Below are 57,671 nucleotides of genomic sequence, written 5' to 3' on the forward strand. Positions count from 1 at the left end.
ACACCAGAGCTGTCGTTGCCAGTTTCTTTCACCCGAGCTTCGTCTCCCGGTTTTACTGGCAATAGTGGAGTGTCTGACAACACCTCTGAGAAATCGCATCTGCGGGAATGCGGTAATCTCCGAATGGACTACTCATTGGGGGTGACCGGTCCTTTATATTTTGATTTGATTTTGTCCCCCTCTCTCCACTGCCAGTAGTAATAGCGATTGTCGTTGATTTCTTTGATCGTGATCGTCGCCTTTGCGGGGACGTCGTCCGGAAGATCATCAGGCCGTTCCTTACTGTCGCTCTCGTCTGACTCCTCCTCAAGACGATCCTCACGCTCCTTGTGCTCGGCCAACGCCTCGGCGTAGCGGGCAACGTCCCTGAGACGTTCCGGTGGACACTCGTTGAGACTGTTTACTATCTCTGTTGGAAGGTCCGATGATGGGGTCGGTGGTTCGGAAGACATTGGGAATTCTCGTGTTAACCAACACGGAACGACGATTCATACTTTTGTTGGTTAAGACGATGCTAATTTGGTCATTTTGAGCCGTATATTGGGATCTCGTCCGTAGTACTCTCAGATCGACTTCACAACTTATCAACGGGAAAATCTGCCAGCCACAGAGTATGATTCTCGTCCGCTACCAGTGGAGGCTACTGCTCTTCAGGACGAGGCGCATCCTCGTACTTGACCATCTTCTCGGGTTTGTCGGAGATGGTTTCGTAGATTTGTTGAAGCGTCTCCTCAGCGGCGAGCAGATTGTGTTCCTCGAGGAATGTCCGTCCCTTCTCGGTGAGACCGTAGAACTTCCAGGGATAGCCCTGTCGGCGCCGGTCGTCGTCGAGTGCGACCTCCCTGACGATGCCGGCGTCGATCAGCTTTTGGATGTGCTTGTAGACGGTGGCATCGCTGACGCTAGGGTTGAGCTCCTCGAGTTCATACATCGAGGGCAGTTGCTTCGGGTGCTGAAGGATGTTACTGATGAGCGCGAACCGGGTCTGCTGGGTGACGAAGTGGACGAGCTCGCGCGTTTCCGTCTCCTCAGTAATCCCTCGGTCAGTATTCATACGATACAGTTCACGTCCTGGCAGTGAGTAGTTTACTCTATAGTAAACTACGCTGGAGTACACTCAGATGCACACTTAACCAACGTGTGGCGGATTCTCTATCGAACGTTGGTTAAACTGGTGAGAGATCAGTCTTCGAGAACCGCAATAATTTCCTCTGCAGTTCGGCTGATCCGGCTGAGACGATCGCGGACGACTTCTGAATCGTCTGATTCCCAAGCAGCAAGATAGAACGCCGATCCACTCGTGTTGAGCCCATAGTACCGCCCGACAATGTACGCTACAGCTTCCGCCTCGACTTCGCGTTTCGAGCGCTCTATATCGTCATCAACGTCGAAGTGGAGCAAGGCGTGCGCGTACTCGTGAATCACTGTCCGGGCGAGGTCCGCATCGTTCTCGCGGTCTCGAACCTCGACGAGAGGCTTGGCGTCGGCGAGACTCAGCCGTTCACAGATACCCTTCGCCTCTCCGGGTGACCATTCCCGTTCAGGAACAATCTGAACTGTCACTCCGAGGTCGTCAGCAGCGTCAGTCAACTGGCCGACGAGGTCGTCGGCGTCACCGGTCGCCACTGTGCCGAGTTCCGGAAGCGGCTCACCTTCGGTCTGGGAGATGTCGAATACCGGCGCGGGTCTGAACCCGACAAGGCCCTTGGACCACTCCTCGGGCGGCGTCTTGTCGTAATCACAGTCACTGTCCTCATGATAACTTGGCGAATTCTCGCATTCTGGGCACTGCTTCGTGATGATCGGGGCCCAAATCCAGATGGCCTGCTCGCCTTCCTTGACGTGCCGGTCGAACTCCTCTTGCCAGGTTCGATAGCCAGCGACCTTCGTCGCTTCGGGACACTGGCGCTTGATCAGGAGTGTATTTCGATACGAGTAATCGTGGAAGCGACTCTGGACGTCGAGCCACTCCTGGAACTCCGCGCTGGCCTGCGCGTCATCGACGTCGGCGACGAGTTCATCAATCCATGCTTCGATGGTGCTGTTCATCTCGTCCGATCGAGTGTCGGTCTGATCGAAGGAGACCGACGAATCACTGGTCGTAGCCATTGTGTTCACCGAATCAACTTCACGGCGGCTGCATCAGTTCAGGACGCGCCGCACCCCTCGGGGCGTACAAAAAAACCCGAGCTGTCGGTTATCGGAGTTCGTGGGGTTCGTCAGCGAAGCCGACTGTAACGAGGTACTCGAGGAACTCATCGAACTGCTCAACATCGCTGGGCGTGTCGGTCGCAAGGTGACACGCCCATTCGATGGCCCACCGGAAGGCGGGATCCGTTCCGCCTTCGCTTAACCTACAACTAAACAATTCAACCGGATGTGTTGGTTAAGGTTCGTTTCTCTTACTCGTACAAGTCGTCTCGCGCATCTAGCGCCGGATCGAAGCGACGGCAAGCAAAATCTAGGTTCGCAACTCAGTCATCCCCAATGTTGGAGATGTAGTTCGAAAACCTGTCGGTATAACACCCTTCCAAGAATTTGTCAAACCGATCTGCACTACTGTCCTCACAGACGTCGTATTCGACTTTGACAACCGTCTCCACCGCGTGGTGGGTATTCCCTTTGCCATCCTCTACAACAAACGTGAGGTTATTCGTCCCAGCCGCCCTGAGGCTTTCGCCGGTACTAATGTTGAATTCAATAGGTACAGATTCGCCACTACTGAGGTGGCCGATGTCTCCTTCTCCGTCGACCTCGAGGTCTTCGCCACCGTCAAAGACGAGGATGTTGACGTCTTCTATTGCACGCTTCCCCGTGTTCTCAACAGTAACCGAGACGTTCCCCGAGTCGTCCGTGTTCAGTGTGGCAGGGCCATCTATCGAGATTTCTAATACATCTCCATTAAGAACGTCTTCTGGGGCGTTACCGGGGAGAGCAGCAGCAGAAGAGGACACGACCAAAAGCACCACAAGTGCTATCGCGAGAAGCTTTTTCATTATCTACTATGTGACAATCATCTAGTGTAATAAGTTTGTCTCCTGTATAGTATACAGGCTTCTTGCGCTGACCCTGTAGACTCCGTGAGAGTAGGGCGAGTCCTTACTAACGACGTGATTTTCGCATGAGTCCGCAACCGCGATATGAGCACAGTCGCTTCGTCTCACCGACTACGACCATGAGTGACAACTCCACCACCGACAATAAATCGAACTCGAACGAACCGCAGGCGCTCAAGGCACCCGCCTCGACGACGCGGTCGCTGAGTACACGCCATCCCTACACGATCGACGTGCTGGCGATCATCCTGGTGCTCGCCGGCGTCACCCTCGCGCTCGCGTATGCTGGGCGTTCGGGCCCGCGACCATCCGCGAGGCCGCCGACGCGTTCCGAGGAAATGGGGGCGACAAGTGAACTTCCCCGCTGATGCGGCGTGGCGGGCGTTCCTCGTATCAGGGATGTGGTGAGAGGAGTCCGTTTTTCTGACTCGTCGAGCTTGGTCTTATGCACTCACTTCGGTTCCCTCACCATCAACGCCGAGATCGTACTTGACGTGGATATCGTTGTACCAGACGACCGGTCGCTTCGACCTGCCGTCTTCTTCGAATTTGACGAGGCCGAGTTCAGCAAGATCGGTGAGCGAGTTCGAGACGTTCTTGATGTCACGGTCGACGAGTCGGGCTAACTCGCGTTGGCTACTCGGCTCTTCGCGAGCGATCGTCCGGATGAGTTCGAGATTCTTCTCGCTCAGGATGCGTGCGAGTGCGGCCTCATCGGGGAGTGAGACACCGTACTGGTCCTCAGTTATTTTGCCTTTATCGGCGCGTTCTGCGGCGTCGAGGACGTGTTCTGCGAAGTCTTGGTCCGATTCGACTCGGACTACGAGGGTATTGCTTGGCATGGTAGGACTTTCTTTTTGGGATGGCACTCAGTCGTTTAGAGGTCAATTCCGGCTTCGTCTAGGAACCGTTGAAGCAACGGTTTCACGCCCGGGGAGTCGATTTCTTCGACGCTCCCTCCATCGTGGCGTTCGTGAACGCCGTGCTGGTTGTCGTATCGGAGGATGGGATTCTCGGCTCTTTTCTTCCCGTATTGGAACCTGTATTTTACTCCCTCCGGGGATTTCTCCGATTTCAGGACAGAGAGGATGCGGATGTTGACAATTTCGTCCCCTTTCTCACGGGTTTCGTCGATGACTACTTCGACGTCGTCTTCGGGTGCCATCTGCATATGTTGGTGATATTGCCAATACTATGGGGACGTTGGTTTAGTAACCAACAATAGAGATGTGACGTTCTTCGAGCCCCAGAGCGGAGATGCCGTCGAACTCGGGGACGGGGACTACGTCCTCGAGTTGGGGGTCATCGTGTTCTGACGCCAGTTAGACGAGGTTGTACTTGAGGACGAGGAACACGAAGCCTACGAGAAGCGCCAGCAGCCCGATTTTTGCGAGTACGGATTCGAATCTCGTCGTGAGGTGGGGAACGCCTACTGCGGGCTGTCCCCGTACGCCGTCGACCGCACCAAGGGCTACGTAGATCGCCCCAAGAAGGGCAACCGCTCCAAACGCGGCTTCGACAGGCCCAATACCAAATATCATGACTTTCGCCTCCATTAATGTTAGGTGAGTGCCAGAACTGCATAAGTGCCTCGCCGGAACTGCGGACATAGTGGTCAAACACTTAAATTGAAAAGTCTCTAACTATAACATATGTCCGTAGGCCCTGACAATCCCATAGTGAATTTGCTATTTGGAAATGTAGTGTACGTACTCGGCCTTCTCATACTCACCTCTATCTTCCAAGTCACACCAGAGGCCGCCGTCCAAGGCGCATTTCAGGGAACGGCCCCTTCGCTCCTCAATGCGTATCTTCTGGTTGGTGCGATGTTGGGGGCCGTAGATATTCTCGTGGTCCTCACCCCTTTTCTCTCGCTGGCAGGCAGCAGTGGATGGTGAAGTACCTCCTGAGGAGAAACTACTCTTCGAGGTGTCCGTCGCGCTCAAGCAGAGCCTGCAGCGTGACACCGTCGAGTTTGTAGAGAAGCTCTGCGATATCGTTCTCCTCGTTGAGTCGGTACCGCTGTCGCGCCTCCGACTGTCGCGTCTCCTCGACGATCCTGACGTCGACGAAGTCGTCGATGTGGTCGTACACCGTCGACCGAGCGATCCCCGCCTGTCGGGCGATTTCACTCACGTTCAGCTCGTACCCTCGTTCATCGACGAAGACGCTCAGAATTCGCACTCGAGCTGGCTTCCCAAGTAACCACACCAACGGCGTGTCATCCGCGAACGCCTCGGACTCCTTCTGTTGTTCCATCTCAATTATAACATCGTCCTAGGGGCACATAAGTGCACTGTGCAAACTGCAATAGTGTATACTACAAGCAACACATATGGTGTCATACTACTACAATACAGAGAGATGGGAAGTCAAGCGAACAGAAATCGGATCGTGCGCAAAATGCTCCGGAAGCGAATCGTTGGCGGCCACAACAAGCAAATCGACACCATCGTCAATATGGTCCTCCCGTCTCACGAACAAGGCCGTGGGCGGCAGTTGCTTGAGGAGCTGGTAACCGACCCCGACGCACCGATTGAAGCCTACGGCGGCCAACGAAACGCCGTCCGTCTTACCAGTATCTCAGACGCCGTGGACTACCTGAAAGAAAACGGCGGCGACGTGCCCTTCGGGTTCGACTAAACCCGAGGGCCACTACCGTTTGAAGAAGTGCAGGCATATCCGCCGGTGGGAGTTCGGGACTGTCGAGCGCGACATCCCACAGTATTTTGATAGCAACATGCGGTTCGCGGAGGACACGTAGATACATTACAACGATTGCCTCAGATCTCGGTTATTCGCTGTGCGAGTTAGCGGAGGACAACTTCTGATTGCAATTCAAAACAGTACCGGGAGCTGATCAGTCCTGGCACTCTACTCGCTTTCAGCCTCCGGTTGAATCTGTCGAACGTCTTCAGCGAGTCTGTGGAGATACTCTCGAAGCACCTCCATATCGTCTTGGGCTTCCTCGAGGGTTCTCGCTTTCACCTTTCCCTTGATTTTGTCTTCATCACGTGTGCCCTGGCCGCGTTTGATCTGAACGGTGATGGAGACGCCGGTATCACTGCGTTCGATATATTGCGTTTCAGGAGGCTGTTCATCGGTTGCGTCGTTCGTGGACTAATTGGATTCTGGCATTGCTAAGAATGGATGAGTCGTTTAGCGCGCTGTGCGCCACTGTCGATGGAAGCAAGGAGGATCGCTTACGCGCTATCTCAATAGGAGAGTACGTGAGAACGCGTGTTCAGCTCCCCCACATGAATTAGTGATCTACAGCAGATCTCAGAAGTGAACGTCAGCGGGTACGATCCAGAGGTTCTCGCTCTCCTCAAGAACTCGGTCTAACTGTTCCCGGTGACGGATCCCATTTGCGTACTCGTTGTACAGGAAGATCGTCGGTCCGTTGTATGCTCCCACTTGGTAGAATGCGTGCCGAGCGAGGTCCTCGTCACGCATAATCTCCTCGGCGGTGAGGTTGTCGAGCGCCTCTTTCACCCGTTCGAGATTACGTTCGAACTCCTCCTTTGTCGCTTCCCACCCACGGTCAAGCAGTTCTTGGCCAGTGTTCGAGTCAACGGGCGCAGCGATCGGGAGATCACCCCAACGCGCCTTGCCTGCGACGGAGGTGCCCTCTTCATCGAACGTGACATAGTAATCAAAGACGGCGCAGGAGTGCAGGTCTGCACCCACTAACTGGTCGAACACCGTCCTTCCGGTGGCTAACGCGTCGTCCTGCGTCGATGCCTCTACCAGCGCGTAGATGACCATGTGCATCTCGAACACCTTGAAGCGCCGACGCACCGGGGCCGTTGCTTGCTCGCTCCCGCTGCGCCGGCACCCATCGCCGGCGCTCGAAAAACCTCTCTGCACAGCGGTCGGTTCACAGAAATCGTCCGCTCATTCGACAGTGATGGCAGACTACCAGCCTCGTAGTCGGTTTCGATGTCTTCTACGAGAAGGTGTTGCGCTCAACAACGCCGAAGGTCGTGACTCGACACACGCTCGGTGTCTCCTGTCTCTTCGGCTGCACGTTCCGCGGCCTTCTCGACCCACGTCTGCACGGTGTGCTTCTTCCGGGGGAGCAAGGGTTCGTCGTGGGTCATCCAGACGTTCCAGCTTCCGCCTTTTTCCGTTCTGTTCCCACTTTGCATGTTAGTATAGTTTTTCGTGCAGGCTAAGACTTGTCACTGGCTAGATTTTCGACCCAACCAGTCGAGTTCGACTGTTTCAGGAAATCACCTCTCGGCCCGCTGCACGTTTGTACACAAACACGCAATCACACCCGTTCGGATAGTCTCGGTCCGGTCAATCTGAGACCGCATAACCGTGTGAACTATCCACAAACCTATCAGAGAAGGATGAACAATCTTATTACCTGTCTAGATTCCACGTTCACACGAAACTAGAGTAGCGAACGGCCCACAAATACACCCGTCATAACGGAGTACAATCCACATGGACCTCGATCCCGCCTCCCTTGAAGGAAAGACCACACGGGAGGTACTACACGAACTCATCGAATACGTCGTCAAATCCGAAGAGGAGATGGACGAAAAGACGACGCGAAGCGGGGACCAAACCGACCTCAACATATACATCTGCGATAACGAAGGCTACGAAATTGGTGATCTCAACCAATGGGTGACTCATCTCGCTGAAAGCGACAAGGTTAGTGGACACGCCGGAAACTATGTCGCCAACCACACCTTCAACGAAGAAGTCGCAGACGATGACATATCCCTCGTCTCCATCACCACCCCGGCAAAGGGTCGGGAAGACGAGTTCGTCTTTGTCACGAACGACGGGTACCTCTGGGTGCTCACAACAATCCACTCTGACTGGCGGGAGAAGACCATTGAGAATTTCCTCAAATACCTCCCGTGTGTTGAGCGTCTCTACCTCTCAGCCGATAATTTAGAGGACCTCACGGAACGTATTCGCGACTCCCGCATTAGCGGATTCACCGCGAAATACCATGCACCGAATAGAGAACGAGACGCAACCCTCACGTTCAGCGGTGCGGAACCTGGAGACCTCAGGAAAGCCGAAGAAACCTTTGACGCCAAACCGACGCGCATTGAATTCGATCAGAAGAATAGCCCCGACACAGCTATCCAAGGGGCGAACACGAACAAAGGTCGGTTGACGATGCGGTCCGTGCGTGACGGGTCTGAGCCTAAGGCCGTCGAAACACTTCTCGGCCTTACTGAAGGGTACCAGGAACTCGACCGGCAGAGCTTCAGTGTCGAGCTCCCACCCACGCACGACAACCTCGAGAACGGCTTCGCCGTAGACGGATTCACTGCCGTCGAACTCACGGACCCAGATCGTGACGATGCTGAAGATCTCATAGCGGAGCTTAAGCAGAATGTACTCAACGGGAACCAGTACCGCTACGGTATCCGTGATAGTGGACGGAAAGTCCGCGTATTCGACACTGAATACAGCGAAACATTCGATGTTGCAGTAGAAGGGCCGAACATCATCCTCTATGCACGCGACACTACAACCGCGCTTAGTCTCCGAAGCTTCGTCCGTAAAGTGTATGATAAGCTTGATTCAACGTACTCGCTGAGCAAGTCGCAAAATCCGGTGGCTATCAAATAGACATGGTAGGGCTGACGGACGGGGAACGGCAACGACGCGAAGTAAACACCTACAACCTGTTTTACTCCGCCACCACTGCCCGAGCCGATCCGCCCCTGGCCACACATGGCGTTCGTATCCCCGTTATGTTCCCGGTCATCGAGGACCGTCGCAACGATGTCCGCGCAGAACCCGATCTCGTATTATACGACAGTGAGACGTGCGTACTCGCGGAAATCAAGAGCGGGAACAATATCGATGCTCGCGATATCAAACAGATGCGTGAATGCGCTGCGGTGAACATCGAAGCAGCTGAAGACGCGCTCAAAGACGCGCAAGTCCGAGAAAAAACAGGGTACGACGGTACAGTGACTGCGGTTGAACCGGTTATTGTGTACCAGGACCTCGACGAGGAGTACATCGAAGAGACGCGCGAAGAATCTGATGCATTCCGCGAAGCATTGAACGAACTCTTGAACAACGCTGTAGTGATGACACAGGACTATGGCGGTGAACTTCGTGTACTTGCCGGGGAGTTCAACGACGACGGTGGTCTCCAATCTCTTCTCCAACGTGGCGTTGACCTCCCGGTAAACCCACCGGACGAAATCATGCTCACCGAGGGAATGGAACACGAGATCCTTGCGATGGCGATCTGTGATATTTGGGGTGAGCAAGCCGTAGACCATGATGGCGGTGTGGAGGTAACACGTACAGAGGTTCGTGACTACTTCGCACCGCGACACAACGTCGGTCTAGCCGATTTGGACCTTGTTTTCGACTTCTTGAACGAATTCGGTGCCTGTGACCATGTGAAGAATCAACACTACGAATTCACACGCGACCACATGGGCAAGATTCTCACCGTAGAATCGCAGGTGATGAGTGAATCTGTTGAGGATTACTTACACGGTTCAGATCAGTCATCGCTTGACGATCATTTCGGTAGTGATGACTCCGACGATGATGATTCCGACGACGATAACGACTGACGAACGCAAGCGGCTAACGAAGTCAATCAGTCTGTCGCAGAAACAGGGGTACACGACAAATTCGAAGTAGATACAAGAGAAGAGTCGGTCGAAGTCACCGTGGCAGGATCAATTCAGGTAGATTGCCCACACTGTGGCGAGATGAATACTATTGCCAAAAAGAAACAGCGTCACTTGTTTTAATTGCCGGGAACTATTCGACCCAACCAACGCAGAACGGAGCTTCTAACACAAAAACAAGCTTCTACGATACCCTGAGATGCATACAGAGTGTACAGTTCAAAGATCTAGGTCATCCTTGACCTCATCTAGAGTTTTCCCGTTAAGATAGCAAACGACATCGTGGGACTCCATCACCTCTACTGCCTCTTCCAACTCCTCCTCGTCCCGATTGTATAAATCCGCATTCTGAGCAGTAGTCGGGTCCTGGCAAGAGAAACATGCGGTGAATACAGCCAGATAGCCTCTATGCCTCCCCGTTCTAATCACAGCACTAAATGGGTCCTCGTCACCACCACAATCTTCGCACACCATCATCTGGTCTAACAAATCATAACCGTACTGTGTTGTAGCATATCCCTTTGGAGTTTCTTTGAGCAGATCCGTCTCAACTGCCTTTCTCAGGATGCTCTTTCTGTGACTAGCAGGGTTTCCTCGGAGCGATTGCGTCCTCAAACCACCTCTTGAATCGTCATCATGCTTTGCTGGCCCACGAAAATACCCATCTCTGAGAAGAGCTTCGACCGTCCCAAAGTCGAACGTTGCGCTCTCGCGATTTTGGACATCCTGTGGTAGATCGTCCAGTGAATCAATCGTCATTAGTCCGATAAGGATAGTGTAGTATCTTCGTTCTATCGGAAGAACGGAGACACGACGATACGTCGATGCTACACAGTAGAGCGAAAACTAGCCGATCGGCTAGGACTCGCGTAGCTCGTCAGCAATCGCGTCTACTGCGCTTGCTGGAGTGTCGGACCATACCGTGTTGTCGTCGCATGTCGCACGCTATCGACCATCTTCTGAGCGGCGCAATAGCTTGATATCGATTTCTGTATCGAATCCTTTGGCCAGCATGAACTCTTAGTAGGCTTTCTGGTTGGTTATTGGCGTGTTTGCCATAATCTGGATTCTCGACGCCACTACCTTCTAATTTCCTGTGATCGGGTGGTGTGATTAATCACTCTCATAGTTCACTTTCACAGGTGAGTTTCACAACTCACATTCATTCGCGACAAGCGCGCGTCACCACCGCGGACCCTTCCTGTCAGCGTTGGAACTTCCGGATAAAATTGCCTGTAAAAAGAGGGTTCGTACCGTTTTAGGTATAGTCCCGGGCGGATTTGAACCGCCGTCAATGGCTCCAAAGGCTACTCGTTCTCGAATAGGCCTATTAGTAGAAGACCGGTCGTGGCTGCGCGCGCAGCTAAGTGAGCACGGAGCGGAGGGTGGGGCGGTGGGGCTTGGGCCGGTCCGGCACGTAGAAAAAAGAAGGGTGCGACGACCGGCTATTCCCACCACCGACCGCGTTCGGGGAACATAATGGTGCTCCACCCAGTGACGGCTACTGAGACGCGCCCATTGTACCAGTTCCGTGCCGCCCCATGAATGCGCACCTGCTCGCCTTCCTCAATCCACGGAGCATCTGACGCCTCCCAGATCGTCATGCGAGTCTGCCCACTGTCGTCCGCTATGAGTCCAACCTGAGCGATGCTCGGATGCGAGGGATCCCACAATGTCTTGACCTGACCTTCGATGCTCACCTCCTTCCGATCAACCGCTTCGAGCTTCCCGATGGGCACCACTCGACCGGGTGCCGTCTGCAACTCCTCGAACACGCTGACGACCGCACTACTCACGTCCTTCCCACGGGCCACGGCTTCACCCAGCCGCCGGCCAATCGCCGCTCGCGACCAACCATCCAGCTTCTCGACCAACCGATCTGCTTGGGTGTTCACCGCCGCCAACTGCTCCTGCGTCAGTTCTGCACGGGGATCCTCCCGTTCCGGGTCAGCCATCGGATTCACGCTCGCAGCCCGCTTCTGGAACTCCGCACGCCGCTGTGCGCTCTGCTTCGCCGCGATGTCTCGCGTCCGCTTCGCACGACCCTCCTGCATTCCCAGTTCGGCTTGAGCACTGATGCGCTCCAGTTCGGCTTCCCGCGCCTTGATGCGCTCTTCCTGTCCGAGGGTCACACCGTGAATTTGGTCCCCGTCAGTGTCGACAATCCCGTCTGGGTGGTTCGCATCCACCTTCGCCTGCGTCTCCTGTTCGACCGTCGGCCGGAACTCCGGCGTCTCGTCGACGACCGGGTAGCGTTCCGCAGCCGCCGCTTCGTCGTCCGTCTGCTCGAATGCCTGTTCATCGACCGAAACCTCATTACCGAAGACGTTCTTACTCGACATTGGAGTTCAACTCCTGAAGGCGCTCACGCGCCGCCACCGCGATGCCCCAAACATCGCGGTTTTCCGACAACGACGACCGACAGATCCATCTCCGCGCTCTCGCTCGCGCCTTCGCGAGCGCCCCAATGTGGGCGCGAGCGAGAGCGCGTCCACGGGAGGCCACACAACCAGCACCGCGCGCCGACTCACCGAGCGCAGCGAGGTGAGTCTCGGGACGCGAACGAGAAGTCCCCGCGAGCGTCGCGAGCGGGGGCGGGGCAGACGAGCACCGCGAGTCTGCCGAGTGAGCGGACCGATACCCCGCCCGGAGCGAGCGGCCAGCTTTAAGCCGTTTCTCGTGTCCGGCCCGGCCTGCGGGTCCGTGTCCAGCGCGACGGTCGTGAGCACGGCGAGTCGTGTTGTGACTCGCCGCGCGGAACGGCCCAAAGCGCTGGAACGCGAACGCCCGCAAGGGTCGCAACCGAAAACGCGCTTAATGCTGGCGTCGAGACCAGATTCACTTTAGCCCGGAACGCGGTCGAGTGACGACGGAACGAGACCGCGACAGCCCGGAATGGTCGGTCGCGAGCGACGCGAAGGGCGGAAGCGGCGAGCGGTGCGTGCCGTAACGAATCACCTGTTCAATCGAATTCAACGCTCAGTGTCCCAACCGACAGTCTGGCGGACTCAGAAAGGGCGAGGCCGTCTCGGACGTTCCCCGACACCCCGCAAGCACCGCAGGTACGAGGAGCGCAGCGAGTACCCGTGAGTGAAGCGAACGGGGACAAGCGAGACGGAGTCTCGCATGGCCGCGGGATGCCGAGCAGCCGAGGGCTTTCATCGAAGTACTCAGACCGAGTTCAAGAAGAGAATAGACTATCGGAGATAGCCGAAATCTATCGAAACCAGTTCTGTACGCACCATCCAAGATGTTGCTGTCTTATTCTAAATCGTCGGTGTTTGTTAAACGAAGGTAGCCTGTTCTCGGCTCGTAGAGCTCCCCTTTCCGGCGAAGGCTTTCGATTTCATCTTGGGCCTTCTTCTCGTTGATATCCAGTTCAGTCACTGCACGTTGGAATATCTGCTCTTTAGGCGCGAATCCGTCATTATCGTCCTGTTTGCCAATATCGTAGATCAGTTGGCGGAGTGCTTTTATCCGGTCCTTCTGGCTTTTCGTCGTCCCCGTCTCCACAATCTCTGCGTCGAACTCACCGGTATCGGGATCTATGCCGAGGTTTTGGAGACAGGACTCGACGATTTCCGTTACTCGCTCTGCATCTTCTTCAGTCACCGTGTCAGAAAGTCGAAGTCGTGCTGACGCTTCGGCGAGGCGGACGAGCCCTTCAAGCTTTTGTGCCGTTAACGGTATGGGCACGTCCTCATCACTCCCCTTTGCACGGAAGTCGACGTAGAAATCACGGATTACTTCCTTCGCTTCTTCACTCAGGGTCGGGAAGCAATTCTGACGAGCATAGACGAAGTACTTTATGAGCAACTCGCGGTCAATTACAGGCTCTACGAGTTCGCTCGCAGTCTCTATCTCGTCCTCGTCGTACGCCGACGCCGGAATCTTCTCGGCCTGGGTTCGCATCTCGCCAGCCTTGTTCGAGTCTAAAATGAATTCAGCGACTCCAGAATCCGACTTTGGGTCGGGGTCATCTCTCACGATGAACGTGAGGTCAAGGTTACTGAGTAATCCTGGTGGTAGGTCTACTTGCGGAGCGATCGGTTCGTACTGGTCGAACCGTCCAAACTTCGGTCTCCCAACGATCGTCGTCGACGTCTGTGCAGGAAGCGTGTCGACAACGCTTGCCTTCGAGACATCTACCTGTTGATCAGCTATGACATTCGATAATGCAACCTTCTCTTCGCTCCGGAGGCTGTGGGCATTTTCAATTACAGCAAGACCATGATTCGCTTTCACGACGGCACCCCCACGCGTTTCCCACCCGGAGGAAGTGTTGTAAGCACCGGCGGTAAGTCCGACTTCGCTCGAACTTTCACCAGAAACCACGACTGAACGAGGGGAAAGCCGAGCTGCTGCTCGAACCATTTGAGATTTCGCACTCCCTGGGTCACCGATGATGCCGACGTGTATCGTCCCTCGGATAGTGGACTCATCTGGGAGACGCTTCCGAACTCCCGACGCGAGTTGGAGTGCGAGAGGGAGTTTGATGTGTTCGTTGCCGTGAACCGACGGTGCGATACTGCCAGTGATAGCCTCGTAGATATCGTCGCGGTCTGCTATCTCGAGGATTTTTTCGATGTCATCGTCGGTGATTTCGATATGAGCGTTTGGGTCGGCCTCAGTGAGGCTGTGGGCGTCAAGATATTTGTCCGGGATGGTCGTGGAGAGGGTTTCATCAGCGAGTTGCACGGCACCTGTCACCGCGACAGTTTCACCAGGGGTCGCTCTCCCAGCAAGGTCGCCGATAAGTTCGACCTCGAGAGTCTCAGCCTCGTCGTCAGTTCCGACGCCTTTATGGCGTTGTTCGAGCGTGAGACGCTGGTAATCCTCGTACTCACTTTGGTTTCTGTTTACTACAAATGGCCCACTACGTTCGCACCCTTGGCACTCAGCAGGTTCATTACTCCCTGACCGTGTCTGGGGAATGTACGTCATCGTCCCGCAACGCTGGCACTGGAACGCCAATTCCGTCGGCTTTGACCGGACTGGAGACGCTGTCGCAACTGTCCCGATGACTGTGAAGAGTTCGCCGATGTGCTTCGTCCTGAGAGACGCTAGTTTGATCCGTCGCGTATCTTGCATCTGAACAGAGACGTGCGATTCTTCATGTTCCGATCGGAGTGCTTCTTCTGCCCAATCACGAAGTCTTTCGGGGTGTTTAAGATATTTTTCTGCGACCTCAGAGTCGTATTCAGCAAGATCGTTAAACGCTACCGAAGCGACTACCAGTTCGTCTTCTTTCTTCTCAAGAGCACTAGACTCTAACTGCCGGAAAAAAGCGATAAACGTGTCTAAGAGGTCAGAGTTAGATCCTGAAGGGGTCCTTTCCATGTCCTCGTGGTCGATTTTCAAACGACAAAAGGCTATTCGTCCTGTAATTCTCTTTTAGACGTAATAAATATCTAACAATTGTTATGCGGACGAGCGATTCTTCCGTATGTGGCTCTCACGGCGTGTTCACGGGGAAATTCGTTCACAAACGTCGTAGAGAGTGTCGTCATCGGCTGCAAGGAGCATGTCGGGAAGCGATGTTGAAAGCGGCCGGTGCGGCCCGACCTTGAACGTGACAGGTGAGCCGCATGCAGGGCAGTCCATGGTCATCTCAAGGGGTACTCATATGTTGTAGATAATGGAGGGATGGGACAGTCATACACGGTAGTCGATTAATACCGGGTACGGAAAGGTATCCAGAGAGGCAACAGCCGCGGTGTTAGGGCTCTTCGAGCAACGAGCGAGCCCGCTGCACGTAACTGTTCGCGCCCCAGCTACGAGCGTCGCTAATCTCATCGAGGAGCAGCCGCGCATCAGCAGCAGATAGGTATTCAGTTCGAACGAGTACTGAGAGGAGCGTCGGCGTCGTGACGAGCCGGGTATCAGCGAGTGAGGCATGGATCAAGCCAAGTTGATTGAACTCGTCACAGAGGAAGAGCGCAGCATCGAGATCGTTCGCGAGTGTGACGGCTGCGTTTTCACCGTCATCGAGCGGAAACTCGGCATCGAGGTCGACAGACTGTGTCGTGAATGACTCTGCTTGGTTGAGTACGGCGGACGCAGCGTGCCCATGGACGTCATCGTAGGAGGCAATCTCTCGGAGTTCATCGATGACCGCCGTTGGAACGACGACCTCGTACCGGGAGAGACAGAGTGCGAGTGGATCGGGATCGTCGCCAGTAACGATCCCGAGACTCACGAGGGCGGAGGCGTCTGCGATAAGCCGCGACATCTATGCGTCGGCGACCTCGTCGATGAAGTCCTCGTCCAACTGTTGCTTCAACACTCGGAGGTTTGCCGCCTCTTCGGCGCCGACGAGTGCTTTGAGCTGCTCGAAGGTGATCTCATCGTCGTAATAGGCAGCAGCAATTTCTTGGGTGAGTGCGTCGTCGTGAGCGGCATCTTGGAGGTACTCCCGAAGCGCGGTCACGAGGACGTCCGTTCGGTCTTCCCCGAGGACTGCGGCCAGTGCGTCGGCACGGTCGATGAGCCGATTGGGGGCCCGAAACTGCACGCGCTTTTTATCTGTACTCATTATGTGTACATTGTGAGCCAACGCACTTAGACGTTTTCGTGTGTACAATGTGAGTCTCATTCGGCTGAGCGTCACTCGTCCACGAGATGCTCCTCGAGGTCACGCGTCCGCACGCCGTGATTGTCGGTTGGCTGTGAGGCGTCGTCACTGGGTAACAAGCAGTCGTCGATAGCTACGAAGGCGCTGAGAACCCGTTGACTTATTCGTCTTTGAGTGCAGCGTAGATCTCTGCATGGAAGTCGCGGACGATGTCGCCGTTGGCTCGATTTGACGTGCGTGCCATAGAGAATCAAGTATCTACAGTTTACAGAGATCAGTAAATGGTGTTGCGTTCAGCCTATCTGGGCTCAAAGCGAGCGATGGGCCGCTCACCAAGAACACTCTTTCCCTTAACCTACAATTGAGGATGCGGACCTCTGTTGGTTAATACTCGGTTCGACGGTAGTTGGAATCAACGACAGTTCCAGACGCTGCGTAGTTATACTCTGAGTTGGGGGTGTCTCGTTCTCCTGAATTGTAACAGACGAGATTACTGAGAGAGTTCCCTTTGCAGCTCGTCTCGTCGTGAACGGAGCGTCACAGGAGTTGTCCCCGCCGCCTTAGCGATCGATGCCTGAGTGAGCGCACAATCTCGTTCTTGCGCAGCCAGATAGAGACAAGCTGCTGCGACGCCTGACGGTTGTCGTCCATTCGCGATGGTCTCAGCCTCTGCCCGTTCTGCGAGTTCGAATGCTCGGTGGCGGACGTGATCTGTGACCTCAAGATCAGATGCGAGTCGAGAAACAAACGATTGCGGCGTTAGCGGTGCCGTCGGAAGCCCCAGTTCACTATTCAGTGCCTTGTACGCGTTCGACACTCTCCGTTTCGAGACTCTTGCCACGGTGATGACTTCATCGAGCGTCCGTGAGAGCCCGGTACAACGACAGGCACCATAGACGCTTGCAGCGGCCATCGCTTCGATTGATCGTCCGTACAAGAGGTCTTCGTCCTGGGCACTCCGAAAGAGTGCACACGCCCGGTCACGGGCTGTCTCGGACAGTCCGAGTGCACTCGCGATTCGGCGGACTTCGGTTAGCCCGTGTGCGAGATTCCGTTCGGCTTTCGATTGAAACCGACCCCGAGACTGTTCACGTCGAAGGCGGGCGATCTGTCCTCGCTTCTCTCCGGAGAGTGTGTTACCGCGAGCGTCCCGTTCGTACCCGATTTCTGTGGAAAGGCCGCGATCGTGACGCGCTGGTGTGAGTGGAGCACCCGTTCTCCGCTGAGTCTCATCATCGTCATCGAAAACCGATCGCCAGTCAGGTCCACGGTCGATCTGCAACTCGTCGATGATGAGACCGCAGTCCTCACACACTGTTTCAGCACAGTTCGTTCTGACGTGTCCACCGCATTCTGGACATGCGCTGGTGGTACTGTTCGATCGTTCCTCGTCGAAGCCACTCTCGTAGATATCTCTCGTTGCCATTGGAAATCTGCGAGGTGCTTTCTGACTACCCCGCACCCCTTCAGGGGAAGAAAAAATAATTCGTCAGCGGTTCGCGGCACTCACATCAGTCTAATTCGGGAATGTCTCGACGTCCACTCTCGACGCACTCCCAACACGGGAAGTCGTCAGGGAGTTCGTCGCAGTCACAGTTCGGCGGCGTTGCCTCCTCACTGTCCTCGGTTGGCGTCTGGTTCGTGTTGGAGACACCTCCATCGGTGGCCATCTGCACTCGCTGAGCGGCATCGATGATCGGTTGTCGAATCGCGACTGCGACACGGTGCTTACACGGGCCGGAATACGTTTCGTCGGCAGGGCATTCACACGAGATCGGCACTCTCTCTTCGATGGTCACTCTGTACTCGTGGTTCGCTGGGTCAGCGTGGCTCTCGTTACGCACCAAGATATCGCTCTCGATTAACGAAAACTCGAACGCCTCGTACTGCGCTCGTTTGAGGATACGCTTCGAGGGGTTCAGTCCTGCAAGTGAAGGTTTAGACATGGTACTCACTGAGGCGAACTTCTGTAAGCGCCTCACCCCTCAGGGTGGAGATAAACCCAGTACGACAATAGAAGGGGTAATTCACCGAGGTTGAGTCTTGAGAGGCTTCAAGAGAAGAAGTTGGATTCTCAGAATAGAGAATGATTGGGTATAGTTATAGTATCAGAGTAGTCCGGTTCGATGAATGTACGATCTCACTGGGTTCCAACGCGATCTGCTCCTCGTTGTCGCAGGTCTTGACGAACCACATGGCCTCGCGGTGAAAGAGGAGATGGAGGAGTATTATGAGAAGGAGGTCCATCACGGGCGTCTGTATCCAAATCTCGATACGCTTGTAGAGAAAGGGCTAATCAAGAAGGGGGAACGAGATCAGCGAACGAACTACTATACACTGACTGCAAGAGGAGACCGCGAAATTGCTGATCGTCAACAGTGGGAAGCAACGTACCTCAGTGACTAAAGGTTCCTACTAGCACTTGACCGGAAAGGGGGCAAACAGAGCCGTTCGAAGGCACTGGATTACGCCTGCAGATTTAGCGCTCAGACTAGAGGCATCACTTGTCAGTGTATCTCTCTAGGGGGAGTCGATCAAGACCAACAGTATCGTATCCTCTCCTATTGGCTGCTAATCCGCGATGGTATTCGATACCTAACCAACACACTCCATCAGACGACTTCGTCGGTGAAGCGCTCGTACGTCTGTCGTTCCGAATCGGTGAGGTCGATGCTCCTGGTGTAGACATATTTGGTATCGTCTTCACTGACAGTAACGAGTAGCTTGAGACGCACCCCCTCATTGCTCACGTAAATCCAGGCGAGTTTAATCGCTGGTTGTAATATGAAGACAAGTCAAAAACTCCGGTACTCATCTAAGATTGGAAAAACATCTGCTACATGGGGTGGCCAAGAAAAGGCTACTAAGATCGGCCTTCCCCACCTTATAGCCAGTTAGGGGTTGGCCGACCGTCCCACTCTTCAATTCGCTGTATGTCTTCAGGCCGATCAAGAGAGTCGTAGATTTGGTATAGCATACCCAGATTCTCCCACAATCCCATCTGCTGGAGCAATTCGATTGCAAATTTGGATGCAGCATAGAAGGTCCGAGGCATCTCATTAGGGATACTCTCCACATCAGGCTCTAACTTCTCAACAAATCCCTTCTCAGTCAAAGTCCGAAGGTGGTCACGAACTGTGGATTCTGAGATAAGACCCTCATTTCGAAATGCCACTTCTTTCGGACTTAGTGCACCAGTCTCTGATGCTAAGAGCTGCTGGACGATGCGTAACTTATGCTCCTCAAGCAGCTCACGCATTGCTCCCAGCCGATTACCGTCATAGATCTCTGCAACCTGCTCAGCGGCGTCCTGTGGGTCACGAGAAACCTCAGTTGTAGCGTCCTGCTCCGAATCAATCCGTTGGATAGCTCGTCTAACCTCTGGATCGTCAATACCTCCTAGATCGGAATTCTGGCTCTCTCGGAGCCTCTCACTCAATTCCTCAACCTTGCTAGATAAGGAACCACTTTTGAGAGATTCTGGAATAGCCTCTATGTCCTCAATCTCTGAGAAAAGTAAATCCTCCAGCTCTGATGAAGCCTCCACCGCCTGTTCATCTCCTTCTTCACGCTTGGTGGGTGCTTCTTGACTCATAGAGATTAATTGACTCTAGTGAGCGATAAGTGTTGCGGCTACCATCGCAACAGATGAGATAAGAGGAGAACAATTAACTCCGACGCAGACGGTTCTTTAAAAGGATGGCTCTCCCGCCTCATCTTCAAGGTTTACCGGAAATTAGAGACTGGGAACTCCTCCTGGAGGGATACAGCGATTCAGAACTCATTGAATTTACTCAGAAAGCAAATGACATTCTACGGGATAATGGCCTCAGAGAGAACCCTGATCGACCGAGTTTTCTGATCCTTGGGAGCTACGATCAGGGCTCTTCGACGAGAGAAGGACCAAAGGATAGGCTCGAAGACGTTCGAGATATCCTCCATCTTAATCAAAAGTCGAACTTCGCGATCTTGCTGGAAGAGCTGGATCCCGATAACACACGGTGGAACAACTGGTATCTCAAATTCCAGTTTACCCTTCTTTCTACAGATTACAATGTTCTCGTCGCAGAGGATAATAATGGAGGGCATGAATTAGAGCTGGGTGAAGTTCCCCTCCAAGAAACGTACGTCGCAAAGCGTGAATATACCCACGCATCGTTGGATAAAGATCTCGAGTATGAGAAATTCGATGCGATGATGTCCACACTCTTTGATTTCCTCGATCGTGCAGGACACCTGTATCGGTGGCAGGACAAAGCAGAACTTTCTGACGCAATCGTTCAAATCGCTCGGAAGACGATGTGAGTGAACTGCCTCGAGGTCAATCCCCGAGACACTCTGTTTTCCTTATCTGTATAACGTCCAGACCACTGAGGGAGGTGGGGATGGTGGAACTATCCTTCTACCTTCGTTTGTTGGCTCTACCTCGCAGTCACCAGTAGAACGATGACACTACTGTGTGGCGTAGACCATCTCCATTGGGAACTCGTTGTCATCCTTTTCTGGTTCTTTAGGTAGTGTCTTGAGCGCTCCCGTGTGTGAACTCGCGGTTATTGCAAGTACGAATACAGGTGGACGTTCTGTTTTTGACGTTGGCCGCTATCTGGGGCCGAGGCCCAACCGCCTACTCACCTTGGACGAGCACGGAGAACACACGCGAAGGGTTGATATCGGAGCGAGGGCGACTACCGCTCAGTCTCTTTCCTAACCAGCCCCAAAAGCAGAATCAGATAAGAAGACCTCCGAAGTCTCTGAACTATAATCCGAACAGCGATTGATCCTCCTCTGCTTTTGCTCTTTTCTCCCAATCCATGGTCGATCTAAGAACCAAGGACTCCTGTTCCGAGTTGGACCTCCAGTCCTTAGGTGCGAGTTCAATAATCTCGCCGAAGATATCTGATCCGGCATCTGCAACACCGTCACCGTACTTTTTCGCGAACTCGTAGCTCTCGAAGTCCTCTGCAGAGATATTTCGCTGTTCTCCTATGAATGACTCTGCATCTGCACGAACGCTGGTGAACCGAGGGATCTCACGTTTATCGTTCACTTGGTCAGCAACCCATTTTGCCCGTTCCACAGAGATTGTGTCATAGAGTGCTTCACGGAGCTCCCAGTGAACTTCACTCATGAAGAAGGCCACAAACCGATTACCGCCGTACTGACCAAGACGGAACAGCGTCCCACTTCGAGCAAAGAAGATCTTACTGGTACCTTTCCATGCCAGCTTATACGGGACTCCGACCCACATTAGGCCGGCTTCTAAGCAGAGACAAGCGATACTGAGTGCGAAGTCCAAGTACTCCGGCCGTCGATCTCCTTTGATTGCGGTTGCGAATGCCTCGGCCTTAGTGAGAACGTTATTGACGGCTCCTAACAGCGGGGCATAGCGAACGACGATGTCTGCTCGGTTCCCAACTGAATTTAGCATGCTCTCGTCGATGACCCCGGCTAGGTTATTCTCGTGGAGGACTTCGACAAGCCGGCTGACTGAGCGGAGATCGGTGCGTCCATCAGACGTTTTGCTGATGGCTTTGGTGATCTCATCTGGTGAGTACTGGCCTAATGCATCGGAGGCGTCCTGTTCACGCTCGTGGATCTCCTTGGCGAGTTCCCAGGCCTCTTTCTGTCGACCTTTAGGATCAGAGAGGTAGGCGATAGACTCTGGAAGTTCGCTAACATCGAATTCACGGGGTTTGTCAGCCCTTTCTGCCGCTACTGATGAAGCTCCCACTAACGAGGTGGTTGTGGTTGCTCCGAGAGCCTTCAGGAACGTGCGCCGATGAGTTGGTTTACCAAGCAAGTTATCAGAGAAACGGCACCCACATACATATTGTTTTTGCTGAAATTATTTTTATACTGAATTAATTTGACCTGAATTGTGTTACCCGTATTCCCTCGTCAGTAGGTCGGAAGTTTGCTGAGGAGACTTATCTTGAGATCTCGTTCAGGCTGGTTTGAGCTGGGATCTACTAGTTGTTAGCGGTCGAAGTCTCAGCCTCCAAGTCCTCTTCATACTCGTTGCTATCGGATTCCGTTTGGCTACTAGTTTCAGAACTGTCTCTGAGAGGCGATTCCGGAAGATCGTCGTTGGTGTCGGTGACACGGACCCAGACAAAGTATAGGGTCCAGAAGAATCCGATGAGCCAAAATGCGAATACACCTATTGGCTCAAAGATGAGTGCCCAGTTAGGGACAGGGAGGGTAAACCCGATTTCGTGCAGTATTCTAACCGTTAACGGGAGTACGACAGATAACCCAATTGGGACAATGGTTGCTTTTATACTGTCCTTCAACTGCTTCGGATCTAGAGACTCGTACTGTTGAACAAGAGCCCCACGTCTATCTGAGAGCTGTTCGATGCTGAGATCGAGTTCGGAGACTCGAGATCCCTCTCTATCATACTTCTCCTGTTCATAGATGTCCCATAATGCGTCCACTATCCAATTACCAACAGTAGCTTCTGGACTGTCGATATTAGCTACTTCCACTGGAGCACCCAGTGGTCCTGTTTTCATCGGCTGAAGCTCATCTACTAGATCATCCCAACGTCTTTCGAGCTCTTCAGCGTGAGGACGAATGAGCTCACCACCGGAAACTCGATGTTCAGCTAAAGCGTTCAGAGCATCTTCAAGTTCAACGTTGTTTGGCGAGGGATCCCAGTCACTTCCAACATCGTGGTCGATGAATTTGTCGACGTTTTCCTGTGCCTCTTCGATTTTCCATCGTTCTTCTGTCTCTTCTAATGAGTTAATCCGAATGCTCCGACTTTCATCCAGTGCTTCAAGCTCTACGTCGATTGATTCGATTTGTCTCTTGATCTGGCTGCGTTCTGATTTGAGGTCAGAGAGCCGGGTGACTAGGTAGGCTGTGAGGATACCGAGGAACACGGAGGCAGTAGTGGCAAGTACGCCGTAGAACTGTATTAGTGCCATTCGCAGAGGTAGTGCGTTACTGAAAAATAGAGAGGGTGTGGAGTATGAAGGCAGCGATTGGTGAAAGGAACGTTGCGTAGAGGGCGAGCCCGGAGATCGTCTAGAGTGAGAGTAGGCCCTGTACGCCGCCGACGGTAAGTCACCCGAGTAGCACGAGCAGAAGGATTCCGAGTAATGTGATCAGGCGAAATCGGAGGAAGTCGGCGATGGGGAGTCCGACAAAGGCGATGACGAGGGCAATCATACCGACGAAATACCTGACAGTGCCCACCGAGAGATGCGCGAGGAACTCGCTCAGGTTCTATCCTGCAACGAGTAACCCGGCGCCGAGGTACAGATTAGATCACGACGAAACCGACAAGCGTTGCAGCGCCGGTTGAGGTCCGACTTCGTTCCAATGGAACGGCCATAGCGAACACTATACTGAGAGTGGCGATAAAGGCTGGCGTCGGAATGAAGTGGTGAGATGAATGCTGCTGCCTATGCGCCCTGTATTGACTGAAACCGGGGCAAGATGCATCAACCGCTGAGGATTTCAACAGAGTCACTTTCACGGGTCGGCCGACCCACAGGCTACAAGAGAATTAGCCAACGCTAACTGAACCAGTAGCTCAGTGTTGGTTAATCAACCTCACTAATCCGGAATTCGCCAGCCTGCTCGATGGAGACCCTATCTGGGCCGTCAGTTGCTGGTAAGGGGCTATTTGAGAACCTCATACCACTCCCCGGATGAAGAGATGCCACGGTGATGTCGTACTCTTACTCGGAGCGGCGGCCGACTAACCGGTCCCAGAGCGATGGTGTCGTTTCCTCAGAGTCGCTTTCGTTTGCAGCCTCAGTATGTGCATCCTCGGTCTGTTCGGTTGCTCGGTCGCGGGCGGCACGTTCGTCTGTGAGCTTTTCGAGCTCTGCTTCGAGGGTGTCGATTCGTTCGTTTTTCCGTTCGAGTCGTGCCTCGAGTTCGTCGACACGCTCGGTTAACAGCCGGTTCTTCTCGACCAGATACGCGTGGGTGCGGTCCGATTCGTCGCCGCCAGCATTGGAAGTGATGTCCCCTGAGCTGGTGTGTGATGGGGTGGTGTCGCCAGCATCTGGGTCGTAGAACCCTGAGGTGGTCGCAATCGCTCGCCCGATGGTCTTCTCTCCGTACGTTGACCCATCGGCGTAGTGGACCTCGTCCCATTTTGCCCGGAACAGCCCCGACTGGCGGAAGAGCCGATCCATCCGTGTTCGGTCGCCACCAGTCCAAAACGCTAGTAGACAACAGAGTGCCATGTCGGCTTCGGACTGGCTGTCGTAGCCGCCCGTGTTGCCGTTCCAGAGTCGTTCGAATTTTTCCCCGTTCGTCGCGTTTGTTGCTTTCTCGAGGAGTTTCTGATCGTCGAGATCGATATCCGCGCTGGGCTCTCCAGCAGTCTCGCTGGGAAGACTGCTGTCCCCATCAGTCGCCTCGTCCTGGACGTACTCACGGTGGACCGCTGTGAGCGCGTCCTGTCGCCTCGCGACCGTCATTGGCGTCTCGACGACGTGGTCGCCCGTAACCGTGAAGAATCGCGCCGAGTCGTACATCTCGATTGTCCCCTTTCGGTTTCGCCCATCAGGGAGTTCCCCCTCGACGAGAACGTGATACCCGGTTCCTGACGGTGAGCGTTCGGTGTAAGAATCGAGTCGGTCGATGATATCCTCTGCGGCTTCATCGATGACGCCAGTATCCGGGTCACGACAGTCGTCCAGGTCGACGCCGACGAACGGATCGTCTGCGGTGAAGACGAAGCCAATCCCGTCGGCGTCTCCTGTCTCGGCGTACTCGAGCGCGTCGCCGAAGGAAGTCCACGTCTGCTCGTCCGTCGACGAGGCGAATTCCCCACTCCTCGGAGTGATCGGTACCTTCGTCGGCTTCCCGTCGCGCTCCTGTTCGCGCCAGCAGATCCACTGGTCGTATTCGATGAGTGCCGTCGGGAGGACCGACTCGTCAAGCGTGAACTGATCCGTCATGATTCTCTGATATCGCTTCTAGCGACCTCGATTTCCTTTGGGGGCGACGAGAAACCTCCACCTGCTGGTGGCCGCCGATCCAATACCTTGGTTCCAACGGGGAACCCCCCATCTATACTAGTTGGTTTTTGCCGTAACGGGGATGCCAATTTCGCGAAAGAATGAATCGAGAACGGCCAACGCGGACGCACGGCAACGTTCCACCACTTCGTTCGCGTTACGGCAATCTCGGGGGTTGTCGTAACATGGCGCTGTCTGCCGATTTTGTAGATTTCAGAGCCGCCGTCGCTGTCGATGCCATAACGTGAATTGATTCTTCCGTTACACAGGCCGAAACTGCTGTACACACCAGAATCGCTGGCGGATATGGCCGGCACCATTACTGATCCACGCTCCCGGGGTGATCGAGTGCGAGTCCCTCATAGTATCGAATAGGATCGCCGTTTTCGCGTTGGGTCGTCCGCTCGAATGTGACGTGATTACTGAGCCGACGAGCGAACCAAGATTTCGTGTCTGGTTCGATATCATTCCTTTCAGCCCATTGTTCGTATCGCTCGTATACCTCCCCCGCGGCCACTGTGCTTTCAGCGTCCTCGATGAGGTGGAGATCCGCGAACCGCTCGACGACTGCATCTGGGTCATCCGCAATATCCTCGATCTGTGGCGCTTTTGTTTGTTGAGCAGTCTCACTCTGCTGGTCCGCAAATCCCACATCTCTGCTCGATGTCACTGTCTCGAATAGTGTCTCTAGGGGGTGTGTTTCTCCGTCAGAGTATACGACCGGCTCACCCTCTTCTGGAAGGATGACGATAGCGTACGACTCAGGGCTGTATTCGGGCGTTGGGAGTTCAGCGTCAGGAACGAATGGTTTCTTGATGCGCACCCAGTCCGCCTCGAACGCCGCCTTCGTGTCGTAGACATGCTGCTCACCATGCTCATACACGACGTACTCATCGGCTGCATGGTCGTAGCTGTAGATGGCAGGGACGCGGTCTTTCGATGCATCTGCGAGCGTTGAGAAATGCGTGTACTCGGTCCCATCACCACCTCTGAGTACAAGGTCATCCTCTTCCCGCGCCCAGACGGTTCGGCTAGAGTCCGTCTCGCCTACCGTAGGTCTGACCGCCGTTACGCCACCTTGTTCGGTCGCACCACCGTTGAAGGTGAGATGCTCGTCGTGGGTGTAAAATCGGGTTTCGCCGCTGGCGAGCTGCTGAACCGGTGGCGACAGAATCCGCTCGACCCGTTCGGCCCAGTAGGTTTCCGTCTCGCCGGGGCGGACCACGAACAACGGGACGTGACCAGCGTCCTGCGCTTTTCTGAGGTTCGTAAGTACCTTCACCGGGTTTTCTGGCGTTGTAGTCTCGGCCTCGATAGCAAACGTCTCGTCGAGGTCAGGATGCGTTGCTTTCGCATCTGGCCGTTCGTTACCATCCTGCGTGAGGATCGTAACGCGACATCCGAGTGCCGTGAGCGCAGCCTCGATTTCCAGTAACGCCGCATCGTGTGCCTCACTCCCCGATGCTCTCGTGTCGCCGGTGTCCGGCGCTGCCGCTGTCTCTCCAACGTCGGTCAGGCGGACCAGCAGTTCGTCGGTGGCTGTATCAAGCTCGACATCGAGCAGCCGCGACCGCTCACGGATGTCCGCGAGCACATCGTAGTCCGGTGGATCGCTATCTACTCCCTCGAAGCATGCTCGCAGTTCAGCGTCGACGTCTTCGACGGCCACCCACCCATTCTCGTCACGAACACCCTCTCGGAGCTGGATGATTCGAATCGTCTTCGCAAGCGCCTGATCGAGATCCTGATTCGGCGTGCCGAGAATCTCTTGTATCGCTTCTGGGGTCTGCTCAGAAGACGCACCCCCCGTTTCGGGCACGCCGAACTCGTCGCTTACTCGCTCGTGAATGGTCGATAATGAGTTCTCGAAGCGGTCCTCTTCCCAATCATCAAGCGGAGACTCGCTCTCGGGGTGGCCTGGTGGAATCGGTAGCGGTTCCAGACTAAACGGATACGGCCCCGTTTCACCGAACGTCGGGCTCGGCAGACTCGCAATCCATTCACCCCGAGGCAACGACCGAATCCGATTGGCGAAGTCGACCGGATCCATCTCCTCATGGGCCATCGCCTGGGCGAGCTCTCGGTCAACGTTGATCTTCCCGACGAGGGAGCTCCCGATATTGTTCAAGGTGTTCAGGTACACCTTCCGACCGCCTTCGGCCTCCATCTGCTCGGGGAACTGCATCGACAGCCCGACTGAAAGCCGGAAGCTACGCCCCTTTTCGAGGAGGTCGTTCATAATGTCGGAGACAACGATCGACGCAGCCTCATCGACGAGCAGGTTCGCGACGTAGTCGTCCGGGTACTGTTTGAGGTCGTGTTTGCGCTCCTTGAGTGCATCATCGAGATTGGTCAGAATCACGCCCGTCATAATGCGGGCGGCCTCATCCCGAAGATCGCCGAGATCGAAGAGGATGACTGTGTTCTCGTCAAGGACGTCGCGGAAGTCGAACTGGTTCTCGGTATTGTTGAACACCCGCCGTAGGTGGGTGTCCTGTGAGATGTAGGCGAGCCGATTCCCGACACCGCCCATCACGTTCGCGAACGTATTCGGATCGAGTTGGAGCTGCCGCCGAATCGTCCGCACGACTTCCTCGTCACTCGACTGAGGTGCTTCGCCGAGAGTCTCATTCGGCGGCCCGGCTTCCCAGAGTTGGTCGACAATGTGTTCTAGCTGTCGGTGGGCGAAGTAGTCAGTCGACTCCCGATACATACCATTCTCGCGGCCGTATTCCTCATCGAACAGTGCCTTGATGAGCATCTTGATGAGCGTCGGAGCAACGGTGGCGCGTTCGTAGCGATCCGTTCCCATGACAAGTTTGAGAATCTCCTCGTAGTGATCGGCCTTCCGCTGGACTGCATCCTCACGGCGCCGTCCGTTTTCCATCGCAGGTTCAAGATTGAAGAACGAGAAGCCGGGGAGGACATCCGGCATCGGGAAATGAACGACGTTCGCCTCAAGGTCAGTCGTGCCGAATCGACGCGCATGTACCCGCATGTAGTTCTCGCTCATGCCGTCGCCCTTCGGATCAATCAGGATGACCGGGCCCTCAGTGTTCTCGTAGAGCGAGAGCACGTCATTGATGAGTGCCTTCGATTTCCCCGACCCAGTGGTTCCAAAGCGGCCGTAGTGGGTCGGGAGTAGGTCCGCTGGAATGTGGGTCGGCGTCTCTTCGGGCACACCGTTCTCATCGAGTGCGTATCCGACGGCCATCCCGTCACGGAACTGGCGCATGAGGTCTTGGTGCGGGCGGGGGAGTGGATTCCGGCTTTGCTGTTCGGCCCGCGTTCCTCTCGTCCCCTCAACAGTCAATTGCTCCGAGGACGGTGCGATAATGAAATGAGCGAGCTCGTTTCCGTTCAGAACCAACTCAGGCCGCTTCTTTCCGCTGCCAGTGTCGAGGTCCCGGTTCACCAGTCGGGTTAGTGCCTTTCGTGCGTGCTTCTCTTTCGTCGCCTGTCGGAAGCCCTTGTTCCGGAGTCGCTGCCCTTCGATTCCATAAAATGGACCGTCGAGCGGATCGAATACCGGGCGGAGAGCGTCCATTCGGTCGTCGAGATCTTCGGCAGCATCATCGTCGACTGGAACAGCGAGCGCCCGGATATTTGCGGTGAACGTCCGCTTCGGGGTCTTAGCGGTGATCCGTTCGACTCGTTTCTTGACTGGCTCGCTCAGCTGGCGTTCGCTTCGATCACGTGGCTGTGCCTCAGCCTCCAAAAGTGACCCAACCCACTCCTGAAAGAGTGTATCTCGCCCATCGATCAGGTTCTCTTTACGGACCTCCGCATCGGACGTCCAGTCGGGCTTCCGTCGGAAGACGACCTGGAAGGCAATCGGGTGCTCGGCTTCGATCAGATGGTCGACGAGTGAGGCGAGAGAATCCCCTGGCTGGTCTGGTGTCGTCAGCGAATCAGTCGCATCCTCCGCAAAGGGCGTCAGCATCGTCATCCAGTCCTCCTTCCTGGTGGCGTTCCCGTACCAGTGGACACCGACCGGCGAGACCGTGTCCAAGGCTGGTCGGGCGAGTACCGTTCCGTTGCTCGTCGCGGTGGGCTTCGTGAGCGCTGTCAGCGGTTGATCGGCTGAGAGCGTGTTCGGAGGTGCGACTGCGATAGCACCATCATCATGCTCAATGAGGTACTGCTCGTTCGACGCTGGTGCTGTGCCACCATCCGCGACTGATTCTGTCTCGTCAGCCGCTGGTTCGCCCGTATTTCGTTCACCTGCTGGTCCTGCAGGTGGCTCTCGCTGTTCATCAGGGCCGAACTCGTAGTAGATGCCGTCCTCATGGAGGCGATCGACAAATTCCTCCTGCGTGTATTCGACAGGTTGGATCAGTTTCGACGCTAGATCTACTTCGACGCGCTCAATATCGAATGTGGACGGGTAGATGGATTGTAGTCGCTTCGCGAGTGTATCGAGATGCTCGTCAGCCCCGTAGTAGAATTTAACCGGTTCATCTACCCCCTCGCTTAATGCGAGAAACTCGAAGTGGAGCGGACGCGTACTGTGTAGCGGATTCAATTTCTGCGCGAGACTCGGTGAGGCCGTCGTTGTCAGTTTGTGGAGGCTGGCGAGAATCTGCGGGATCTCCGTCACGGAAAGGGACTCGGAGGTCGGTGTGACGCGAAGGTACTCACGCATCATCGTCGCTCACCTCCGAGCCGCCGTCAGGTTGTGCCACTGTTTCTTCAGTCGATTTTCCATTCTCGTTCATCACCTGCTCATCGAGATTCTCACGGAACCGCTGCACGTCAGTATCAACGGCCTCCTCGTCAGCGCCGGGGAGTGAAGACCGTCGCTGCTCGGTCGGGTCGAAGTCGATGACGTGCTTCTCCTTGGGCATCGCCTCAACTTTGATGCCGCGCCACTCGCCGTCGACGCCGACAAGCGCCTCGGAGAATCCGGCATCCTCGCTGCCGGGGACCGCGTCCTGCACGTAACGCATCTGTGCGTAGTTCAACCCGAACTCGTCGGCCCACTCCTCGTCCATCCCATCGAGGCGATGGAACTGCTTGACGGCACACTGATCGAGGATGGCTTCGGACTCGGCGTGCTCGAAGAACTCGTCGACGGTCTGTGTGACGAGCCGAATCGAGAGGTCGTGGTGGCGGTGGTGCCGGAACACAGTTTCGAGGAACGCCAAACTCGCAGCGTCCTGCATAATGTAGCGCGCCTCGTCGATGACGAAGACGACCTCCTTGTCTGTCTCCTTCGCCCGCTCGTACACGAGCGAGATGAGCAACTGCATCGTCAGCGCCGTACTGCTGTCGACGCTGCCCTCCTGTTGTGCGAGATCGAGGTAGATGACCTTCTCGTCACGGATGTCGAACTCTGAGGACTTCCCGAGATTGGCGTGGCGACCCTCCTCTTCGAAGGGACGAAGCTGGTCAAGAAGCCATGTCGCGTCCTCGCGGATCTTCCCGGCCTCCTCGTCGGAACGGACGACGAACGACTCTGGGTCGTCGACCATGTCTTCGAAGACGTCCATCATGTCTCGGATGGTCGGGCTGGGGTTGCTGTGCGTCGAGATGTCGTCGGTGATGTCGTTGCGCTTGTAGGCACGCTTGAGCCCGTGTTCGAGCGTCGTTCGACGGTCACCGAGCGAGATACCGCGCAGTGCGAAGAAGTTCGTCAGGAAGCTCATCGCGTCGTCGAGCTTCTCGTTGAACGGGCTCGCGTCATCACCCATCGCCCGCTGGACGTGATCGGGAGTCTGACGAATCTCCAGAGGATTTAGGCCGAGCGTCCCACCGACGGTGATGCGTTTCGCATCGAGGGCTTCGGAGACACCTGCCCAGTTGTTGAGCGGCTCGAGGATGATGCCGATTCGGTCCTTACTCTGTTCGATCGAGCGGATGAAGTTCTGCTTCGAACCGAACGATTTGCCTGATCCAGTATCGCCGACGGTGAACATCGCGTACCCGTTGTCGCGAGCGAACGGGTCGATGACGACGGGACTCTGATTGTCCTTGTGGATACCGAATTCGACCCCGCCCTCTTCGAGGATGGTCGCATTATGTGGTGATGAGAGCAGTGCGCCAACGGCTCCACCGAGGGCGATGGATTCGCGGCCAAACACGTTGTCTCCAATCGGAGCAGCCGACTGCAGGGCGAGGTCCTGACGACAGATCGCGGTTTTCGGCGTGAGGTTTGCTGGATCGTCGCGGAGAGCGCTCTTGACTTTCTGGACGGAGTCTCTGAGGTCCTCCCTGGTGTCTGCGCGTACCGTGACGAACATCCCTTGATCGAAGACGTTCGCCCCGCTCTCGACGGCCTTGTACGTCGCGGCCGCTTCGTTTGCTCGTTCCTGGAGGTACGCGCTGCGGACACTCTGCTCGAGATCAGCGTCGACCTGAAGGTCGTCAGCGATGTCCTGCAGTTCGTTCCGCGCTCGCTGCTGGTTCTTCGGGGTGATGTGTGCTGTGAGGTCGAACTCGACGTCGGTCAACTCGAAGAGATCGCTCAGGTACCCATCGTTCGGGTAGTCGGCGTAGTCCGCGATATACAGCGTCGTCGTCCACTGCTCGCCAACCCGTGCGGCTCGTGTCTCCCACTCGATGGCTGCCGGCGCGGTCACCGTCTTGTGGGACTCGGAGATATCGTCGAGGAGTTGGCCCTCTGCGTGACCCTCTTTGAGCGTTTCCTCGTTGAGGACGTCCGAGAAGTCAACTTCGGGTTCGTCGTCGTCGGTGTGCCTGTCCCAGAGGAGTTTCCCGATACCCCCGAGGACCACAACCAAAAGGAGGTAAATTGCCGTACCTTCGGTCGACGTTGGATTCAATAACCACTCTGTGAGCTGGGTGAAGGCCTCGCTCGCTTGCAGGATGACGTTATGCATTGGTCTCATCCTCCCAGCGCGAGTTGCCAAGGATCGGCTGCTCGCGAACAATACGCTCTGCTTCGTCGTACTCGTGCTCGCGGCCGTTCCAGAAGTCCATGTTCAGGACGAACAGTTCGATCGTACTGAGCCGACGAGCAGACCACCCGGATGCCTGCTGGATGAACTCGGCTCGAACGTTGTTGACGCGGCTGTCCAGCTTCTCGAACATCTGTGCCCGGCGCTCGACGTCCGTGAGGTCCTCACGACGAGTCACGAACGGGTTGAACAGAAACCCGATGACGGGGAACTGCGTCAGTTTCTCCGCAGGTGTGCCTTCGTCTCGGTATCTGTCGTAGACTTCGAGCGGCGTGACTTCGACGCCGATGTAGTAACTGACTTGCTGAATACCCCTGTCACGCATTTCTTTGGGGCGTGTCTCGCGGTACTCCTCAAGGAGTTCTCGGAAGATTCGGTTCTGTTTGACGTCCTCGTCGGTGAGTCGCTCCTCGATCGTCTCGGTGATTTGTTCCACCGGAAATGACCGCGTTGTCGCGTGGAATTTGAGCTTTGAGTCGAGCTCTTTGTTCGCGAACTCTTCGCCCGCCTCCTGAAGCTGCGCCCAATCGTCGGACATCGCGAAATCCATGTTCCCCGGGTCGATCTCGATGAACGCTTCCATCGTTTCATCTGCCCGTTGAATCGCCCCTGCACCGGGCCACGCCCGCTTGACGTTCGTGAGGTCCTGCGTTCGCTCATCCGGTTTGAACGGCGTGTAGTTTGCGAGCCTTCCTTCATTCCGCTCTGTCTCGTTCGTGTTACTATCGGGAACCTCTGGGGCACTGAACGTAACTCGCGGGCGCTTGACGTATCGATAGACGTCCTTCGTCCACGTCCACGCGTTCAGGTGGTCGGGCGAAACGTAGACGATCGCAACACCAAAGCCGAAGCCCCCGGCGATGAACGGAAGGGCGAGTGACTCAATCCCAGTAAGGCCAGCGATGAACAGGCCGATGATTGGGAACGCGATCAGGACGCCCACGTCACCCTCCTCGATGTTGAGGTAGGGAACACGACTCTCTTCGCCGAACTGGTCCATGATGCGCCGTGCAGCTGCCTCTTGATCCATCGACATGTATTCTTAGTAGGTTCCAGGGTCGTTCTCGGTCCGTCGGTACGACGGCGTACTGTTCTCTTCGTCGCTAGCCTGTCCACGCGCTGCGGCCTTCTGAGCGACAGCGTGACCAGCAGCTGCCTTTGGTCCCCATCGAGCGGCAGTCGTCGCGACGCCGGCGCCACCGACGTACGCACCTGCTGCGACGCCACCGATGAGGGCTGCTCCTTTCGTCGCTCCACCGACGACCTTGGCGGTCAGCGGAGTCGCGTACTTGAACGTCTTCCAGGCTACATAGAGTGCGACGAGCGGGAGGGATGTAGCGACAAGGTACTTAAGGAACTTCGTTCCCGGTGTCAGCATTTCTCCAGCGTAAATTAGGTCGTATCCTTTGAGGATTACTGCGGCAGGTAGTGGGAGAATAGTCAGTGGGACAAACCGCTTACTGAAGCCCAGAGCAATATCAGAGACAACCGGAATATTTCCATAGGCGAGAGCGAATGCAACGGGCATCCCATATAAGTAAATGTAGATGAGAACCTTCCTGATGTAGAGTAGTGCCTCCAACGCCCACATCGAAATTCCACCAACGAGGGCAAATAACAGGCCCAATCCAGGGTTCGTGACTGATACTTCCAAGTACCCAAGCATAGTCTCCGTGACTGAGGAGAGCTCTGGCATCAGTGCAATAGTGAATCCGTTGATGAGGTAGAGAGTCAGGGACCCAACCCAGTACCAGGTAATGATTAGGAAGGCACCGACCCATGCAGTTTTCTTCGTTTTTCCGGCTTCGTAGGCACTGCCGATATTGAAGATTCGAATCGTATGCCGCCCTTGAACGCTCATCACGAGAAGTAGAAGAGAGATGAGCATGATCTCACCACCGACAAGAGCATCTCGGATTGCTGACCAGGGTGCGTTCGTCGGATCTCCAAAAACAAATGTTCCGTCCGTGTTTGGAGTGGGTGTCCCGAACATCCCCTCCGTCAGTGTCTCGTACCCCGATCTGAGCCCATCCATGAACAGGCCAGTAAACCAATCAACGACGGCCTTGGTACCTTCCAGTACAACGTCAATTAGATCAACCATAGTTAGGATTCCGTGATTGTAACTTCGCAATCAGTCATGTCGTTGGAACCAGAGTATTGGACTTCGCAGGCTTTTGAGACCTGATCACCTCTAACCTCCGTCTCAACAGCTACAGTGAATTGGCCGCTGTTGCCATCTAGTGAGCAGCCCGTTCCGTCCGCTGTTTCTGTGCCAAATGGGAACGAGCTACTGAACAAGTCAATCGTCTCGCCAGACGGGATTACTACTTGTTCAGTTTCATACAGCCCGCCGCCTCTGGGGTCCTCGATTGGATTGGGAACATCTCCAGTGAATTGTAGCTCTACGACAGCATCTGGACCACTGCCCGTGTTCTCTAGAGTAACGAATGCCTCTCCGTTCTTTTTTCTATCAGTTTTGCTCTCTCCATAGATCTCATCCCAGGGCTTGTCTGGACTATTTCGATAAAGTCCGATATCCCGGATCTCGATCTGTGGTCTGATTTCCTCAGCGCTCTCGATGACACTCTCCTCACCTTTCAGTGCGACTACGCGGTACTCCCCTGGCTCGTAATCGGTTCCAATCTCAAACGAGACCTGTTGAGCCCCTGCGGCCACGTCACGCTTCCCGAATAACTCTCGATTGGGCTGGATGAGATTGACCTGGTCAACGTCGGCTTCTGCCGAGAGCTCGATGACGAGCGTCGTTCCGTCAACGACAACTTGCTTGAGCGGCCCTTGACCGTCTGAATCGGTTGTTCCATCATTGGGAATTCCGGAGTTTCCACTGTTGTTCAGACAGGCAGCCACGCTCGCGAGCGTAGCACCTGCCACTGTTTGGAGGGCGTTTCTTCGGCTGATGTGTGGATGGTCTCTGGTCATGGGTTTCGTTGGAAGATGTCTTCTGGACCGAGCAGTCGGAGGAGACGGCGTCCCGCATAGAACATCACGAAGAAGGGGATGAACTGCCAGCCGGCCTCAAAGCTGAACGCGAACCACCCGTCGATGGTTCCAAGCGGGTGCCACCGAGCAGTCGCCGTATGACCTACGTAGGCCGGATTGTGTCCGAGCCACGATCCCGGGTGGTACTCAGCTGTGTAGATACCGGGTTCACTAATCGTCACGATGGCGACTCCAGAGGTATTGGTCTCGACCTCCCGGTTAGCGATAGTGATGTAACCCTCGCGTAAGCTACCTCCAATGGGATAGCGACGGGAGCTGTCGTTAAGGACGATCGGTGCCCCAGTCTGGTTATCACGCAGTTCGATTCGGAAGGTTGCCTGCGACTGGTTCTGCTGAAGAAGCTCTACTGAGAGATTACTGTCGTGCAGCTGTCGCTCTGAACCATCCGTTGGCTCGACGATAGAGGCATTCTCCCCGCGAACGATGCCCGCGACGTGGAGTGCGTCTCTGTCAACGTTCTCGGTTCGAACGGCGACACCGTACGTCGTCTCGTAGGACTGGTTTACAACCTCGATGGTGACGTTCTCGCCGATAGTCCCTCTTGGGGAAGGACGCTCAGTTCCCCACGTGTCGATGATTTCCGGGCCATCGCGAACCGGTTCGGCACGCGGTCCGATCCGTGACGGATACGCGTGGACGTACACGGGGATTGCGTCAGACTCCACTTCGGCACTATCGGTCAGGTTCGACCTGACGAGCGTATCCCATCTGGAGTCTCGGGCGGTGTAGAATCGCCAGATACCACGCACGCTCGCGTTCCCTTCGTCGGTAAGCGTGTATCCCTGCCACGGCCGAGACTGGAAGATGACCACGCCAGCATCGCCGTTGGGGTACTCGGCGTAGTAGGGGTACGCAGAGAGGTCGTAGATCTCGACATCGATCGAGTCCGAGACGTTTCGCGTCTCCTCACGGTAAACGAGGTTGACGCCGGTTCCGTTGACCACATCGGTCCGTATCGTCTTCTTCAGACGGACATGGATCTCTGCTTCAAGGGTGAGGTTTGCACTCCACTCGCCGTCGATCTGATAGTCGATAGCTGGCGTGTGCGATCCATCAGTCCTCGCGATGGTCTCCCCGTCTTTCTTCAGCCGGACTTTCTCAATACCGTGGTTCGTAAGTGACCACTCGACGGTTCTATTTCCAGAGGAGCTTCCGTTTGGAACACGGACGCGGTAATCGACAAACCCACGCATCGTTCCGTTTGGGGCGATGTAGAGCGGAGTTTCACCGGATTCGAGGTGACCTCGCGTCGATGGTTGAACCGCGAATACGGTCGCGTGGGCGTCTTCGATGAATACGCCATCCTCGAGCGCCGCATGAGACGGACGCACGGACGTGTCCGAATCACCGGCTTTGAGGTCCTCGAAATCGTTCTGAGTCCACGTTGCGGCAGTCGCGGGCGGCCGCTTGAACGTGATGTCCGTCCCGTTCGCAAGCTGGTGGATAGCCGTCCGCTCGTCACCGTAGCGCTGTCGGTACTCCTCTTGACTCGTATAATTGTCCGCGTCGCGAGACCAAAGGGTCGCGGACTCGTTTTCTGTGAGCCCATTCCCTTCTGTACCTGGTCGTGGTGGGCTTGCTGTGACGATACTCGTGGCTAGGCCCGTCACGAATAGGACGGCCATGAACACGGACAGTCCTCGTTGTTCCATGGGAGCTCGTGGTGGAGATCGGAGTGGCTTACCAGGGGACGAGGTTGACACAGTCTGCCAACGGGAGGTTCATCATCGACCCAGCGACTGTGTATAGAGGGCCCAGGACGACGAGGACGACAGTAGATTTCATCGCCGATCGCTTGTGACGCTTGAGCCCTTTCTTCTGCTCAGGCTGGAGAGTGAACATCTCGATGAGGGAGTCAGCTTGCCAGACGACGGCAAGTCCGACGATACCGAGTCCAGTGGTTAACTGGAAGAAGCCCTCTATCATGCTCGGGAGCTTGTCGGCACTACAAACGGCGTTCGTCTGCGCTGCGACGGGTTGGACAGCAAACAGACTAAACAGTACGAGGGTAAGAACGGCCACCCTCGGGATCTTGCTTGCTGTTGTTGGTTCCCTTTCAGTACGATTCTCGAACGTCTCGGTGGGTGTACTGGCTTGTGACATAGCGGGTTATTCCTGTGCGTCTCCGACGAGAGCCTTGAGATCGGCGTACCGATTTGGCTCATTAACGGGTTCTTCTTTGGTGTAGCCCTGTTCGCGGGCTCGTTCTAGGAGGACTCGGAGATCGTCAGGATCGACATCGTAGGCTCTCATTTCCTCTCGGAGAGGGCAGAGGTGGTGTGGTCGTTACACATTCGGTACAGGTCAGCGGTATCTTCGCTGGTGACTGGCTGAACTATCATATGGGTATGTGCTGACTGATCTCCAGTGCAGATTAGCCAACATACCAGTGGGAAATAAATATTTTCTCGATATAGTAAATGTATGTCTAAAATAGTGGGGAATAGGGTTTGACAGGAGGGGCTCTAAGCAGTGTTTAACAAGGACTTACTGTCGATATTTATGGACAATCACGTCGATTCGCCATGCCGATATCCACGATGAGGAAGGTTGTCGCAAGGGGACGATCATAGAAAAAGTTCCTCAAGAAGCTACAGGAAAATCTTTGACTCGTTTCTACGAATTGAGTCCGTCGGGACCTTCCGTTGACGGTCTTACCACTTAATTTGGTCTAAATTGACAAATGTTCTGACTTTGTCAAATTTCGCCGCGTCAGAGCTGATAATTTCCAATGCTTTTTTGCCCAATGGCACAGTGTCGTCTACGTTACCATGAGGAGAATGTAACCCTATGAAATAAAAAGTACACGACGATGTTCTGGCGGTTGATGAGGTAAATCTGACTGTTCAAAATGAGGATTCCCTCGTAATAGTCAGTCCTTGGGATGCAGGAAGTCGATGACGCTTCGAATGATCACCAGACTCAAAACCACCACGACGGAGGACATCAAGCTAGGAAACAATGTCGTTAACGCCGTATGTCCGCAGAACTGCAACATCGGATGGTGTTCCAGAGCTACGCGCTGTACCTTCAAATAACCGTGCGGGAAAATATGTTACTCGGGTTGCAACTCTCGGAGGAGTGTGACCAAGTTCTATTTGATGACGAATCCGAACTAGTAATCGCAGTCTAGAGACCATGATATACAATTCAATAGGGTCAATCAGCACCGAATGGGCCGGAAAACCATACGTGGCCATCCGAGAGACAGCGGAAGCCAACGGCTCACTCCTCGTCGTTCCCGTGGGGAGCATCGAACAACACGGACATCACCTTCCCGTGGCGACCGATACGATCCTCGCCGACGCCGTAGTACACGGTGGTTGCAAAAGGGTCGAAGAAGACATCCCGATACTGGTTACGCCGCCGGTCTGGATAGGGTTCTCGCCGCATCACCTCCCCTTCGGTGGGACACTGTCGCTCGAATTTGAGCACCTGAAGTCAGTCCTTGAGGGCATCGCCTTGACAGCCGTCGACAATGGGTTCGACGCAGTATGCTTCGTAAACGGACACGGCGGCAACGCGTCGCTCATCAACGCCGTCGTCAGTACCGTCGGGAGGTCGACGGATTCCGAAGTCCTCGGGATGACGTACTTCTCGCTGGCAACGGACGAAATCGAGTCCCTTCGAGAAAGCGGAAGGGGGGGGATGGCCCATGGTGGCGAGTACGAGACTTCGCTGATGCTGTACCTTCGGCCGGACCTCGTTGCCGAAAGAGAGGCCCGACGCGGAACGCTTGGAGACGAACACTATGAATGGAGCGACGTTGACCTTCTTTACGGAGGACCGCTATCAGTATACCGGGAATTCAACGAATACTCCAAAACCGGGGCTATCGGTGCGCCGGAGTTGGCTAGCACAGAAAAGGGAGAGCGCATCTACGAGATTATTACAACTGAACTTGCCGCGCTCTTCGTCGCTATTCATGAACACAACGTTTGAACCTCCTGTTCGGACTACCGATAATCAATAGCAGAGATAATTGATCCGGTATATACCTAGCAGAGATCCCAATGCACTTGACGAAGCAGTATCGACCGACGATAGGTGTTTGGGGCCCTCGGAACTGGCGGTATCATCCCGATTGTTTCGGCGGAACAATGGGGCGGTAGAGGCGGCGATTCCGACCAACAGCCGTCAGGTTTATCATGATGAGCGATGGGACGAAACATTAGACAGTGCTTTGAGGAGAACAACACCGTTTTCGAGGAGGAATACGGCGTCAACGTGGATTTCACGAGGGTCACGTTGGACAACGCACAGCAGACGGTCATCACCGTGTCGACGGCAAGGCACCCAATGTCGCTCACTGGTCCACCCGGTGGGTTCTCCAACTCGTCGGGGGGACCGGCCCTGTATCATCGACGATCTGATGGAGTTCGATTGGGGTGACCGATTCTACGACCGGATGGCCGAGGGATGCAAGTACCAAGAAACACCGTCACCGGCATGACGGCCAGGGCAGTCAAGGAGTAACGGACTTCCCGACTCCTCATTTGATTTGGCATCCCAGAAAATTAACTTGATACGGTTCAAACACCGTGCATGGAATTTGCTGTTTGGGGGTACCCTTGGGATGTCCGAGACGAGGGCCCCAGCCGAGTTGCCGATCGCCTCCGCAGTATTGGCGTCAACGAACTGAATCTAGCGACGAATTACCACTCCGTACAGGCGTTCGCACCGCACAACCCCAAACGAAGGACGCACTTTGCGCACGCCTGTTCGTACTTCGAACCCAACGACAGGTACGGACGCCTTGAACCGATAGCCTATGAGGGGATGGACGACGACTGGGTCGAAGACATCGCCGCCGGATTCGCCGAGACAGATGTCTCGCTAACATCGTGGACAGTCGGATGTCACAACTCTAGATTGGGAATGGCGAACCCTGACGTTGCGATAGAGTCCTCCCATGGAGACGACCTCGTCTTCGGACTCTGCCCCACTGCGCCTGATGTTCAGGAGTACCTCGTCGCACTTGTCGACGATTTGGCCGACCGCGGGCAATTTAACCGGATCGAGTTGGAAACGTTTGACTACTTCTACGGCACCGGCTTCGGCTGGCACCACCAGAAGATTCATGCCCGTCTCGGTTCTCTCGGCGAGTTCCTGTTCGGCCTGTGTTTCTGCGATCACTGCCGAGGCGCCGCGGCGGACGCGGGAATCGACGCCGAAGCGGTCCGCGAAGCCACTGCGACGACCGTAGATGACGTCGTCTCCGGTCGTATACCCCCTGAACTCAACCCGGAACAGTGGCTCCGATCTCACCCCGACGTCGCTGATTACGTTCGCCTGCGGGAGGAGTTGCTCGCGAACTTATATGCCGACATCGCTGACGCTGCGGGCGACACGCCCTTGGGCTACTATGCTGGTATGCCCGAACCCGGACGAGAGTGGATGTCTGGGGCCAACCTCGAATACCTCGCGGAGCACGTCGATTACTACTGCGTTCTGGCTTACGAGTCCTCCCGAGAGGATGTCCTTGACACCTACCGAAGCTTGGAGGCACTCACTCCCGACATTCCAATCCACGTCGGCGTCCTCCCCGGACACCCTGCCGTCCACAATGAGACGGCAGTGGTTGATATCGTTGACGGACTCCGCGAAGTCGGGGTCCCGCGGGTGTCCTTCTACAACTACGGTCTCCTCCCCGAACAGTCGCTCGATTGGATAGAATCGGCGACACAGTGAGCGGCGACACGGACTGAGCCGGGACCGAGATGAGAGTCGTCGTTCATCGAGGCGGTACCTTCTTTGCGACTCACACACCACTCAAACCATGCAGATAATAGATGTATCTGCGATGACAGTCGACGTACCGCTGGTCGGACTTGACGAACACCTCGGCATCGGACCGTACGTTACCAACCACGGGCAGGTCGACTCAATGGAACGCGTTCTCGTCCGCGTTGATACGGACGAGGGCATCTCGGGATGGGGAGAGATGCGGACCTTCCTCTCGGCCACGGCGACGGAAGCCGTCATCGAAGAGGGCGTCGGCCCACTGATAAAGGGGCAGTCACCCTTTGAACTCGAACGTCTCCGGAGGCAGGTATTTATCGAGTACACCAACGTTGAACTGTTCTTCGCTGCCGTCGAGACGGCGTGCTGGGACATCGTCGGCAAGGCGCTTGGGAAACCCGTCTACGAACTTCTCGGTGGTTCGTCCGCTCCCGAGCAGACGGCGGCGATGAACGCCGACGCGGCAGACATGGAATCTGTGACCGATGACGAAGTCGAATTCGCGTTCTGCCTCGGCATCCTCTCTCCAGAGGAGTCGCGCGTCAAGGCTCGCCAAGCGCTCAAAGAAGGCTTCTCTGTTCTTAAGACGAAAGCAGGACGCGACTGGCGTCAGGATGTCGCCCGCGTCGAAGCGATGCACGACGAGGTCGACGGCCGACTCGAGTTCAGGTTGGATCCAAATCAGGGCTGGACGCTCGACCAAGCCGTCCGTGTCGGAGCCACACTCGAAGATGCCGGAATTTACCTTCAGTACATGGAACAGCCCATTCGAGTTAACGCTCACGACTCGATGGCGACGCTCCGACAAAGGCTTCGACAGCCGATAGCCCCAAACGAGGATACCTACATCCCGAACAACCTCCAGTCGCTCATTGACTCCAGGGCGATGGACGTGGCCGTCCTCGACCTAACCCCTGCGGGCGGCATCGCTGGCCTCCGGCAACAGACCGCCATCGTCGAGGATGCGGGCATCCCATACACACACCACTGCGCGTTCGACCTTGGCGTCCGAACCGCGGCAATTCTCCACGCGGTCCACGGACTTCCAGGGTTCTCGCTCCCTCCGGACACCACTTACTACGCGTGGGAGAGTGACGTCGTTACGGAGCCGTTCGAAATCACTGAGGGGCGCATGAGAGTCCCGAGCGAACCTGGATTAGGAATCGACATCGATATGGACGACGTCGAAGCATACCGAGTCTAAGGGTGAAGTTGTCGCGGCGCGAGAATGCCGACAAATTTCTCCGTCAGCGTCGGTCGCAATCACGCGAACGTCAGCTGACCAGAACGACGAGGGTAATCTTCTTTACACTTCCCTCAGTGCTGGAAGTTGAATGATTGAGCTCTTATTAGCCAACCGCATCGCAATCAGCACCTGGCGGCATCTGCGTGATAGTGAACCACGCCGACAGCTCCGTCGAATCAGCAGACCTCCTACACCGCCGTGACGAGTCGGAGTTTCAGTCGATGCTCAAACTTCGAAGAACTAACCTTCAGGCGGGCACCGGTTGAGCGATAGATTCAATAGCGAGATTTGAGATAGATTAGATCCAAAGACGATTCAGACCAATATCGAACTGAATGCGATCGACCCTACTCCCAAGATGTATTCACGACGACATGACGTTCATGCAAACGGAAATTTGATGCTGCATATCGTTGTATATTTTGGGACCATTTCCATTACTGCTGCCGCATACTTCTCTCAGTTTATCCTCGATCCGCATCCATAGCTACTCACAGATAGAATATCCCACGCTACTTGAAATCGACTGAAACCAGTGTTGCGTCGTCATGTGGCTTAATTCGAGGATATATTTCGCACGCTCTGTCTTCCTGCTCGATCGACCGTAATCTGTTTATTGTCTTTTCGTGACCGTGACTAGTGATCCATTCTGCGAATTCATTCCATGTGGCGAACGCAGAGAGGTCTTCGACGAGTGTTCCAACACCATCACTCAACAATTGTATTTGGTTGATTGTAGCCGCGTCGATACGGGTATAGAATCCCGATTCAGGTGCTTTGGGATCCAAAGACAATGACCAATGTTCTCTATCTTCTCGGAGTTTTTGACGATTATGTTCCAGCTTGGGCCATATTATATTTTTTGCCTCCGTTCTTTCGAGTCCACGCTCTGTCATAAGCCCGTGCATACCATTAACAGCTTCCCGTTCTAACCGTCGGAGCAGCTCTCTCTCATCAGTAAGATGTTGTATCTCTCCGTCTCCGTATGTGACCAGAACCGAACAATCCCCCAATATGTATACTTCCAGTATCCCATCGACCCATCGGACAATTGAACACGCAGCTGACGGCTCTGTTGCACGGTCAATTTCATAACCATCCGTCATTTTCTCAAACTTTTTGGAAACCATTTGAATGCCATCACTCACAATCGTACGTAAGTCTCGACTTGAATCATTGATGGTATTTCGGAGAATATTGTCAAATTCTTTAACATACCACTGGGCGTCTGATCGCCCTGGTGTGAAGTTCTCATCGCTAATTCCTGTTGCCCCATCTAGCACCCAAGCCCCTTTCCATGTCACTCCACCAACGTCTTCATTAACTCCCATTCCAGGATCAGATGTGACCCTCGTCCGTGGCTGGCTTAGAGTTTTGTTGGCTTTTATTGCCTTCCCAAAGTTACTATTAAGCCAAATCTCGTATGCATCTTTCGCACCTTCATATGCATATGTGAACCAGCTGGGGACCTCCTCGATAGACCAATAGCGTACAGCTTGGCTCTCGTTACACGCTTTAAGATCACCACCAACAACATGACAATAGTATAAAAGCGTCACAGCACCGTGTGGGCCATCCTTTGTCGGAGCATCAATCCAATACCCGTCGACAAGCGAAACCGGACGGACTTTGAGTCCAGTTTCTTCACGTGTTTCTCGAACTGCTGCTTCAACTGGCTGTTCACCAGGATCAACATATCCTCCTGGCATAACCCACTTCCCATTTCCTGCCGTCTTCAGAGACGGTTGCTTTACTAATAGGATTTGGCCATTTTCATCGAACAGGGCGGCTGCTGCTCCAACCTTTGGTGTAATATGGCCAAACTCATCAGCAGACAGACGGTCTCGAATCTCCTGAGTAGGTAAATCGAGTGACTGGCCGTACCCTTCGCTGACCAGATCGAGGATCCGTTTATAACGCTCTTTGTCATGTGAATCATGGGGATCACCATCATACGTCAGCCCGTTTCGTGCAATAATCTGTAGTTCATCGAGTAGGGGCAGTAGATCCATACCTGATGTCTCTTGCTATTAATGTAAATAAGATTCGGTCGACGAAAAATGTAATGGTATATATTGTATATCCACTATTTTCTGACCGGAACCTAACACTTCGGCAGATCGCAGCAGTTAAAATAACAGTTCAGATGTGCAGTGCGATGTAATTTTGATTCGCTCAAATTCTATCCTCGGAAGCTACGAGGGTCTGCAATGTAATCGGTCACTTCTTTGTTGCTAAAGGCATTGTAGGGTTCACGGTTAACTACTAATTCCACTCGAGTTAGAATATTCTAGTATTACAATTTTAGTATTGTAATGGTGTCGCTATGAATGCTATCCAATCTCATACAGGAGACGCTATCTATTCAATAAACTCACAGTACAAGGCAACACTCTCTATGACAAAGGTTTAAGTCCATCCTCAGTAGCCTGTAATTATGAACCGTTTCCAAGGCAAGACAGCAATTGTTACAGGAGGTGCAGGTACAAACATCGGTGGGGCAATTACCCGCCGATTAGCAGACGAAGGTGCATGCGTTGGGATACTTGATCTCGACGCTGATGCAGGAAGAACGATTGAGTCAGAGGTTATTGAGTCAGGTGGTGAGGCAATGTTCTACCGCGCAGATCTCACTGACGCTATGAGTACTGAGGCAGCAATAGAGTCTGTGGTTAACACGTATGGTGAAGTTGACATACTTGTTAACAATGTCGGGCTCGCATTGGGAACAACGCTGGAGGCTATTGACGAGGAGACACTCTACCGGGACTTCGAAATCAACTTCAAATCTGCGTTTTTAGCGACAAAAATATCGTTACCATTCCTCCAAGAATCTGAAGGGAATGTGATATTTATTTCGAGCGTCAACGCTTTATTGGGCGGATTTAGTGAAGTCACCTATTCGAGTGCAAAAGCAGGACTTCACTCGCTCTGCCGTGGGTTGACTGCGGACTATGGCCCTGATGGTGTCAGATTCAACGTCATCGCTGCGGGCTCCGTGATTGGTGATTCAGAGGTATGGAGAGAACGAGAACGAAATGATCCAGGACTTATCGAACGGATCGAGGAGCTCTATCCGCTTCAACGACATGGATTACCCGAAGACATTGCTGACGCGACGGCCTTCCTCGCCTCAGAGGAAGCGGCATGGATCAGCGGTGTTGTACTTCCGGTTGATGGAGGGATAAGTGCTACAGGAGGGCTCTCGGGGAGAGATTGGTGGAATGGGTTGTAGATTTGTCTACGGAGACGTCAAAGGTCGAATTAGAAGTCCCAGTCTGGAAGTTCCCGTTCTAGGAAGTGACCATGGCCTGGTTCTGCTACGATATGACCATTGTCTGCAACGAGCTCGCCTCGGACAAAGGTTTTATCGACTGCCCCTGTAAGTTTCTGACCCTCATATAGGGAGTAATCAGCGGCAGCGGCATTGTTTTTAGAATTAACAACGAATTCTTTATCCGGGTCGAATATGACAATGTCAGCGTCCGTACCTGGCTCAAGAGAACCTTTCTCTGGGAGACCGAATAGTTGTGCAGGATTATATGCCATAACCTGGACTAGCTCGCTATATGACATCCTCCCGGAATTCACCGCTAAGTCGTGAAATACTGGAAGACTGTACTGAAGGCTAGGGCTTCCAGGAGCGACGTCCCACCAATTTTCAGACTTAGTCTTATCTGCCCTTGAGTATGAACCGTGGTCAGTAGAGACAACATCGAGGGTGCCGGTCATCACATACTCTAACAATGACTCAGCGTCAGCATCGGTCCGAAGCGGTGGTATAATTTTTCCTAAGGGTGCTTTCTCTTCGTCCTCGTAGATCTCCTCCGTGAATTTCATATAATGGGTGCATGTTTCAGCTCGGACTAGCTCTTTCCCGTGCTTTAATTGTGAGGAGACAAGGACGTCTGCGGCCTTCTTAGAAGTAGTATGAACGCCATAGTATTTACACCCAGATTCTATAGCCATCTGGACGGCGTCATCAGCAGCCATCGCCTCTGTGTAGTCGGGTCGAGATTCAGGGAACCAGACGAAATCAGTTTTGCCCTCTCTTTGGAATTTTTCAGTTAGGTGACCACATACCGAGGGGTCTTCAGTATGAACCATTGCGACTGCCCCCTTATCTGCGAGGAATCTAAAAACACTGTCCATAAATCCATTAGATATCCCTACTCCGTTGATGGTGAGCATTTTAATCGACGTGATACCGTCAGCCAATATATCACGGAGTTCCTCAAAGACGCGGATATCTTCTCGAGTGACTGAAGCGTGGAGTCCGTAATCTACGAGGACTTCGCTTGCTTTCGACTTCTTCCTGGCGACAGCCTGGGTCAACGATGGGGCTTCTTCTGCGCTTCCCCAGGGAGTAGTTTCGTCTACCCACCCCTGCCATGCAAAATCAATAAACGTTGTTATACCACCAAGAGCCGCTGCTGATGAACCGGACTCATATGAATCCATTGTGAAGACATCGTCTAGATGAACGTGCGGATCGACCATTCCTGGCATCACTAGTTTACCTTCAGCGTCGATGATCGTCCCAGGACTGGAGAAGCTCTCATGGTCCCCGATTGCCTTAATCTTCTCATCTTTTATGTAGACACTCCCTTGAAAACTACCTGATTCAGTAACAACTGTCCCGTTTTTGATAACGGTTTCACCGGTCATACAAGTCAATATCTTCCCCTACAATTAATAATTTCGATTATGTGACCCTGATAATAGTAAGCGTCGAGGATAGGGTCAATTTGATGATTTACTGGTTCTTGTGTATAAGTTTCTCTAACTCAGGTGCTAAGGGTCTAAACGACCAGAGAATATCAAATGGCCAATCTTCATTTAACTGTCGAAGAATACGGATAAACGATTGTTGTGATTCAAAGTTGTGTGATGGGTCAGGTCGTTCGTCTGGTAGTGGAACATGCTCTTGTACGAAAAATCGAGCGGCCGTAAGATCATCGAAATCAACAACCTTAGCAGGAATTGTAGAATACCCAAGCATTCTTGCTCGCTCTACGCGATAGAAACCATCAATTACCTCGAATTCACCGGTAGAGTGTTCACGGACGAGAGGAAAGTAGAATAGGTGACCACTTTTCAGCTGTTGTCTGATTGCGTCTTGGTCATGACGTTGCTTGTATTGGCGAACATCATACGTAATTGGAGTGATATCGTCGATATCTATACACCTAATGTCGACTGTATTGACCTTAGAGATACGATTTGGATTGTTCACAAGAACAGTCGAAATACGCTCTCCGTCATCTCGCATTACATCGCGTAGCAAGACTTTCCTGTCATTGAAGATCGAATCGACCCATCCGACATAATCTCGTTTGCCAATCTTGACATTAACCTTTCTTCCTTCAAAATTCGCCATAATCATATTATCATGTTGTTTGTCTTACTTACACTTTCTCTCTAGGCTTGGTGCCAGTACACTACTAGGAGAATCTACATAGAACGACATGCTTCTATCTCTGGCTTTAACGGATAGAGTTCTGCGACCTTGGATAACGGCCACTCATCTTGAAGACTCTCAAACAGCGCATTAATCTCTTCGTCGGAGTAGTACTGGCCTCGATTAGTATTTCGCTCCTTCGGCAATGGGACATGCTCATACACGAACCGACGGACAGCTTCCCATTCATCAATCTGGAGGATACGCACAGGGATTTCTGAGAACCTAAGATCCTTTGCAATCTCCACATGCTGGCTCCCGGAAACAACTTCATAAGTGTCTCGAGATATCTCGCGAACAAACGGGATGTTGTTGAGATGGCCTCGAAGGTTTACTTCGCGAAGTTTTTTGTGGAAATCAGATGAGTCATACACACGAACATCATATGACGGCCGAGAAAGACGCTCTATAGAAACCTCTCGAACCGTGACGGTTTCCTCAACTACCTCAATTACATCGAAGTTCTGTATCAGAACAACCTCATGTTCATCGTCTTCGTCAGTCATTTTATAGATGAGAAGAGACTCATCGTACCATTCATATGCCCAACCGGTGATTTCCTTTTCCTCAGAGTAGACCCTGACGCGCTTCCCCTTGAACTCCTGTTCGAATCCGCCTTCTAAATTTTGATAATCCATCGTGGGATTCTAACCGTTCATGATTTCACTCTCATCACATAAATATGTACTTCACTCATCTGCCAATAAACAAACGAAACGGTGCAAATAGAACTAGTCGAACCGCTTCGACCCATTCTTTTATTTGTGATATAGATTACTAACCTAGGTCTTGGAGAACTATCGTGTCTTCGCGCGCTGGGCCGACTCCAACCGCATAAATCGGAGTATCTAACTCTGTCTGGATGTATTCAAGATAAGTACGAGCGTTCTCTGGGATCGCTTCATATCCTTTGTCGGCCGTGGCACTCCAATCGACTTCGGGCCAGCCATCAAATATGCGATAGTTGACTGTACAGCGGTCCCAATCCTCGGTAGTCGCTGGGACAGTCTTGGTATCGTTGCCCTTAAGTTGATAACTATGACCCACCTCAACCTTATCAAGCCCGGCAAGTACATCGACGTGACCCACTACAATCCCAGTAAAGCTATTCACATGAGCAGCATGCCGAAGCATCGGCATATCGAGCCATCCAACGCGACGCGGACGGCCAGTTACTGTGCCGTACTCACCCCCCTCATCACGGATATACTTCGCAAGACCTTCCTCTGTATCAGTAATGTCTGCCCCATTTTCGTAATCTGGTGTCTGTCCCTCAACACCGGCAATCTCCGTCGGCATTGCTCCATTTCCGACACGTGTGGTATAAGACTTCACGATACCAATAATTTCGCCGTTACCGATAACCGAAGGGCCGAGTCCACTACCTGTACAAGCCGCACCCGCTGAAGGGTTCGAAGAGGTGACGTAGGGATATGTCCCATGATCTACGTCAATCAAGGTCCCTTGAGCACCCTCGAGCATAACCTCGTCTCCATCATTTATTCGTCTCCTGAGATAATCACTACAGTTAACGATCATTTCCTCTTCTTTCAGGCGCTCACCGTATGCACGATAGGTCTCAAAGAGCTGGTCAACGTTGAATTCATCGCCCGCCTCTACATCGAAGAAATTCTCAACAGTCACTCTCTTTTTTGAGACAACGTACTTGAGCCGGTCACGAAGGGTTTCTGGGGTAAGTAGGTCACCGACACGGATTCCATACCTGGAAGCTTTGTCTTCGTATGTGGGACCTATACCTCGTCCCGTTGTCCCGACAGCCAAATCGTCCTTGTCTTGCTCTTGAATTCCGTCTAGCATACGATGATACGGAAAGATAACATGCGCTCGTTCGGCTATGCGAACAGTTGGATCGAGACCACGCTCTCGGAGAGTATCAAGCTCCTCAAATAGCGTCTCGGGGTTAACGACACAACCGTTACCGATAACACCGACTTTCCCTCGGACGACTCCAGAAGGAAGAAGCGAGAGCTTATATTTTTCATCTTTGACTACAACGGTGTGTCCTGCATTGTCGCCTCCCTGGTACCGAACAACAATATCTGCGGATTCCCCGAAAAGATCGACGGCTCCGCCCTTGCCTTCGTCGCCTAGTTGTGACCCAACGATAGTGATCGTCATTATCAACACATTATTTATAGCCATCTTACAAATGTATGGCGGTTCGATGGTCGAGCCTGGAAAGGAGGTTCAGGTAGTGCATAGTTAATTATTGAGGAAATATTAGGAACTAGATGGAACATTTATAGGTCCTACCGACAGGAGGTATATTAAATTCGTAGACAATATTTTGTTTTCTTCGCTATCATCACAAAATCCAGGTAGTATCGGCGTCGTAACAATTACATCAAACGGTAGGGTTCTGAATTAGATAGTCCTCTATTTGAAGATAATCAATCTCTGAATCTATGAGTGTCATGATCGCTTCCTCCGGTGTTCTGACAATAGGCTCACCAGACAGATTGAACGACGTATTTAATAGTGCGGGGACACCTGTTTGTTCGCGGAAATTTTCAATCAGTAGCCAGTAGGGTTCATTCATTTGCTTAGAAAGTATCTGGGGCCTCGTTGTATTGTCCACGTGCGTCGTCGCTGCAAGCTTGTCAAGCCACTCCTCTTTCACTTGGTAAGTCTGAATCATAAATGGATCCCAGATTTCCCCTTTGAGCATATTGTCTGCATACTCCTTCAATATACTTGGGGCGAATGGCCTCCAGTTCTCTCGTTTTGTTGCCTCGTTTACTCTTGCAACCATCTCTGTGTTTCTAGGGTCTGCCAATATACTTCGATTTCCGAGTGCCCGTGGACCACATTCCATACGCCCTGAATACCGGGCTATGATGTTCCCCTCTGAAAGGAGAGTAACCATCTTTTTTCGAACGGACTCCTCGCCCTCTTCACAAATTTCAATATTGTGCGAATTAATTGCTTTCTTCACTTGATCCTCCGACGGTTCCCACCCATAATAGACGTGTTGGAGCGGTCGCGGACTGACCTCGAGATCAGTAAAAAGGTGCCCCGCCCCTAGCGGAATCCCGGCTTCGCCACTAAGCGGATGCACGAAGAAGTCGTCCAAATCAAGGGATTCTCGGAGGTGCATGTTAGCTTTGCAATTATATCCGACTCCACCTGCAAGGCATAGCTTCGTTTCGCCAGTCTGTTCAAGGAGAGACTCTGCACAAGTTTCTAGTGCTTCCTGTAATAGGTTCTGAGCGGTATGTGCGATGTTTCTGTGGAACTGTGTGATCTCAGCATCTCGCTGTCTCGGTTCTCCGAGAACCTCGACTAATTGGTCGGTGAACCGCTCATGATAGTTATGTTCTCCGTAGAATATGAACGATGGGTCGATCGAAAATCCTTCGTCATTTACTTCAAGTACCTGTGTTAACGCTGACCGTATTGATTCAGTTTCCTCACCATATGGTGCCAATCCCATTACTTTTCCCTCCCCATTATTAGGTTTAAATCCAAGAAATGCGGTTATCGACGCGTAAAACCAACCAAGCGAATGAGGAATTTCGTATGTGAAGACTTCGGTAAGTCCAGTGTTGTCGGCCTTCCAACCGACAACAGCATTTTCTTCGCCGTGCCCGTCCGTAGTGAGTACGGCCGCAGACTCAAACCCAGAGCCATAGTAAGCTGCTGCTGCGTGTGCTCTATGGTGATTTAGAAATTTGATTGGGGGTATTGGTCCGCCAAATTCACTCAACAGCTCCTGTTTTATTTTTTCGGTCATTGAATCTGGATTCTTAGATTCAAGGTTCGATTTCTCCCACTCGAGCGTCCGCTGGTCTTTGTCGTAATTTTGCCAGCCATCGAGGTATTTCTTGGCCATGTACAGCGGATACTTATTAGCATCCCACCCATATGTAATCAAATCCACGTCACGGAACGTTACCGCGCCTTCATCTAAGCAGTACTTGATGGCTTGAATCGGAAATTCGTTATATGCGTGCTTCGCACGGGAGAAACGTTCTTCTTCCCCAATCGCAATCAGTTCCCCATTCAAGAAAAGTGCTGCACTTGGATCAACGTTTTCAGACAGTATGGATAGTAGTGCTTCAGTCATTGTATGTGATGTGATATTGTAGGATATTAAATCTTTTTGGTGATGTTTTATTGACACCATTCAATCAATAGATGTACGTTGAAGAATCAATTCCATAGATAGGTCATCTAATAATACCTAGCGATATGAGGAGACATCATCTTTGTGACCTCGAATAAATGTAAGTTCCTAAGATTAGATAGACTCTGATTGGACATAGTCAAGTATCCAACGTCGAAACTCTTCACTATCTATCTCATAAATACTGTATCCACTAGGGTCCCGATGATGGCCGACTGCACCAATTGGGTTGTTGTTAATTCGAACCAGCCATTCGTCTGAATTCGGGACTTCAGTCCCAATGAAGTCAATTCTGCATCCGATCCGCTCTTCAAGGTTGTCGACGACACAGTGTTTATAAGTCCCATCCTCGAATACTGGTGGGTGATATGGTCTCAGACCATGGGATCGAAATTCCTTAACTGCTCTTCTCCACCATAGAGGGAGTTCATCAAGGTCAATGTCGGAGTACGGATTTTCGTCCTCTATATTGATATTTGGATGTCGATTTCTGCACATTCTAGTTCTTTTTATAATGATACGTAGACATCACCCTCTCGTTCTACAACGTCATATGTGGGAATAGAATTGGCTGGTTTGCCAATGTGTTCACCCGATTCCGTCTCGAAACACCACCCATGCCAGGGGCAGGCGACTGTTGACGTCTCACAGTCCACAACCATATCTGACATTGATCCACCTTCATCAGGGAGAGTAACTCTCCCAGAAATTCGTCCCTCTCCTAACGGGCCACCTTGATGGGGACAGTAGTTCGAAAACGCGACAAAGTTATCATCTACAGCTGCAACGACGATCTCTCGGCCAGCGATATCGACAATAACACGACCATTGTCACGTATATCTTTGGCGGAAAGTACGTAATGATACGACGTATCGATATCCTCATGCTCAGGGCCATTATTTGTCATAATTCGTTAGTAGCGGAGCACGTCAAGAGCGTTGCCTCCATAGATACTACTGATCTCATCATCAGTGAATTGAGGGCGCAATGTCTGTAACAATTCGTTTGACTCATCAAAGTCGTGATGGGGGTAGTCAGATGCAAATAACAAATTGTCTGTTCCATCGAAGGCTCGAATGGTGTTATGAATGTACTCTGGGTGTTCAACGCCCTCCACCGGTTGACTTGTGAAGTAGAAGTTATCCATAATATACTCGCTAGGTCGCTTTTCAAGTAACGGTGCGTCTTCCGGCTTCTCTGGATACTCGTGGTCAAGCCGGTACATCATAAATGGAATCCATCCAAGGCCCGCTTCTTGGAAAACAAAATCTAAGTCTGGATAGCGAACAGGTACACCCCGGGTAATTAAGCTCGAAACATGCATCATATGCTCCACAGGATGAGCGAGTGTATGGAGGCTCATGTGACGACAAAGTCCCTGATGTAACTGTGGGAAGTTTATCCATGTACTCCCAGCCGTCCCATGCAGTAAAATTGGGAGATCGGCTTCTTCACAAGCCTCATAGATAGGATAATACTGCTTATGGCCCAGCGGGGGAAAGGCGCCAGCAGAGGGAATAGAGACACTAATTATGTTTGACTCATCGGCTCGCCGATTTATCTCTTCGGCTGCTTTATCAGGGTGTTGCGGTGCAATGACCATTGACCCAGTAAAGCCCTCGTCTAAGTAAGTATCCAGAAGATACTCGTTGAAGGCTGTTGCACAAGCAACTGCAAGCTGGTCATTATGGACGCCAGTAAGGTGTTGAGTTTCACCAGGAGTAAGAACTGGTCGGTCGACACCTAACTTCTCAATTCCTTCTCTGACGTCATCCGCTGACTTCACGTGCCGAGTATGCTCCTTAATCCTGCCCGAGGTTCGCCCTGGATGGAACGTCGCCGTGTTTGGGTAAATATTGCTTCCCCCACTATATCCCTCACCGCTTTGGCTGCCTGCAAGAAGTTCATCCCATGGTTCTTCTAGATAAGGACGGATATCGCTTGCCGTCTCTGACAGGTGGAAGTCTGCGTCCACGACACAATCAATATCTTCAATTGATTTAATAGTACGACGAGTAGTTGATTCTGCCATAATCTTCAGTGCATGCTATTAGTATATAAGTATTTATCCAGAATTCCTACTATTAAATATATCTAACAGTTGTAGATATACTAACTATATCTTGAAAGTTATTGTTATACATATAACTGAAAGTTGGACTTACTGAGGAGCAAGTATTAGTTCTCGAACGAAGAGAACCAATTCATCGTAACCACATTCTCAATCGAGGTTACCTTTAGGCTTTCGAGGTTACCTCTTAACTTAACGAGTTTTTCCCAGAACTGCAGTCTCGCCTATTGTTTTCGTATCGATGAGCCCCTCAAGTTGCTCACATTCTGATGCTTCTAATCCAAACCGCTCTGCGAATTCTAGCTCAGGTGAGGTCTCTTCATAGAACATCTTCTCTCGTATTGAGTCCGGCTTCATGTACCGCTTATGCCATTGTGATCTGTGTTGTTGGAGTGCATCGATCTTCTTGTGATAGGTATCGCTTACATCAACGAGGAGTAGCGGATTAGGTAGTGATACCGTCGAGGGACTCTCCATGTGAAGTATCTTCGACTCATCATACCGACGACCGACAGCGTCCGCCGTCGCACGGTGATCAGGGTGCGCATCATTTGAAGTGTGCGTGAAGATCAAATCAATGTGTTCGTCGAACACTGGTAGTTGGCCAACAAGCTCGGAAGCGGATACACCCAGGTCAGGTAGTCCTAAGAACGTAATTTTGTCAATACCCAAATGGTCGAAACCAGCTTTCGTCTCGCGCTGCCGTTGTTCACCGATTTTCGAGGGCTGTTTAGTGATCTTATCCTCTTTCGCTAAACTGGTCTGTTCTCCGTTTGTTACAACTACAGCTTCGATATGATAACCTAATAAAGCGAGATGCCGAAGCGTTGCACCGCATCCCAGCTGAATATCATCAGGATGGCTACCGACAGCAACGATCATGTTTCCTCATCAGGTCAATCTGTATAAATGGCTTTTCATTCTACACTCACGGATGAGATGATAGGTGATTTCCCGAGATGAAAAACTGTCCGTATTCTAATGTAGTCCCAAAACGACAACCTCATTCAATCTGTAGTTAATAATCGATGCCAAAGTTATATTCGTGATGAACACCATCTGTAGAAGGATGGTAGACGTAGTAACCTTCGGTGAAGCGATGGTGTTCATGAATCCACAAAAAGTGGGTCCACTTACCTACATTACAGATTTCAAGAAACGAATGGGTGGTGCGGAGGCGAACGTAGCTATCGGTCTTGCACGTCTCGGCCACGAGGTAGGGTGGTTTGGAAAATTAGGTAAGGACCCCCATGGGAAGTATATTGAGAATTTCATCCGTGGAGAGGGTGTAGACACTCAACATATCCTCTGCGACTCGGAATTACCTACAGGGCTATATTTCAAGGAGCGGTCCGCAGTCGGTGAAAGTAGATTCCACCATTACCGTCATGGGTCAGCGGCAAGTGATTTTCACCCAGAAGACCTTCCAGTTGAGTACATTTCTGACGCCAAGTATCTCCATATAACAGGAATTTTCCCTGCGCTAAGTGATAATTGCCTCGCAACGACACGCCGAGCGATTGAAATTGCAAAAGAAAATGGCGTACGGATATCCTTTGATCCGAACGTTCGTGGACAGTTGTGGGAATCAGAAGGCGAGATTCGGTCGGTATTAAATAATCTCTTATCCCAGGCCGATATTGCGTTACCAGGGGTCGGAGAAGGTAAGCGACTGTTCGGAACTGATGACCCTTGGAAAATCGCCTCAGAGTGTCTAGACCGAGGTCCTGACACTGCTGTTGTTAAACTTGGACCTGAAGGCGCACTCGTTTCTAACGGTAAGAGTACTGAATGTGTTGAAGCGCCAAACTTAGAACACGAAGTGGACCCTGTAGGTGCAGGCGATGGATTTGCTGCCGGCTTTCTTGCTGGACGGCTAGAAGGTCTGAATCTTAGTCGATCTGTTAGACTTGGAAATGGTGTGGGGGCACTCGCAACAACAGTAACTAGCGACGTTGAAGGGCTACCATCTCGGACGGAACTTAATACATTCTTGCGGAATGGCGAACTAACAACGAAGCGAGCATAAGCATCTAGCTACCAAGAATTAACTTCTCGGGGTCATTTTACAAGGACCACTAGTTCGTTTATTGAAATTAGGGGGTGTAATATTCCCGGAATACTACTCCAAGTTTGTTTATCACCACATCAAAGACACTACTCACTTCTGAGACATCTTCCGCCCAGTACACTCTGTTTTATTCTCGGCCATTATTAGCGAGCAGTTGTCCTAGGTCGAATATTTAACCAGAGTTCAAGGTGCTATCAGACAAGTATTCCAATCCTAGTAATGTAACTGAAGATTGAGTAACATCTATTGTAGATGGTATTATTGCTTCCACCATGATAAACCAGCGTGATTCAAACACGACAGGAAGTAATCGCTTTCCCTTTAAGCAGTAATGAGAGTGTGTCGTAGTCCAAACAGAATGATAAACTACTTAATCGATAACGAATCATTATGGATCCAATGAGGGAAATACTCTCAAATACTATATTCCGGAAAATGCTCCTTGGGAGGATTATAACGAATATTGGAGATAGCCTCTATTTTATTGGTGCGATGTGGGTTGTGCACGAATTAGGGGGAAGTCCGTTTTTTGTTGGAGTAGCTCTCTTCTTATTACAGCTTCCCCAAACACTTCAGTTTCTTTTCGGACCACTTGTAGACCAGTGGCAGCTTAAGCGAGTTTTCATAGGTAGCCAGCTTCTCCAAGGGACAGTAATTTTGATAATTCCGCTAGCAATGTTGAGTGAAACCTTATCGATCACTCTCCTTCTAACTATAATACCAGCGCTGTCCATATTGAATCAAGTCATTTACCCCGCACAGAATGCAGCGCTACCGCTAATTGTCAAAGACGATCAAATTGTGTTAGCAAATACCCTATTCTCCTTATCATACAGAACGTCTGATATCGCATTTAGGGCGCTAGGTGGCATGATAATTGCTTTCTTTGGTACTGTAACATTATTTATCCTCGATTCAGTAACGTTTCTCATTACTGCAATGATATTTGCTACAATTTCGTTCCCATCTAAAGAGACTAATAATGCTAATAGTGAACCTGCAAACCCAGTCAAGAAATATAAAAGGGAAATATCAGAGGGGTTCGGATATGTTAAAAGAACAGCTCTTCTTTACATAGTTTTATGCGCGATAATTGGAAACTTCGCATTCGGAATTTCGTTTGCGTTACTTCCATCGTTTGCTGATCTAAGAGGAGGCGCTGGAATTTATGGTGCGCTGCTATCAGCTCTAGCTGCTGGGATGTTACTGGGATCAGGTATAGCCTCACTTACTGATGAGCTCCCTCTTGGGAAGACACTTATTGTACTGTTCTCAATAGGTACTGTCTCCTGGATCGGTGCTTTTCACACCTCCTCAAAGGAGTGGATGCTAGTATTGTTTGCTTTGGCCTGGGTCCCAATTGGCACCTTCTCAGTATTTAAACAAGCAATGGTCCAAAATACTGTTCCTGAAGGATTGCTTGGCCGAGTTTCATCGACGGTACAAAGTGCTTCGGTTATTGCCTATCCAGTAGGCGCGCTTCTTGGTGGAGCTCTAGGTGAACTATTCGGTGTAATCTCTGTGTTAACTATCTCAGGTTTAGGTTTCCTTGGGGTTGTGATTATGTTTGCATTCCAGACCCGATTGAGGGAACTTCCAGCTCCAAATCAAATTAGCAAAAAAGAAATCTTATTCTCAAAATCGGATTAGTTTTCACAAGTCCCCTTTGTTGGTTCTCCGATGGAATTAAAAGGACCTGGACAGAGCATAGAATATACATGGAGAACAATGAG

49 protein-coding genes and 1 pseudogene (1 of these 50 running past the window's edge) are annotated in these 57,671 nt (G+C 52.8%); 14 read left to right on the top strand and 36 right to left on the bottom strand.

Annotated features, from left to right (window positions below):
- Positions 1–128: 128 nt before the first annotated feature.
- The 4 genes from BLS11_RS18640 to BLS11_RS18655 form a co-directional block, all read right to left on the bottom strand.
- Positions 129–452, bottom strand: coding sequence for a DUF6788 family protein (locus BLS11_RS18640; RefSeq protein ID WP_092539312.1), 324 nt, complete (start codon positions 450–452; stop codon positions 129–131).
- 188 nt (positions 453–640) lie between these two features.
- Positions 641–1,054, bottom strand: coding sequence for a MarR family transcriptional regulator (locus BLS11_RS18645; protein ID WP_092539313.1), 414 nt, complete (start codon positions 1,052–1,054; stop codon positions 641–643).
- 128 nt (positions 1,055–1,182) lie between these two features.
- Positions 1,183–2,109, bottom strand: coding sequence for an ImmA/IrrE family metallo-endopeptidase (locus tag BLS11_RS18650; RefSeq protein ID WP_092539314.1), 927 nt, complete (start codon positions 2,107–2,109; stop codon positions 1,183–1,185).
- A 365-nt stretch (positions 2,110–2,474) separates the two neighbouring features.
- Positions 2,475–2,996 (bottom strand): CARDB domain-containing protein, encoded by a 522-nt coding sequence (locus BLS11_RS18655; protein WP_092539315.1) that lies wholly within the window; start codon positions 2,994–2,996, stop codon positions 2,475–2,477.
- A gap of 179 nt (positions 2,997–3,175) precedes the next feature.
- On the opposite strand from BLS11_RS18655, the gene BLS11_RS19155 reads away from it, so the two are divergent.
- Positions 3,176–3,424 carry a hypothetical protein gene (locus BLS11_RS19155; protein ID WP_139172831.1) on the top strand — a complete coding sequence of 83 codons (249 nt, stop codon included), beginning with the start codon at positions 3,176–3,178 and terminating at the stop codon, positions 3,422–3,424.
- Between the two features lie 75 nt (positions 3,425–3,499).
- Here BLS11_RS19155 and BLS11_RS18660 read toward each other — a convergent pair whose 3' ends face one another.
- The 3 genes from BLS11_RS18660 to BLS11_RS18670 all read right to left on the bottom strand — a co-directional run bounded on the left by BLS11_RS18660 (position 3,500) and on the right by BLS11_RS18670 (position 4,612).
- Positions 3,500–3,898 carry an HVO_A0114 family putative DNA-binding protein gene (locus BLS11_RS18660; RefSeq protein ID WP_092539316.1) on the bottom strand — a complete coding sequence of 133 codons (399 nt, stop codon included), beginning with the start codon at positions 3,896–3,898 and terminating at the stop codon, positions 3,500–3,502.
- Between the two features lie 35 nt (positions 3,899–3,933).
- Positions 3,934–4,221, bottom strand: coding sequence for a toxin-antitoxin system TumE family protein (locus BLS11_RS18665; RefSeq protein WP_092539359.1), 288 nt, complete (start codon positions 4,219–4,221; stop codon positions 3,934–3,936).
- Between the two features lie 157 nt (positions 4,222–4,378).
- Entirely contained in the window at positions 4,379–4,612 is a 234-nt protein-coding gene (locus BLS11_RS18670; protein ID WP_092539317.1) for a hypothetical protein, read from the bottom strand.
- A gap of 96 nt (positions 4,613–4,708) precedes the next feature.
- Here BLS11_RS18670 and BLS11_RS18675 point away from each other — a divergent pair, with 96 nt between their 5' ends.
- Positions 4,709–4,954: a hypothetical protein gene (locus tag BLS11_RS18675; protein WP_092539318.1), complete on the top strand. Its 246-nt coding sequence runs from the start codon at positions 4,709–4,711 to the stop codon at positions 4,952–4,954.
- A 19-nt stretch (positions 4,955–4,973) separates the two neighbouring features.
- Here the strand turns inward: BLS11_RS18675 and BLS11_RS18680 are convergent, their stop codons facing one another.
- Positions 4,974–5,315 (bottom strand): ArsR/SmtB family transcription factor, encoded by a 342-nt coding sequence (locus BLS11_RS18680; protein WP_114936201.1) that lies wholly within the window; start codon positions 5,313–5,315, stop codon positions 4,974–4,976.
- A gap of 105 nt (positions 5,316–5,420) precedes the next feature.
- On the opposite strand from BLS11_RS18680, the gene BLS11_RS18685 reads away from it, so the two are divergent.
- Complete coding sequence (locus BLS11_RS18685) at positions 5,421–5,699, top strand: hypothetical protein (RefSeq protein ID WP_139172832.1); 279 nt, start codon at positions 5,421–5,423, stop codon at positions 5,697–5,699.
- A 231-nt stretch (positions 5,700–5,930) separates the two neighbouring features.
- Here the strand turns inward: BLS11_RS18685 and BLS11_RS19800 are convergent.
- Positions 5,931–6,161: pseudogene (locus BLS11_RS19800) on the bottom strand (DUF7389 domain-containing protein); the annotation flags it as partial.
- Between the two features lie 177 nt (positions 6,162–6,338).
- Positions 6,339–6,830, bottom strand: coding sequence for a DUF7995 family protein (locus BLS11_RS18695; RefSeq protein WP_092539361.1), 492 nt, complete (start codon positions 6,828–6,830; stop codon positions 6,339–6,341).
- A gap of 681 nt (positions 6,831–7,511) precedes the next feature.
- On the opposite strand from BLS11_RS18695, the gene BLS11_RS18705 reads away from it, so the two are divergent.
- The gene (locus BLS11_RS18705; protein ID WP_092539321.1) at positions 7,512–8,663 is read left to right on the top strand and encodes a hypothetical protein; all 1,152 of its coding nucleotides are present in this window, start codon (positions 7,512–7,514) and stop codon (positions 8,661–8,663) included.
- A 2-nt stretch (positions 8,664–8,665) separates the two neighbouring features.
- Positions 8,666–9,634: a hypothetical protein gene (locus tag BLS11_RS18710; protein ID WP_092539322.1), complete on the top strand. Its 969-nt coding sequence runs from the start codon at positions 8,666–8,668 to the stop codon at positions 9,632–9,634.
- Positions 9,635–9,913: 279 nt separating this feature from the next.
- On the opposite strand, the gene BLS11_RS19160 is transcribed toward BLS11_RS18710, so the two are convergent.
- The 7 genes from BLS11_RS19160 to BLS11_RS18750 all read right to left on the bottom strand — a co-directional run bounded on the left by BLS11_RS19160 (position 9,914) and on the right by BLS11_RS18750 (position 18,214).
- Positions 9,914–10,453 (bottom strand): hypothetical protein, encoded by a 540-nt coding sequence (locus tag BLS11_RS19160; protein WP_139172833.1) that lies wholly within the window; start codon positions 10,451–10,453, stop codon positions 9,914–9,916.
- Positions 10,454–11,139: 686 nt separating this feature from the next.
- The gene (locus BLS11_RS18720; RefSeq protein ID WP_092539324.1) at positions 11,140–12,036 is read right to left on the bottom strand and encodes a DNA-binding protein; all 897 of its coding nucleotides are present in this window, start codon (positions 12,034–12,036) and stop codon (positions 11,140–11,142) included.
- Positions 12,037–12,955: 919 nt separating this feature from the next.
- Positions 12,956–15,034 carry a minichromosome maintenance protein MCM gene (locus tag BLS11_RS18730; protein WP_092539326.1) on the bottom strand — a complete coding sequence of 693 codons (2,079 nt, stop codon included), beginning with the start codon at positions 15,032–15,034 and terminating at the stop codon, positions 12,956–12,958.
- Positions 15,035–15,413: 379 nt separating this feature from the next.
- Complete coding sequence (locus BLS11_RS18735; RefSeq protein WP_092539327.1) at positions 15,414–15,926, bottom strand: PIN domain-containing protein; 513 nt, start codon at positions 15,924–15,926, stop codon at positions 15,414–15,416.
- On the bottom strand, positions 15,927–16,229 hold the full coding sequence (locus BLS11_RS18740; protein ID WP_066419238.1) for a hypothetical protein: 303 nt from the start codon (positions 16,227–16,229) through the stop codon (positions 15,927–15,929).
- A 529-nt stretch (positions 16,230–16,758) separates the two neighbouring features.
- Entirely contained in the window at positions 16,759–17,694 is a 936-nt protein-coding gene (locus BLS11_RS18745) for a transcription initiation factor IIB (RefSeq protein ID WP_092539328.1), read from the bottom strand.
- An 85-nt stretch (positions 17,695–17,779) separates the two neighbouring features.
- Positions 17,780–18,214 carry an SWIM zinc finger family protein gene (locus tag BLS11_RS18750; protein ID WP_092539362.1) on the bottom strand — a complete coding sequence of 145 codons (435 nt, stop codon included), beginning with the start codon at positions 18,212–18,214 and terminating at the stop codon, positions 17,780–17,782.
- A gap of 184 nt (positions 18,215–18,398) precedes the next feature.
- Here BLS11_RS18750 and BLS11_RS18755 point away from each other — a divergent pair, with 184 nt between their 5' ends.
- Positions 18,399–18,674, top strand: a complete 276-nt coding sequence (locus tag BLS11_RS18755; protein WP_092539329.1) for a PadR family transcriptional regulator — start codon at positions 18,399–18,401, stop codon at positions 18,672–18,674.
- A 478-nt stretch (positions 18,675–19,152) separates the two neighbouring features.
- Here BLS11_RS18755 and BLS11_RS19165 read toward each other — a convergent pair whose 3' ends face one another.
- Entirely contained in the window at positions 19,153–19,863 is a 711-nt protein-coding gene (locus BLS11_RS19165) for a hypothetical protein (RefSeq protein WP_139172834.1), read from the bottom strand.
- A gap of 104 nt (positions 19,864–19,967) precedes the next feature.
- Here BLS11_RS19165 and BLS11_RS19170 point away from each other — a divergent pair, with 104 nt between their 5' ends.
- Positions 19,968–20,573, top strand: coding sequence for a DUF8170 family protein (locus BLS11_RS19170; RefSeq protein ID WP_139172835.1), 606 nt, complete (start codon positions 19,968–19,970; stop codon positions 20,571–20,573).
- Between the two features lie 451 nt (positions 20,574–21,024).
- On the opposite strand, the gene BLS11_RS19175 is transcribed toward BLS11_RS19170, so the two are convergent.
- The 10 genes from BLS11_RS19175 to BLS11_RS18810 form a co-directional block, all read right to left on the bottom strand.
- Positions 21,025–22,068 (bottom strand): hypothetical protein, encoded by a 1,044-nt coding sequence (locus BLS11_RS19175; protein ID WP_139172836.1) that lies wholly within the window; start codon positions 22,066–22,068, stop codon positions 21,025–21,027.
- A gap of 169 nt (positions 22,069–22,237) precedes the next feature.
- Complete coding sequence (locus BLS11_RS19180) at positions 22,238–23,200, bottom strand: hypothetical protein (RefSeq protein WP_114936200.1); 963 nt, start codon at positions 23,198–23,200, stop codon at positions 22,238–22,240.
- Between the two features lie 759 nt (positions 23,201–23,959).
- Entirely contained in the window at positions 23,960–25,195 is a 1,236-nt protein-coding gene (locus BLS11_RS18775) for a phage NrS-1 polymerase family protein (protein WP_092539333.1), read from the bottom strand.
- Positions 25,196–25,574: 379 nt separating this feature from the next.
- Positions 25,575–29,900, bottom strand: coding sequence for a type IV secretory system conjugative DNA transfer family protein (locus BLS11_RS18780; protein ID WP_092539334.1), 4,326 nt, complete (start codon positions 29,898–29,900; stop codon positions 25,575–25,577).
- Positions 29,893–32,097, bottom strand: a complete 2,205-nt coding sequence (locus BLS11_RS18785; RefSeq protein WP_092539335.1) for a VirB4 family type IV secretion system protein — start codon at positions 32,095–32,097, stop codon at positions 29,893–29,895. The genes BLS11_RS18780 and BLS11_RS18785 overlap by 8 nt, the downstream gene beginning before the upstream one ends.
- The gene (locus tag BLS11_RS18790; protein ID WP_092539336.1) at positions 32,090–33,211 is read right to left on the bottom strand and encodes a TraC-like domain-containing protein; all 1,122 of its coding nucleotides are present in this window, start codon (positions 33,209–33,211) and stop codon (positions 32,090–32,092) included. Before BLS11_RS18790 ends, BLS11_RS18785 begins: the two co-directional genes overlap by 8 nt.
- Before the next feature lie 6 nt (positions 33,212–33,217).
- Entirely contained in the window at positions 33,218–34,279 is a 1,062-nt protein-coding gene (locus BLS11_RS18795; RefSeq protein ID WP_092539337.1) for a TrbL/VirB6 family protein, read from the bottom strand.
- A gap of 2 nt (positions 34,280–34,281) precedes the next feature.
- Entirely contained in the window at positions 34,282–35,118 is an 837-nt protein-coding gene (locus BLS11_RS18800; RefSeq protein ID WP_092539338.1) for a hypothetical protein, read from the bottom strand.
- Complete coding sequence (locus BLS11_RS18805; RefSeq protein ID WP_092539339.1) at positions 35,115–36,851, bottom strand: DUF8186 domain-containing protein; 1,737 nt, start codon at positions 36,849–36,851, stop codon at positions 35,115–35,117. Before BLS11_RS18805 ends, BLS11_RS18800 begins: the two co-directional genes overlap by 4 nt.
- Before the next feature lie 28 nt (positions 36,852–36,879).
- Positions 36,880–37,302, bottom strand: coding sequence for a DUF7985 family protein (locus BLS11_RS18810; protein WP_092539340.1), 423 nt, complete (start codon positions 37,300–37,302; stop codon positions 36,880–36,882).
- 1,035 nt (positions 37,303–38,337) lie between these two features.
- On the opposite strand from BLS11_RS18810, the gene BLS11_RS18820 reads away from it, so the two are divergent.
- From BLS11_RS18820 to BLS11_RS18830, 3 genes are all read left to right on the top strand, one after another.
- Entirely contained in the window at positions 38,338–39,141 is an 804-nt protein-coding gene (locus BLS11_RS18820; protein WP_092539341.1) for a creatininase family protein, read from the top strand.
- A 603-nt stretch (positions 39,142–39,744) separates the two neighbouring features.
- The gene (locus BLS11_RS18825; RefSeq protein WP_092539342.1) at positions 39,745–40,890 is read left to right on the top strand and encodes a hypothetical protein; all 1,146 of its coding nucleotides are present in this window, start codon (positions 39,745–39,747) and stop codon (positions 40,888–40,890) included.
- A gap of 88 nt (positions 40,891–40,978) precedes the next feature.
- Positions 40,979–42,145 (top strand): mandelate racemase/muconate lactonizing enzyme family protein, encoded by a 1,167-nt coding sequence (locus BLS11_RS18830; protein WP_092539343.1) that lies wholly within the window; start codon positions 40,979–40,981, stop codon positions 42,143–42,145.
- A gap of 554 nt (positions 42,146–42,699) precedes the next feature.
- Here BLS11_RS18830 and BLS11_RS18835 read toward each other — a convergent pair.
- A complete protein-coding gene (locus BLS11_RS18835) occupies positions 42,700–44,199 on the bottom strand; it encodes an NUDIX hydrolase N-terminal domain-containing protein (RefSeq protein WP_092539344.1) in 1,500 nt (499 codons plus the stop codon).
- A gap of 425 nt (positions 44,200–44,624) precedes the next feature.
- Here BLS11_RS18835 and BLS11_RS18840 point away from each other — a divergent pair, with 425 nt between their 5' ends.
- Entirely contained in the window at positions 44,625–45,422 is a 798-nt protein-coding gene (locus BLS11_RS18840; protein WP_092539345.1) for an SDR family NAD(P)-dependent oxidoreductase, read from the top strand.
- A 29-nt stretch (positions 45,423–45,451) separates the two neighbouring features.
- Here BLS11_RS18840 and BLS11_RS18845 read toward each other — a convergent pair whose 3' ends face one another.
- The 7 genes from BLS11_RS18845 to BLS11_RS18875 all read right to left on the bottom strand — a co-directional run bounded on the left by BLS11_RS18845 (position 45,452) and on the right by BLS11_RS18875 (position 54,749).
- A complete protein-coding gene (locus BLS11_RS18845; protein ID WP_092539346.1) occupies positions 45,452–46,855 on the bottom strand; it encodes a dihydroorotase in 1,404 nt (467 codons plus the stop codon).
- 786 nt (positions 46,856–47,641) lie between these two features.
- Positions 47,642–48,286 carry a ParB N-terminal domain-containing protein gene (locus BLS11_RS19185; RefSeq protein WP_139172837.1) on the bottom strand — a complete coding sequence of 215 codons (645 nt, stop codon included), beginning with the start codon at positions 48,284–48,286 and terminating at the stop codon, positions 47,642–47,644.
- 139 nt (positions 48,287–48,425) lie between these two features.
- The gene (locus BLS11_RS18855) at positions 48,426–49,787 is read right to left on the bottom strand and encodes an adenylosuccinate synthase (protein ID WP_092539348.1); all 1,362 of its coding nucleotides are present in this window, start codon (positions 49,785–49,787) and stop codon (positions 48,426–48,428) included.
- A gap of 226 nt (positions 49,788–50,013) precedes the next feature.
- On the bottom strand, positions 50,014–51,735 hold the full coding sequence (locus BLS11_RS18860; protein WP_175454514.1) for a carbamoyltransferase family protein: 1,722 nt from the start codon (positions 51,733–51,735) through the stop codon (positions 50,014–50,016).
- Between the two features lie 569 nt (positions 51,736–52,304).
- Entirely contained in the window at positions 52,305–52,703 is a 399-nt protein-coding gene (locus BLS11_RS20055) for a Rieske (2Fe-2S) protein (protein WP_092539350.1), read from the bottom strand.
- Positions 52,704–52,709: 6 nt separating this feature from the next.
- The gene (locus BLS11_RS18870; RefSeq protein WP_092539351.1) at positions 52,710–53,828 is read right to left on the bottom strand and encodes an amidohydrolase family protein; all 1,119 of its coding nucleotides are present in this window, start codon (positions 53,826–53,828) and stop codon (positions 52,710–52,712) included.
- 231 nt (positions 53,829–54,059) lie between these two features.
- On the bottom strand, positions 54,060–54,749 hold the full coding sequence (locus BLS11_RS18875; protein WP_092539352.1) for a PIG-L deacetylase family protein: 690 nt from the start codon (positions 54,747–54,749) through the stop codon (positions 54,060–54,062).
- A gap of 187 nt (positions 54,750–54,936) precedes the next feature.
- On the opposite strand from BLS11_RS18875, the gene BLS11_RS18880 reads away from it, so the two are divergent.
- The 3 genes from BLS11_RS18880 to BLS11_RS19190 form a co-directional block, all read left to right on the top strand.
- Positions 54,937–55,896, top strand: coding sequence for a sugar kinase (locus tag BLS11_RS18880; protein WP_092539353.1), 960 nt, complete (start codon positions 54,937–54,939; stop codon positions 55,894–55,896).
- 441 nt (positions 55,897–56,337) lie between these two features.
- Positions 56,338–57,588, top strand: a complete 1,251-nt coding sequence (locus BLS11_RS18885) for an MFS transporter (protein WP_175454515.1) — start codon at positions 56,338–56,340, stop codon at positions 57,586–57,588.
- 68 nt (positions 57,589–57,656) lie between these two features.
- On the top strand, positions 57,657–57,671 hold the start of the coding sequence (locus BLS11_RS19190; RefSeq protein WP_139172838.1) for a hypothetical protein. The gene runs 546 nt beyond the window's last position; 15 of the gene's 561 nt are visible here — the first part of the coding sequence; its start codon is at positions 57,657–57,659; its stop codon lies off the right edge, out of view.

The organism is Halopelagius longus (assembly GCF_900100875.1).
Taxonomy (GTDB): Archaea; Halobacteriota; Halobacteria; order Halobacteriales; family Haloferacaceae; genus Halopelagius; species Halopelagius longus.

What these genes read in the sequence shown, in the direction of transcription:
- BLS11_RS18640 (WP_092539312.1), bottom strand. Translation starts at nt 452, where the DNA reads ATGTCTTCCGAACCACCGACCCCATCATCGGACCTTCCAACAGAGATA.
- BLS11_RS18645 (WP_092539313.1), bottom strand. Translation starts at nt 1,054, where the DNA reads ATGAATACTGACCGAGGGATTACTGAGGAGACGGAAACGCGCGAGCTC.
- BLS11_RS18650 (WP_092539314.1), bottom strand. Translation starts at nt 2,109, where the DNA reads ATGGCTACGACCAGTGATTCGTCGGTCTCCTTCGATCAGACCGACACT.
- BLS11_RS18655 (WP_092539315.1), bottom strand. Translation starts at nt 2,996, where the DNA reads ATGAAAAAGCTTCTCGCGATAGCACTTGTGGTGCTTTTGGTCGTGTCC.
- BLS11_RS19155 (WP_139172831.1), top strand. Translation starts at nt 3,176, where the DNA reads ATGAGTGACAACTCCACCACCGACAATAAATCGAACTCGAACGAACCG.
- BLS11_RS18660 (WP_092539316.1), bottom strand. Translation starts at nt 3,898, where the DNA reads ATGCCAAGCAATACCCTCGTAGTCCGAGTCGAATCGGACCAAGACTTC.
- BLS11_RS18665 (WP_092539359.1), bottom strand. Translation starts at nt 4,221, where the DNA reads ATGGCACCCGAAGACGACGTCGAAGTAGTCATCGACGAAACCCGTGAG.
- BLS11_RS18670 (WP_092539317.1), bottom strand. Translation starts at nt 4,612, where the DNA reads ATGGAGGCGAAAGTCATGATATTTGGTATTGGGCCTGTCGAAGCCGCG.
- BLS11_RS18675 (WP_092539318.1), top strand. Translation starts at nt 4,709, where the DNA reads ATGTCCGTAGGCCCTGACAATCCCATAGTGAATTTGCTATTTGGAAAT.
- BLS11_RS18680 (WP_114936201.1), bottom strand. Translation starts at nt 5,315, where the DNA reads ATGGAACAACAGAAGGAGTCCGAGGCGTTCGCGGATGACACGCCGTTG.
- BLS11_RS18685 (WP_139172832.1), top strand. Translation starts at nt 5,421, where the DNA reads ATGGGAAGTCAAGCGAACAGAAATCGGATCGTGCGCAAAATGCTCCGG.
- BLS11_RS18695 (WP_092539361.1), bottom strand. Translation starts at nt 6,830, where the DNA reads ATGCACATGGTCATCTACGCGCTGGTAGAGGCATCGACGCAGGACGAC.
- BLS11_RS18705 (WP_092539321.1), top strand. Translation starts at nt 7,512, where the DNA reads ATGGACCTCGATCCCGCCTCCCTTGAAGGAAAGACCACACGGGAGGTA.
- BLS11_RS18710 (WP_092539322.1), top strand. Translation starts at nt 8,666, where the DNA reads ATGGTAGGGCTGACGGACGGGGAACGGCAACGACGCGAAGTAAACACC.
- BLS11_RS19160 (WP_139172833.1), bottom strand. Translation starts at nt 10,453, where the DNA reads ATGACGATTGATTCACTGGACGATCTACCACAGGATGTCCAAAATCGC.
- BLS11_RS18720 (WP_092539324.1), bottom strand. Translation starts at nt 12,036, where the DNA reads ATGTCGAGTAAGAACGTCTTCGGTAATGAGGTTTCGGTCGATGAACAG.
- BLS11_RS18730 (WP_092539326.1), bottom strand. Translation starts at nt 15,034, where the DNA reads ATGGAAAGGACCCCTTCAGGATCTAACTCTGACCTCTTAGACACGTTT.
- BLS11_RS18735 (WP_092539327.1), bottom strand. Translation starts at nt 15,926, where the DNA reads ATGTCGCGGCTTATCGCAGACGCCTCCGCCCTCGTGAGTCTCGGGATC.
- BLS11_RS18740 (WP_066419238.1), bottom strand. Translation starts at nt 16,229, where the DNA reads ATGAGTACAGATAAAAAGCGCGTGCAGTTTCGGGCCCCCAATCGGCTC.
- BLS11_RS18745 (WP_092539328.1), bottom strand. Translation starts at nt 17,694, where the DNA reads ATGGCAACGAGAGATATCTACGAGAGTGGCTTCGACGAGGAACGATCG.
- BLS11_RS18750 (WP_092539362.1), bottom strand. Translation starts at nt 18,214, where the DNA reads ATGTCTAAACCTTCACTTGCAGGACTGAACCCCTCGAAGCGTATCCTC.
- BLS11_RS18755 (WP_092539329.1), top strand. Translation starts at nt 18,399, where the DNA reads ATGTACGATCTCACTGGGTTCCAACGCGATCTGCTCCTCGTTGTCGCA.
- BLS11_RS19165 (WP_139172834.1), bottom strand. Translation starts at nt 19,863, where the DNA reads ATGAGTCAAGAAGCACCCACCAAGCGTGAAGAAGGAGATGAACAGGCG.
- BLS11_RS19170 (WP_139172835.1), top strand. Translation starts at nt 19,968, where the DNA reads ATGGCTCTCCCGCCTCATCTTCAAGGTTTACCGGAAATTAGAGACTGG.
- BLS11_RS19180 (WP_114936200.1), bottom strand. Translation starts at nt 23,200, where the DNA reads ATGGCACTAATACAGTTCTACGGCGTACTTGCCACTACTGCCTCCGTG.
- BLS11_RS18775 (WP_092539333.1), bottom strand. Translation starts at nt 25,195, where the DNA reads ATGACGGATCAGTTCACGCTTGACGAGTCGGTCCTCCCGACGGCACTC.
- BLS11_RS18780 (WP_092539334.1), bottom strand. Translation starts at nt 29,900, where the DNA reads ATGCGTGAGTACCTTCGCGTCACACCGACCTCCGAGTCCCTTTCCGTG.
- BLS11_RS18785 (WP_092539335.1), bottom strand. Translation starts at nt 32,097, where the DNA reads ATGCATAACGTCATCCTGCAAGCGAGCGAGGCCTTCACCCAGCTCACA.
- BLS11_RS18790 (WP_092539336.1), bottom strand. Translation starts at nt 33,211, where the DNA reads ATGTCGATGGATCAAGAGGCAGCTGCACGGCGCATCATGGACCAGTTC.
- BLS11_RS18795 (WP_092539337.1), bottom strand. Translation starts at nt 34,279, where the DNA reads ATGGTTGATCTAATTGACGTTGTACTGGAAGGTACCAAGGCCGTCGTT.
- BLS11_RS18800 (WP_092539338.1), bottom strand. Translation starts at nt 35,118, where the DNA reads ATGACCAGAGACCATCCACACATCAGCCGAAGAAACGCCCTCCAAACA.
- BLS11_RS18805 (WP_092539339.1), bottom strand. Translation starts at nt 36,851, where the DNA reads ATGGAACAACGAGGACTGTCCGTGTTCATGGCCGTCCTATTCGTGACG.
- BLS11_RS18810 (WP_092539340.1), bottom strand. Translation starts at nt 37,302, where the DNA reads ATGTCACAAGCCAGTACACCCACCGAGACGTTCGAGAATCGTACTGAA.
- BLS11_RS18820 (WP_092539341.1), top strand. Translation starts at nt 38,338, where the DNA reads ATGATATACAATTCAATAGGGTCAATCAGCACCGAATGGGCCGGAAAA.
- BLS11_RS18825 (WP_092539342.1), top strand. Translation starts at nt 39,745, where the DNA reads ATGGAATTTGCTGTTTGGGGGTACCCTTGGGATGTCCGAGACGAGGGC.
- BLS11_RS18830 (WP_092539343.1), top strand. Translation starts at nt 40,979, where the DNA reads ATGCAGATAATAGATGTATCTGCGATGACAGTCGACGTACCGCTGGTC.
- BLS11_RS18835 (WP_092539344.1), bottom strand. Translation starts at nt 44,199, where the DNA reads ATGGATCTACTGCCCCTACTCGATGAACTACAGATTATTGCACGAAAC.
- BLS11_RS18840 (WP_092539345.1), top strand. Translation starts at nt 44,625, where the DNA reads ATGAACCGTTTCCAAGGCAAGACAGCAATTGTTACAGGAGGTGCAGGT.
- BLS11_RS18845 (WP_092539346.1), bottom strand. Translation starts at nt 46,855, where the DNA reads ATGACCGGTGAAACCGTTATCAAAAACGGGACAGTTGTTACTGAATCA.
- BLS11_RS19185 (WP_139172837.1), bottom strand. Translation starts at nt 48,286, where the DNA reads ATGGATTATCAAAATTTAGAAGGCGGATTCGAACAGGAGTTCAAGGGG.
- BLS11_RS18855 (WP_092539348.1), bottom strand. Translation starts at nt 49,787, where the DNA reads ATGACGATCACTATCGTTGGGTCACAACTAGGCGACGAAGGCAAGGGC.
- BLS11_RS18860 (WP_175454514.1), bottom strand. Translation starts at nt 51,735, where the DNA reads ATGACTGAAGCACTACTATCCATACTGTCTGAAAACGTTGATCCAAGT.
- BLS11_RS20055 (WP_092539350.1), bottom strand. Translation starts at nt 52,703, where the DNA reads ATGACAAATAATGGCCCTGAGCATGAGGATATCGATACGTCGTATCAT.
- BLS11_RS18870 (WP_092539351.1), bottom strand. Translation starts at nt 53,828, where the DNA reads ATGGCAGAATCAACTACTCGTCGTACTATTAAATCAATTGAAGATATT.
- BLS11_RS18875 (WP_092539352.1), bottom strand. Translation starts at nt 54,749, where the DNA reads ATGATCGTTGCTGTCGGTAGCCATCCTGATGATATTCAGCTGGGATGC.
- BLS11_RS18880 (WP_092539353.1), top strand. Translation starts at nt 54,937, where the DNA reads ATGGTAGACGTAGTAACCTTCGGTGAAGCGATGGTGTTCATGAATCCA.
- BLS11_RS18885 (WP_175454515.1), top strand. Translation starts at nt 56,338, where the DNA reads ATGAGGGAAATACTCTCAAATACTATATTCCGGAAAATGCTCCTTGGG.